We start from the raw sequence: 56,213 nt of genomic DNA, 5'->3' as shown, positions 1-56,213 counted from the left end.
CGAGAGGTCGGCGTGGGTGATCTGATATTGCATTGGTGCACGCTCTACTTGCCGAAATGCCAATGTCTGTTGCGTTGAGGCCATTTTATAGTGGAACTGCCCCCGGGAATCAATGCGCTCGGTCGGGTAACCAATCCCCACGATGGGAAAGTTAAAAAAACAACAGCTGCAACCATCGTCGCCCGTGAGGCGCCAGCCGTATCTCCTATCGCCGCAGCCCTTCAAAGGATGTACACCATGACGTCGGTCACCCCGTGCGCCAGTTCTTCCAGCGAGATGAAAGACTTCCTCCAGGCCCATCCGGAAACCCAGTACGTCGATCTGCTGATCTCCGACATGAATGGCGTGGTACGTGGCAAGCGCATCGAGCGGGCCAGCCTGCACAAGGTGTACGAAAAGGGGATCAACCTGCCGGCATCGTTGTTCGCCCTCGATATCAATGGCTCGACCGTTGAAAGTACAGGGCTTGGGTTGGACATCGGCGATGCCGACCGGATCTGCTACCCGATCCCCGGGACGCTGTGCAACGAGCCCTGGCAAAAGCGCCCGACCGCCCAGTTGCTGATGACCATGCACGAGTTGGAGGGCGAGCCGTTCTTCGCTGACCCACGCGAAGTGTTGCGCCAGGTGGTGAGCAAGTTCGATGACCTGGGCCTGGACATCTGCGCCGCGTTCGAGCTGGAGTTCTACCTGATCGACCAGGACAACCTCAACGGTCGTCCGCAGCCACCGCGCTCACCCACTTCAGGCAAGCGTCCGCAGTCGACCCAGGTCTACCTCATCGACGACCTCGACGAATATGTCGACTGCCTGCAGGACATGCTGGAAGCCGCCAAGGAGCAGGGCCTGCCGGCCGATGCCATCGTCAAGGAAAGCGCGCCCGCGCAGTTCGAAGTCAACCTGCATCACGTTGCCGACCCGCTGAAGGCGTGCGACTACGCGATCCTGCTCAAGCGCCTGGTCAAGAACGTCGCCTACGACCATGAAATGGACACCACGTTCATGGCCAAGCCTTACCCGGGGCAGGCGGGCAACGGCCTGCACGTGCACATTTCGCTGCTCGACAAGAAGACCGGCAAGAACATCTTTGCCCATGAAGACCCGCTGCAGAGCGACGCGCTGCGCCATGCCATTGGTGGCGTGCTGGAGACCATGCCGGCGTCGATGGCGTTCCTGTGCCCGAACGTCAATTCCTACCGCCGGTTCGGCGCACAGTTCTACGTGCCGAACGCGCCGAGCTGGGGCCTGGACAACCGTACCGTGGCTGTCCGCGTACCGACTGACAGCAGCGAAAACGTACGCATCGAACACCGCGTGGCGGGCGCCGATGCCAACCCTTACCTGATGCTCGCCGCGGTCCTCGCCGGTATCCACTACGGCTTGACCAGCAAGGTCGAACCTGGTGCGCCGATCGAGGGCAATTCGTACGAGCAACTGGAGCAAAGCCTGCCGAACAACCTGCGCGATGCGCTGCGCGCGCTGGATGACAGCGAAGTCCTCAACCAATACATAAGCCCGGACTACATCGATATCTTCGTGGCCTGCAAGGAAAGTGAGCTGGCCGAGTTCGAAGTATCGATCTCCGACCTCGAGTACAACTGGTACCTGCACACGGTGTAAGCCCATGAGCGCATTTGCGGTCCCCTTGATCGGTGTCAGCGCCTGCCGTCAGCAGGTAGGAAAAAACTCGTCGCACGCGGTGGGTGACAAGTATGTCGAGGCGGCCGGCTTTGCCGGGCTCCCGCTGATCCTGCCGGCCCGCGACGGCGGCAGCGACACGCAGGCATTGCTGGCCCGGCTCGATGGCATTCTTTTTACCGGCTCGCCTTCAAATGTCGAGCCGCATCATTACAATGGCGCCCCCAGCGCGGAAGGTACCCGGCACGATCTTGCACGTGACCGGCTGACCTTGCCGCTGCTGCAGGCGGCCATCGCCGCCGGCGTGCCGGTGTTCTGTATCTGTCGTGGTTTCCAGGAATTGAACGTGGCCCTCGGCGGCAGCTTGCACCAGCGCGTGCACGAGCTGCCGGGTTACCTGGACCACCGTGAACCTGAGGACGCACCCCTGGAGGTGCAATACGGCCCTCGTCATCCTGTCGGCATTGTGCCTGGCGGGGTGTTCGAGCGCCTGGGCCTGGCTGCGCAGTTCGAGGTCAACTCGCTGCACAGCCAGGGTATCGACCGCTTGGCCCCGGGCCTGCGTGTCGAGGCGCGGGCCCCGGATGGCCTGATCGAAGCGGTGTCGATGCCTGATGCGCCTGGCTTTGTGCTCGGCGTGCAGTGGCACCCGGAGTGGCGTTTTGCCGAAAACCCGGTCTCCAGGCGCCTGTTCCAGGCGTTTCGCGAGGCCTGCATTGCCCATGCTGCACGGTAGGGTCGTTACCCGAAGGTCTTGGATGACTGATACCGATACGCAAGCTTTCAATGAGTGAAAGCGCCTTGTTCGCAGGGCCTGTGACAACAATTCCAATAGTTACGGCAAATACTCATGAGCAATTACACAGAAGCTGGCCGCCCACCCGATGTGGCCGATTCAGGCAGCACTCAGCGCAGCAAAGGCCTGGCAAAAGGGCGTCTTGGCCTGTTGGCCAGCGTGGTGCTGGGCATCTCCACAATCGCCCCGGTCTACACCCTGACTGGGGCCCTTGGCCCCACCGTGCGGGAGGTCGGCCAGCACCTTCCGGCCGTCTTCATCGTTGGCTTCCTGCCTATGCTGCTGGTTGCCCTTGGCTACCGTGAGCTGAACGCGGCGGAGCCGGACAGCGGTACTTCCTTTACCTGGTCGGCCCGTGCCTTCGGCCCGATGATCGGCTGGATCGGTGGCTGGGGGCTGGTCGTTGCCACCACCATTGTGTTGTCCAACCTGGCCGGCGTGGCCGTTGATTTCTTCTATCTATTCCTGGGGCAGATCACCGGTCACCAGGGGTTGGCTGCCTTGGCGGATAACCTGCTGATCAACATCACCACCTGTTGCGTGTTCATCGCCATGGCCGTGTGGATCTGTTGTCGCGGCATGGCCACCACCATGACCGTGCAATATGGGTTGGTGGCCTTGCAGCTGCTGGTGCTGATCGGCTTTGCCTTCGCCGCGTTCGGTGAGACCACCGCGCCTGCGCCGCTGGAGTTCGACCTGGCCTGGTTCAACCCCTTCGGTGTGGAGTCGTTCTCGGCCTTTGCCGCCGGCCTGTCCTTGTCGATCTTCATCTTCTGGGGGTGGGACGTGTGCCTGACCGTCAGTGAAGAATCGATCGGCAGCGATGAGGTACCGGGCAAAGCGGCGACCTGGACCGTGCTGCTGATTCTGGGTCTGTATCTGCTCACCGCCATCGCTACCCTGCAATTCGCCGGGATCAGCGAGCATGGGCTGGGCTTGAACAACCCGCGTATCCAGGAGAACGTCTTTGCCCACCTGGCCGGGCCAGTCATGGGGCCGCTGGCGATCCTGATGTCCATCGCCGTGCTGGCGAGCACCGCCGCTTCGCTGCAATCGACCTTCGTCTCGCCAGCGCGCACGCTGCTCGCCATGGGTTACTACGGTGCGGTGCCTGAGCGCTTTGCCAAGGTTTGCCCGCGTTCGCAGACGCCACGTTACGCAACCATCTGTGCCGGCGTCGCCGCAGGCCTGTTCTACGTGACCATGCGTACCCTGAGCGAAAACGTGCTGGCGGACACCATCACCGCCCTGGGCATGATGATCTGCTTCTACTATTCGCTGACCGCGTTCGCCTGCGTGTGGTATTTCCGCCACAGCCTGTTCGACAGCCTGCGCCACTTCTGCATGCGCGGCCTGTGCCCGTTGTTGGGTGGGGTGATCCTTTCGGTGATCTTCGTGCGCACCGCCATCGACAGCGCGTCGCCGGACTTTGGCAGTGGCTCGCATGTGGCTGGCGTTGGGCTGGTGTTCGTGATTGCGGCGATCATCTCGGCACTGGGGATAGTGCTGATGATGCTGTCGCGGATGCGTGCGCCGGCTTACTTCCTGGGCGCTACCCTGCGACAGCAGGCGACCCTGCAGCTGCAGGACTGATGCTTTGGGGCGCGCTGTGCGCCCCGTTCGCGACATACCTCAGCGCGAAAGGGCCGCAAGGCGGCCCAGCTCTCTTCAGCCGATCAACTGCTTGAGCAATGCCCCGTGCCGCTCCTGCTGCTTGTTCAGCAGCAGACGGTTGGAGCGGAACACCGCCTTCAATTCCTCCAGCGCGGCATCGAAGTCATCGTTGATGATGACGTACTCGTACTCGTCGTAGTGCTGCATCTCGCTGACGGCCTCTTTCATGCGGCCGGCAATGATCTCATCGCTGTCCTGTCCGCGCCCGTCCAGGCGCTGGCGCAGCGCCTCAAGGTTCGGCGGCAGGATGAAGATCGAGCGGGCTTCAGGCATCAGCTCACGCACCTGGCGGGCACCTTGCCAGTCGATTTCCAGAATCAGGTCATCGCCCCGGTCCAGCACTTGCTGCAGCGTGCTACGCGAGGTGCCGTAGAAGTTGCCGAACACTTCGGCGTGTTCAAGGAAATCGTTCTTGTCGATCAGCGCCTTGAATTCGTCATGACTGACGAAGTGGTAGTTGACGCCATGCTCCTCGCCCGGGCGCTTGCCGCGTGTGGTGTGCGAGACGGAAACGCTGATGCGTTCGTCTTCCTTGATCAGGGCGTTGACCAGGCTGGTCTTGCCGGCACCTGACGGGGCCGAGACGATATAGAGGGTGCCGCTGCTGTGGTTCATGGTAGGGGTGGCCTTACTCGATGTTCTGTACTTGTTCACGCATTTGTTCGATCAGTACCTTCAAGTTGACCGCCGCTTGCGTGCTACGCGGGTCGAAGGCCTTGGAGCCCAGGGTATTGGCCTCGCGGTTGAGCTCCTGCATGAGGAAGTCCAGGCGCCGGCCAGCGGCCCCTCCGGACTTGAGCACCCGACGCACTTCATTGACATGGGTGCTGAGGCGGTCCAGCTCCTCTGCGACGTCGCTCTTTTGTGCCAGCAGCACCATCTCCTGCTCGAGCCTTTGCGGGTCGAGCTCGGCCTTGAGGTCGCCGAAGCGGTCGATGATCTTCTGCCGTTGTGCGGCCAGCATCTGCGGTACCAGGGCACGCAGTGTGGTGACCTCGCTAGCCATGCTGTCGAGCCGCTCGTTGATCAGGCGGGCCAGCTCTTGGCCTTCGCGCAGGCGCCCGGCTTTCAATTCGGCCAGGGCCTCGTCGAACAGTGCCACCGCTTCGGCATTGAGCGCCTGCGGGTCGCTGGCGTCGGCCACCAGCACGCCCGGCCAGGACAATACCTCCAGCGGGTTGAGCGGTGCCGGCTGCTTGATCAGGCCGGCCACTTCTTCGGCGGCGGCAACCAGTTGCGCGGCACGCTCGTGGTCGACCTTCAGGGGTTTGCCGTTGCTGTCTTCGTGCAGGCGCAAGGTGCATTCAACCTTGCCGCGCGACAGGCCTTGGCGCAGCCCCTCACGCACCGCCCCTTCCAGGTCGCGCAGGGCGTCGGGCAGGCGCAGATGAGGTTCAAGATAGCGGTGGTTGACCGAGCGCAGTTCCCAGACCAGGGTGCCTTGGCTGCCTGCGCGCTCGACACGAGCAAAAGCGGTCATGCTGTGCACCATGGTGAGTACCTCGCGTAGATGATGTGAACGGGAAAGCCTTTCGGCTGCAAGGCGCAGGATTGTAGCGCAGTGTGCCCTTGGCGCCCAATCCGCCCATGTTACAGAGCCCTCGTCTGCCGGTGGGAAAAGGCGACAGGCTGTGCGCGGCGCGACGATAAGCATGTCCTCACCGGGCTACGGGCTTTATAATGCCCGGCAGATTCAAAGTCCCAGTACAGGTATCCCAGATGAAACGTCCAAGTGGTCGCGCCGCCGATCAGCTCCGCTCGATCCGCATCACCCGCAACTACACCAAGCACGCCGAAGGGTCGGTACTGGTCGAGTTCGGTGACACCAAGGTCATCTGCACGGTCAGCGTTGAAAACGGTGTGCCGCGCTTCCTCAAAGGCCAGGGCCAAGGCTGGCTGACCGCCGAGTACGGCATGCTGCCGCGCTCCACCGGTGAGCGTAACCAGCGCGAAGCCAGCCGTGGCAAGCAGGGTGGTCGCACCCTGGAAATCCAGCGCCTGATCGGCCGCTCGCTGCGCGCCGCGCTGGACATGAGCAAGCTGGGTGACATCACCTTGTACGTCGACTGCGATGTGATCCAGGCCGATGGCGGCACCCGCACGGCCTCGATCACCGGCGCCATGGTCGCCTTGGTCGATGCCCTGGCAGTGATCAAGAAGCGTGGTGGCCTGAAGGCCGGCAACCCGCTCAAGCACATGATCGCCGCCGTATCGGTGGGCATGTATCAGGGTGAAGCGGTACTCGACCTGGACTATCTGGAAGACTCCGCTGCCGAGACCGACCTGAACGTGGTCATGACCAGTGCCGGTGGTTTCATCGAAGTGCAGGGTACTGCAGAGGGTGCGCCGTTCCAGCCCGAAGACTTCAACGCCATGCTGGCGCTGGCGCAAAAGGGCATGAACGAGATCTTCGAACTGCAGCAGGTCGCTCTGGCCGACTGATTGAGCCTGCAGGTACAAAAAAGCCGACATCGATGTCGGCTTTTTTTTGCCTGAGCAGTACTCAGATGGTCAACGTCCAGTCATAGTCGACGATCAGCGGCGCGTGCTGCGAGAAGCGCGGCTGTCGCGGCAGGCGCGCATTGCGCACGAAGCGCCGCAGGCCTGGGGTGAGGATCTGGTAGTCGAACCGGTAGCCCAGGTTGAGCATCTCGGCCTGCTCGTTGTCTGGCCACCAGCTGTACTGGTCACCCTCACGGCTGACTTCGCGCAGGGCATCCACATAGCCCATGTCGCCCGTGATCGCATCCATCCAGGCACGTTCAGGCGGCAGGAAGCCGGGCGACTGCTGGCTGTCACGCCAGTTCTTGATGTCGAGCTTCTGCTGCGCCACGTAGAACGAGCCGCAATAGATGTACTCACGACGCTTGCGCCGCTGCTTGTCCAGGTACTTGGCGAAGTCGTCCATCAACTTGAACTTCTGGTTCAAGTCGTCGTCGCCGTTCATGCCCGAAGGCAATAGCAGGCTGGCAATACTGACTTTGTCGAAATCTGCTTGCAGATAACGCCCGTAGCGATCGGCTGTCTCGAAGCCCAGGCCGGTGATGACTGCCTTGGGCTGCATGCGCGAGTAAAGTGCCACGCCACCTTGGGCGGGTACCTCCGCGTCGCAGGCATAAAGGAAATAGCCATCGAGCTGGAAAGCTGGGTCGTCGAGTTCAAAGGCCGAGGCGCGGGTATCCTGAAGGCAGATGACGTCGGCATTCTGGGCTTGCAGCCAACTGAGCAATCCACGCTCGGCTGCAGCCTGAATGCCATTTACGTTCACACTGATGATCCGCATAAATGGCCCCAAAAATCTCGTGCGTGTATGATACCCGAGCTCAACCCATTTAGCTAAATCCGTGGTGTCCGGGACTTTCCATGCAGCCGTATCAGCGCGACTTCATCCGTTTTGCCATCGATCGCGGCGTTCTGCGCTTCGGTGAATTCACCCTGAAATCGGGGCGTACCAGCCCGTATTTCTTCAATGCCGGCCTGTTCAACACAGGTTCTGCCCTGGCTCAGTTGGGGCGTTGCTATGCGGCGGCCATCGTCGACAGCAAGATCCCGTTCGACGTACTGTTCGGCCCGGCCTACAAGGGTATCCCGCTGGCTGCGGCCACCGCCGTGGCCCTGGCCGAGCAACATCAACTGGACGTACCGTGGTGCTTCAACCGCAAGGAAGCCAAGGATCACGGCGAAGGCGGCAGCCTGGTCGGCGCGCCATTGGCCGGTGATGTACTGATCATCGACGACGTGATCACCGCCGGTACCGCCATCCGCGAGGTCATGCAGATCATCAATGCCCAGCAGGCCAAGGCCGCTGGCGTGCTGATCGCGCTCAACCGCGAAGAGCGCGGCAATGGCGAATTGTCGGCGATCCAGGAAGTGGAGCGTGACTTCGGTATCCCGGTAGTCAGCATCGTTTCGCTGACCCAGGTGCTGGAGTTTCTGGCCGATGATCCGCAGCTCAAGCAGCATCTGCCGGCGGTCGAGGCCTATCGGGCGCAGTACGGGATCTGACTGCGGCTCGGAAATGAAAAAGGCGACCTTCGCGGGTCGCCTTTTTTTATGCGTTGCCTATACGGGCGCTATCGCCGGCAAGCCGGCTCCCACATGGATTGCGCCGGCTTTTGGACGTTGGGCAAGCCAGTTGCCCCACAGGTAAGCGCAGGCCTGAAGAGCTACGCGGTCGTGATGGGAGCCGGCTTGCCGGCGATGGGCTGCGCAGCAGCCCCCATAGCGGAGCCGCAATAGCCCGAGCGCGATCGATCGGGCCAGCGAGCAGCTGGAGCCACTTTCGGCGATCAGTGACGCTTGCGGTTGCTGATCAGGGTGCCCACGCCACTGTCTGTGAAGATCTCCAACAGCACCGCATTCGGTACGCGGCCGTCGATGATGTGCGAGGTCGTCACGCCGCCCTGAACCGCATCCAGCGCGCACTTGATCTTTGGCAGCATGCCGCCGTAGATGGTGCCGTCGGCGATCAGTTCGTTCACCTGCTCGGTGGTCAGGCCGGTCAGGACCTGGCCTTGCTTGTCCATCAGGCCGGCGATGTTGGTCAGCAGCATCAGCTTCTCGGCCTTAAGTGCTTCGGCCACCTTGCCTGCCACCAGGTCGGCGTTGATGTTGTACGACTCACCGTTGGCGCCCACGCCGATAGGCGCGATCACCGGGATGAAGTCGCCTTTGACCAGCATGTTCAGCAGGTCGGTGTTGACGCTGACCACTTCGCCGACGTGGCCGATGTCGATGATTTCCGGCTGGGTCATCTCCGGCGTCTGGCGGCTCACGGTGAGCTTCTTGGCGCGGATCAGCTCCGCGTCCTTGCCGGTCAGGCCGATGGCGCTGCCACCGTGACGGTTGATCAGGTTGACGATGTCCTTGTTGACCTGGCCCCCCAGCACCATTTCAACCACATCCATGGTTGCCGCGTCGGTGACACGCATGCCGTCGATGAAGTGGCTTTCGATCGACAGGCGCTTGAGCAGGTCGCCGATCTGAGGGCCGCCACCGTGCACGACCACCGGGTTGATGCCCACGGCCTTCATCAGCACGATGTCACGGGCGAACCCGGTCTTGAGCTCTTCGCTCTCCATCGCGTTGCCGCCGTACTTGATCACCAGGGTCTTGCCGACAAAACGGCGGATGTAAGGCAGCGCTTCGGACAAAACCTCGGCTACATGGGAAGCGGCATCGCGATCGAGGGTCATGCAGGGCTCCTGTAAGGAACAGATAGTCGGTCAGAACGGCAGTTGCAGCTCAGGGGCAACCCGCAGCAACTGGGCGCGGAAAACATCCTTGATACGTTGCAACTCGGCGTCGGTTTCGGCCTCGAAGCGCAGCACCAGCACCGGTGTGGTGTTGGAGGCGCGAACCAGGCCCCAGCCTTGGGCATAGTCGACCCGCACACCGTCGATGGTGGTCAGGCTGGCTTGGCCCCAGTCGGCGTCGCGTTGCAGTGCATCAATGATGCTGAATTTACCCTCGTCGGTCACATCAATATTGATTTCCGGCGTCGAAATATCGTTCGGGAATGCGGCAAACAGGCTTTCGGCGTCCTGCTCGGCCTTGCTGAGGATCTCCAGCAGGCGTGCAGCGCTGTAGATGCCGTCGTCGAAACCGTACCAGCGCTCCTTGATGAAAATGTGCCCGCTCATCTCGCCGGCCAGCAACGAACCACTCTGCTTCATCTTCTTCTTGATCAAAGAGTGACCAGTCTTCCACATCAAGGCGCGGCCGCCGTGTTGCTCGATCAGCGGTGTCAGGCGGCGGGTGCACTTGACGTCGAAGATGATCTCGGCCCCCGGGTTGCGCGCCAGCACGTCCTGAGCGAACAGCATCAGCAGGCGGTCGGGGTAAACGATGCTGCCGGTGTTGGTCACTACACCGACGCGGTCACCGTCGCCGTCGAAGGCCAGGCCGATATCGGCACCGGTTTGCTTGACCTTGGCGATCAAGTCTTCAAGGTTTTCAGGCTTGCCCGGGTCCGGGTGGTGGTTGGGGAAGTTGCCATCCACCTCGCAGAACAGTGGGATGACTTCGCAGCCCAACGCTTCGATCAGCTGCGGCGCGATAACGCCGGCAGCGCCGTTGCCGCAGTCCACCACCACCTTGAGCTTTTTCGCCAGCTTCACGTCAGCGACGATCTGCTGGAAGTAGCGCTCGAGGATCTCGACCTTCTCCACGCTGCCTTCGCCACGGGTCAGGTCATTGGTTTTCAGGCGGGTCAGCAGGGCCTGGATCTGTTCGTTGGCCAAGGTATCGCCGGCGATGACGATCTTGAAGCCGTTGTAATCCGAAGGGTTGTGGCTGCCGGTCAGCATCACGCCGGACTTGCCGGCCAGGACGTTGGCAGCAAAATACAGTGCCGGGGTCGGCACCAGGCCAACATCGCTGACCTGGCAACCGGCATCGGCCAGGCCTTTGATCAGCTGTTCGACCAGCAGCGGGCCGGACAGGCGGCCATCGCGGCCAACGGAAATCTGTGGCTCGCCTTGAGCGAGCGTCTGCGCGCCAATGGCGCGGCCGATCCAGTAAGCGGTGTCGGCGTGCAGGGTCTTGCCGACCACGCCACGGATGTCATAGGCGCGGAAAATACTGTCGGGCAGTGCAGGGACCAGTTGGGCCATGTCGTTCATCTCTGGAAGCTCCATTAGTCAAAGGCTGTCTGGGCAGGCGCAAACTGAACGCTTGGACGGTGGTTTCATCAGAGAGTTCGCCATCCATGGCCTGAACGGTCGCCGGTCGGCTCAGTGGCTGCCGGAATGGCCGAAACCGCCGGTGCCGCGCTGGCTTTCGTCGAAGGCCTCGACGACTTCAAAGTGCGCTTGTACCACCGGTACCAGCACCAGCTGGGCGATGCGCTCGCCAACGGCGATGGTGAAAGGCGTGTTGCCACGGTTCCAGCACGACACCATCAGCTCACCCTGGTAGTCCGAGTCGATCAGGCCGACCAGGTTACCCAGCACGATGCCATGCTTATGGCCCAGGCCCGAGCGGGGCAGGATCATCGCGGCCAGGCCCGGGTCGCCGATATAGATCGACAGGCCGGTAGGAATCAGCAGGGTCTGGCCCGGCTCCAGGACGGTGTCTTCCTTGAGCAGGGCGCGCAGGTCCAGGCCGGCGGAGCCAGGGGTGGCATATTGCGGCAGCGGAAATTCACTGCCCAGGCGTGGGTCGAGGATCTTGGCTTGAAGAGCGTGCATGTAACTTATTGAACCTGGTTGAGCCGTTCGGCGATGAAGGCGACCAGTTGCCGGGCAATCTTGCCTTTGCTGGTCTGCGCGAAGAGGGTTTGATGCTGCTGGCGGTCGATCACGGTCAGGGCATTTTCCTCGCTGTTGAAGCCGATGCTGGGGTTGGCCACATCATTGGCGACGATCAGGTCGAGGTTCTTGTCCTTGAGCTTGCGCGTGGCGTAATCGAGCAGATGTTCGGTCTCGGCAGCGAAGCCGACGCTGAACGGGCGGTCGTTGCGGCCAGCGATGGTGGCAAGGATATCGGGATTGCGCACCATCTGCAGCAGCATGCCGTCGCCTGTCGTGGGATCTTTCTTGAGCTTTTGTGTGGCAACGACCTCCGGGCGGTAGTCCGCGACCGCTGCCGAGGCGATGAACAGGTCGCACGGCATGGCCGCCTCGCAGGCTGCAAGCATGTCCCGCGCGCTGACCACGTCGATCCGGTTGACCCGGTCCGGGGTCTGCAGATGCACAGGGCCGGTGACGAGGGTCACCCGAGCACCGGCTTCTGCGGCCGCCTCGGCCAGCGCGAAACCCATCTTCCCGGAGCTATGATTGGTGATGTAACGCACCGGGTCGATGTTTTCCTGGGTGGGCCCGGCGGTGATCAGCACGTGTTTGCCGGTGAGCGCCTGGCGCTTGAAGCTCTCGGCGGCGCACCAGGCCAGGTCGGTGGCTTCAAGCATGCGACCCAGGCCTACGTCGCCGCAGGCCTGGCTGCCGGAGGCCGGGCCGAACACCTGGATGCCACGGGTCTTGAGCAGCTCTAGGTTGGCCTGGGTCGCCGGGTCGCGCCACATGGCCTGGTTCATGGCCGGCGCCACGGCCACGGTGGCGTCGGTGGCCAGTACCAGGGTGGTCAGCAAGTCGTCGGCCATGCCTTGTGCCATGCGCGCCATGAGGTCGGCGGTGGCGGGGGCGATCAGTACGAGGTCGGCCCATTTGGCCAGCTCGATATGGCCCATGGCCGCTTCGGCGGCAGGGTCGAGCAGATCCATGTGTACCGGGTGGCCGGACAGCGCCTGCAGGGTCAGCGGGGTGATGAATTCAGCACCACCACGGGTCATGACGACGCGCACTTGCGCGCCGTGCTCCAGGAGTCGGCGAATCAGCTCGGCGCTCTTGTAGGCGGCAATGCCGCCCCCCACGCCGAGAACGATGCGCTTGCGATACAGCCGCTGCATAGGCTTGCCTTTTTCCAGAGAGAGCGGGCAGCGACGAACAGGATTGCCTGCGGCAGAACGTCGCATGTACGAGGCGAAATAGATTAACACAGGGCCTAAACGTGTCGCAGCAGGGCGCAGAGGAGATGCAATGAAGATAAGGGAGTGGCCAGCCGAGGAGCGGCCCAGGGAAAAGCTGATGCAGCGAGGGGTGGGCAGCCTTTCAGATGCCGAATTGCTGGCTGTGTTTCTCGGCTCTGGCGTGAGAGGCCGCAACGTGGTGGAGCTGGCGCGAGGGTTGCTCGCCAGGTTCGGCGGCTTGCGCCAGTTGCTCGAGGCTGACAGGGAAGCATTCGTGGGGGAGCTCGGGCTTGGGCCGGTGCGGTATGGCCAGTTGCAGGCACTGCTGGAGATCGGCCGGCGCAACCTTGCCACAGCGATCGAGCGCGACTGCGCCCTGGAGAGCCCTTCGGCGGTGCGCAGGTACCTGAAAGCCATGCTGCGTCATGAGCCCAGCGAAGTATTTGGCTGCCTGTTCCTGGATAGCAAACACCGGCCGTTGGCGTTCGAAATCCTGTTCAGAGGGACGATCGACCGGGCCAGCATCTATCCGCGGGAGGTGGTGCGCCGTTCGTTGATGCATAACGCTGCGGCATTGATTCTCTGCCACAACCATCCTTCGGGGAACAGCGAGCCGAGCCAGGACGATGTGCACATGACGCTTGCATTGAAGCAGGGGTTGGCGCTGATCGACGTGCGGGTGCTCGATCACATCATCGTGGGTGATGGGGAGCCACTGTCGATGGTGGAGCAGGGGTGGATTATCGCTTAGTTGCTGCCTGTCTGCAGGCTCGACCAGCCGCCGGCAAGCCAGCGGTGGGTCGAGCCTGCAAAGCCAAGGGTCAGCGTTTCACCGAAACCTTGCTCAGGTCCAACCGCCCGAACGGGCTTACCTGATACCCCTCGACCCCGTCGCGCAACAGCGCTGCCGCCGTCGGGTGCGCCAGCGGCACCCAGAGCGCCTGTTGCTGAATCAGCGTCTGCGCCTGCTGGTACAACCGGCTGCGCACGCTCTGGTCGTTGGTGGTGCGCCCTGCACTGATCAACTGGTCCAGCCGGCTGTCACAGAACCGTGCGAAGTTGGTCCCCGACTTGACCGCCGCACAGGAAAACTGCGGGCTGAGGAAGTTGTCCGGGTCGCCATTGTCACCGGCCCAGCCCATGAACAGCAGGTCATGCTCGCCGGCCTTGGCCCGACGGATCAGCTCACCCCATTCGATCACGCGGATTTCAGCCTTGATGCCGATCTTGGCCAGGTCTGCCTGGAGCATCTGCGCGCCCAGGCTTGGGTTGGGGTTGAGCAGGCTGCCCGACGGGCGGGTCCAGATCGTGGTGCTGAACCCCTCTGCGTAACCGGCTTTGCTCAGCAGCGCCTTGGCTCGCTTGAGATCTAGCGGGTAGCCGGGCAGGTCCTTGGCATAGCTCCAGGTGTTCGGCGGGTAGGGGCCGTTGGCGGCGGTGGCGGTGCCTTCGAAAACGGCTTTGAGGTAGGCCTGCTTGTCGAAGGCCAGGTTGATTGCCTGGCGCACTTCAGGTTTGTCCAGCGGCGGGTGCTCGCTGTTGATGGCCACGAAGGCTGTCATGAAGGCCGGCGTCGTGGCGACCTTCAGGTTACCGTCCTTGCTGGCTTCGGCAACGTCCAGGGGCTTGGGCGACAGCGCGACCTGGCATTCCCCACGCTTGAGTTTCTGCAGGCGTACGTTGGCGTCGGTGGTGATGGCGAAGATCAGTGGATCGACCGCAGGCTTGCCATCGAAGTAGTCAGGGTTGGCGCGGTAGCGCACCACGGCGTCCTTCTGGTAACGCTGGAAGACGAACGGGCCGGTGCCGATCGGCTGGCTATTGAGCTTTTCCGGGGTGCCTGCCTTGAGCAGTTTGTCGGCGTACTCGGCGGAGTAGATCGAAGCGAAGCCCATGCTCAAGGTGGCCAGGAACGTGGCGTCGGCGTGGGTCAGGGTGAAGCGTACGCTGTTCGGCTCCGGGGCCTCGATCGATTTGATCAGGCTGCCCAGTTGCAGTGATTGGGCGTGCGGGTAGCCACCCGGTGCGGTCTTGTGCCAAGCGTGAGCGGGGTAGAGCATGCGCTGGAAGCTGAACAGCACATCGTCGGCATCAAGCGCGCGGGTTGGCTTGAAATAAGGCGTGGAATGGAATTTGACCCCGTCACGCAGCTTGAAGTCGTACACCAGGCCGTCAGTCGACACTGTCCAGCTCTGCGCCAGGCTTGGGACGACCTTGCCTTGGCTTGCGTCGAACTCGACCAGGCGGTTCATCAGAACGTCGGCCGAGGCGTTGGTGGTGGTCAGCGAGTTGTACTGGACCACGTCGAAGCCCTCGGGGCTGGCTTCGCTGCAGATACTCAGTGGCGCGGCCTGGGCGATGCCGGCAGCAAGCAGGGTGGTGAGCATTAAGGAAAGGGCGGCGGCACGCATCGTGGCTCCTTGGCTGTCAGTGGCCCATCTGCCAGAGCAGTCTGGAAACGTCCTACCCTAGTGTGCGCATCAGCAAATGACCACCCTCTTTTTATGCGGGTTGGCGACGAGTGGTCGACAGTTCGCCGGGCTAGCCGCTATGCTGCTCGCGCACGATTTGTCTCCGGCAGATGCTCATCAGCAGTTGTTGCAATGCAGTCTTTCTGGTATAAAGCAGCGCTCTTTTCTAGGGGCTCGGCCTGTCGCATCAGCGGATCCGGTCGGTAAGACCTCCAGAATCACGGCGCCTGGCGCCAAAGACTGAGAGATTAAGCGGCCAACCCATGCCGGGTTGGGCATGTGGTTTTAGAGGGCTGAGTCATGTCGAGAGTCTGTCAAGTTACTGGTAAGGGTCCAGTAACCGGGAACAACATTTCCCACGCAAACAACAAAACCCGTCGTCGTTTCCTGCCGAACCTGCAGCACCACCGTTTCTGGGTTGAATCCGAGAACCGTTTCGTGCGTCTGCGCGTATCTGCCAAAGGCATGCGCGTCATTGACAAGCGTGGTATCGACGTAGTGCTGGCCGAGCTGCGTGCTCGCGGCGAAAAGTTCTAAGGAGAACGTCATGCGTGAATTGATCCGTCTGGTTTCGAGTGCTGGCACTGGCCACTTCTACACCACCGACAAGAACAAGCGCACCACCCCGGACAAAATCGAGATCAAGAAATACGATCCCGTTGTTCGCAAGCACGTGGTGTACAAGGAAGCCAAGATCAAGTAATTGATCGGCGACCTGAAAAAAACCCGCATCCGAAAGGACGCGGGTTTTTTTTTACGTGGATGCCAACAGCAGTGGATATCAGCTGATGCGCAGGCCGTCGATGGTGCCGTTGGCATCGACGCTGATCATCACCCGGTCGGAGCGTATGTCCAAGGTGGTGACGTCGCGTGGGCCGGCGGCGCTCAGCAGGCCAGTAAGTTCGAGAATGTAGGGTTTGACGCTTTCTACATACTGCGAGCCAATCACGTGACGAGCACGGTCGAGGATATCGGTAGTCATGGTGTTCTCCTTGAGTTGTCCCGAATTGGACGCATCAAGGATCCCGCCTTTGGCTTGCCGGGCTGTGGTACTTAATCACCACGCTGGCGTCGCAATCATTTCTGCTCGAACATCACATAAATCTTGCGGCACGGCTCCAGCACTTCCCAGGTGCCCTGGAAGCCAGCCGGGATGACGAACCGATCACCGGCACGCAGGGTCTTGGCCCCGCCATCCGGGTCGCGCAATACTGAAACGCCCTGCACGATCTCGCAGTATTCGTGCTCGGTGTAGTTCACCGTCCACTGCCCCACTTCACCTTCCCAGACACCTGCGGCGAACTGCCCGCACGGGCTGGAATAGTGGTTGTAGACAGCCTGGTCTGGCTCGCCCTTGAGGATTTTTTCTGCCGCGGGACGGTAGCGTTCAGCCTCGGTGAGGACCTGGGCGAAGTCGATGATGTTGGCGATGTTCATGGTGCGGCTCCTATTTTTGTTTAATAAAATGCACATCAGTAGGCTTTTGAGCCTCATGTGTCAAATATATTGATAGTTTGCACTGGCTGGTTTAGGGTATCGCTTGCCAGTGTGCGCTTGTCGCCCGGCCAGAATTCTGACAACGCCTGTGAGTCCTCAGTGCGGCGTTGCACCTAAACAAGAGGAGGAGTTTCGTATGACCACCCTGACTCGTGCAGACTGGGAGCAACGTGCCCAGCAATTGAAGATCGAAGGGCGTGCCTTCATCAACGGCGAATACACCGACGCCGCATCCGGTGAAACCTTCGACTGCCTGAGCCCGGTCGACGGACGCTTCCTGGCCAAGGTTGCCAGCTGCGACCTGGCCGATGCCAACCACGCGGTGGAAAACGCACGCGCAACCTTCGATTCCGGCGTGTGGTCGCAGCTGGCTCCGGCCAAGCGCAAAGCCAAGCTGATTCGCTTCGCCGACCTGCTGCGCAAGCACGTCGAAGAGCTGGCGCTGCTGGAAACCCTGGACATGGGCAAGCCGATCGGCGACTCCTCCAGCATCGACGTGCCAGGCGCGGCCAATGCCATCCACTGGACCGCCGAAGCCATCGACAAGGTCTACGACGAAGTTGCCCCCACCCCGCATGACCAGCTAGGCCTGGTCACCCGCGAGCCAGTGGGTGTGGTCGGTGCCATCGTACCGTGGAACTTCCCGCTGCTGATGGCCTGCTGGAAGATCGCTCCAGCCCTGGCCACCGGTAACTCGCTGGTACTCAAGCCATCCGAGAAGTCGCCGCTGACCGCTATCCGCATCGCCCAGCTGGCCATCGAAGCCGGCATCCCCGCCGGTGTGCTGAACGTACTCCCAGGCTACGGCCACACCGTCGGCAAGGCCCTGGCCCTGCACATGGACGTCGATACCCTGGTGTTCACCGGCTCGACCAAGATCGCCAAGCAGCTGATGGTGTACGCCGGCGAGTCGAACATGAAGCGCGTCTGGCTGGAGGCCGGCGGCAAGAGCCCGAACATCGTCTTCGCCGACGCCCCGGACCTGCAGGCCGCTGCCGAAGCTGCCGCCAGTGCCATCGCCTTCAACCAGGGCGAAGTCTGCACTGCCGGTTCCCGCCTGCTGGTCGAGCGTTCGATCAAGGACCAGTTCCTGCCCATGGTGGTTGAAGCGCTCAAGGGCTGGAAACCAGGCAACCCGCTGGACCCGCAGACCACCGTCGGTGCGCTGGTCGACACCCAGCAGATGAATACCGTGCTGTCGTACATCGACGCCGGCCACAAGGACGGCGCCAAGTTGCTGGCCGGTGGCAAGCGCACCCTGGAAGAAACGGGCGGCACTTATGTCGAGCCGACCATCTTCGACGGCGTGACCAACGCCATGAAGATCGCCCAGGAAGAAATCTTCGGCCCGGTGCTGTCGGTCATCGCCTTCGATACCGCCGAAGAAGCCATCGCCATTGCCAACGACACGCCCTATGGTCTGGCCGCTGGTATCTGGACCTCGGATATTTCCAAGGCCCACAAGACTGCCCGTGCCGTGCGCGCGGGCAGTGTCTGGGTCAACCAGTACGATGGCGGCGACATGACCGCGCCGTTCGGCGGCTTCAAGCAGTCGGGCAACGGCCGTGACAAGTCGCTGCATGCGCTGGAGAAGTACACCGAGCTGAAGGCGACCTGGATCAAGCTGTAAATCCATAGGGGCTGCGCTACAGCCCCAACAACAGCCGGGCCGGTTCACGCCGTCCCGGCTGTGTCGTTTCTGCTATTCAAGCATTCTGCCTGGGAGGCTGCTATGCGCTGGGGAACCTACTTTGCTGTGCTGGCATCGGTGCTGAGCGTCGGGCTCGCGCTCGGCGTGAGCATGCCGCTGGTGTCCCTGCGGCTGGAGGCCTGGGGCTACGGCAGCTTCGCCATCGGCGTGATGGCGGCTATGCCGGCGCTGGGTGTGCTGCTCGGGGCGAGCCTGGCCAGCCGCCTGGCCGGGTGGGTCGGCGTGCCTGCGGCCATGCGCTTGTGCCTGTGGGGCGGGGCATTATCGATCGGCCTGCTGGCGGTGTTGCCGAGCTACCCGCTGTGGTTGGCGCTACGCTTGCTGATCGGTATGTCGCTGACCGTGGTGTTCATCCTTGGCGAGAGCTGGATCAACCAGTTGGTGGTGGAGCAGTGGCGCGGGCGCCTGGTGGCGCTGTATGGCAGCAGCTACGCCTTGAGCCAGCTGGCCGGGCCACTGGTACTGGGCTTTCTCGGCTCCGACGATGACTTTGGCTTCTGGGCTGCGACGGGCCTGTTACTGCTATCGCCCTTGCTGCTGTTGGGCCGTGGCGGCGCACCGAGTACCGAGGCCTGCAGCGTTACCTTCCGCGACCTGTTCGCCTTCTGTCGCCGACTGCCGGTGATCGCCTGGGCCATCGCGCTGTTCGCTTCCTTCGAGGCGATGATCCTCACCCTGTTGCCGGTGTATTGCCTGCAGCAGGGTTTCACCACCGAGCTGGCGCTGTTCATGGTCAGTACTGTGGTGGTGGGTGACGCGGTGCTGCAATTGCCGATTGGCGCCTTGGCCGACCACATGTCGCGGCGCGCGCTGTTCACCGCTTGTGCGGTGACCTTGCTGTGTTCCAGCCTGGCGATTCCGTTGCTTTTGCACACGCCGGCGATCTGGCCGTTGTGGGTGCTGTTCGGTGCCAGTGCCGGTGGCCTGTTCACCTTGTCGCTGATACTGATCGGCGAGCGGTACCGGGATGATGCCCTCGTGCGGGCCAATGCCCATGTGGCGCAGCTGTGGGGTATCGGCTGCCTGCTGGGGCCGTTGCTGGCAGGTGCAGGTAGCCAGTGGCTCAGTGGCCATGCCTTGCCGCTGCTGATGGCAATTGGGGCGGCCGGGTTGGTGGTGTTGACCCGGCGGCGCGGTGCCTTCGAGCCCGCCGCCGCCTGAGGCCCTGGGCTAGAGCATTTTCTCCAGCCCGACGGCCTTGCTGATCCACGCATTGAACCGCCGCCAGAGCCCACCGGGCTCTGCCGTCAGGGTGTGCAGTTGGCCGTTGTCCTCGGTCACCCAGGCCAGCTTGTCATGCTCGAGCCTGACCTGATAACTGAGCGCTGGCGCCATACCCTGAACGGCCAGCTCGCGGGTGTATTCGGCCAGCTCCGGGCTGTCCACCAGCACCCCGACCTCGGTATTCCACAGCACCGAACGCGGGTCGAAATTGAACGAGCCGATGAAGGTCTTGCGCCGGTCGAACACGATCGCCTTGCTGTGCAGGCTGGAATCCGAACCGCCTTGGTAACTCAGGCGTCCGGCACTGGGGTCGCCCGGCTGGCGGCGTAACTCGAACAGCTGCACGCCGTGTTCGAGCAGCGCCCGGCGGTAGGGTGCATACCCGCCATGCACCGCCGGTACATCGGTGGCCTCCAGTGAGTTGGTCAACAGCTTGACCGACGTACCGGCGTCCGCACGGCCGGTCAGGTACAGCAGCCCCGGCTCGCCAGGGACGAAATAGGCTGAAACCAGGATCAACTCGTGATGCACGTTAGCCAGGTCAGGGGCCAACTGCTGGCTCATCAGCAGCTGCGGATCCGGCTCGTCGTCTGCCAGCACCTTGCTCGGCGCGTCCCACAAGGCCTGACTGTGGGCCCAGATCAGCTCATTACGCCAAACATCCAGGCGTGGCTCTGACTGGTAGGCCATCAGGCGGTCATACAGCGCCTTGCGTTGTACCCGCGCCTCGGCCAGGGACACTTCCAGGCGGTGGCGGCTGGCGGCAAGGTCGGCGGCATCCGGCAGTTGCCAGAGGAAGTCAGTGACAGGCCTGCTCAGGGCACTGTTCCAGTATTGGTCGAAGCTGTGCCCGAGCTGCTCGGCCACCGGGCCCACGCCGAGCATGTCGATGTCAGTGAAATTCAGGTTGGGCTCGGCATCGAAATATTCATCGCCCAGGTTGCGCCCGCCGACGATGGCCATGCTGTTGTCCACCAGGAACAGCTTGTTGTGCATGCGCCGGTGCTGGCGCGACAGGTTGAACAGGCGCCCGAACGCCCGCGTCACCCCTGTGCTGCGGCCCAGGTGCAGGGGGTTGAATACACGGATCTGGATGTTCGGATGGGCATCCAGGGTGCCCATGATGGTGTCCAAGCCATCGCTGGTGGTGTCGTCGAGCAGAATGCGCACGCGTACGCCCCGATCGGCCGCGCGCAGCAGTTCATGGACCAGGGCGCGGGTGCTCAGGCCGTCGTGGACGATGTAGTACTGCAAGTCGATGCTGGCCTGGGCGTTGCGGATCAGCTCGGCGCGGGCCCGGAAGGCCTCGTTGCTGTTGGGCAGCAGACGGAAACCGGACCGTCCCTCATAGGGTGCGGCCTGGCGCAATACCGAACGGCCGAAAGCTGAATCTTTGGCCGGCAATGCCTGGCTGGTCTCGCGGGGTGTACCGACGCTGGCGCAGCCTGCAAGGCCTAGCAGCGCCAGCAGCAGGGGCAGAGCTCGCTGGAGTCTCAAAGGTGGATCGTCCTGTGCGGCAAGGGCTTGAGAGGTAGGACCGTCAAGGGCGGCGCAAAGTTACCCGTCGGTGTGACTTTCATCCAGTAGACGAAGGGCGGTTTCCCCCACTTTGCGTACCGCGTCCTCGATTTGCGGGGTTGGCCGCGCGGCAAAATTCATCCGCAGGCAGTGGCGGAACTTGCCAGAGGCCGAAAAGATGCTGCCTACGGCAACCTGCACGCCCTGTTCCAGTAAAGCGCGGTTCAGCCGCAGCGTGTCGAAATGTTCTGGCAGCTCCACCCACAGCATGAAGCCGCCCTGAGGCCGGCTGACGCGTGTGCCAGGCGGGAAGTAACGGTTTACCCAGTCGCTCATCAGGTCGCGGCCGCGCTGGTACTGGCTACGCATGCGCCGTACATGGGGGTGGTAGTGGCCGCTGGCGATGAAATCGGCGATCGCCAGCTGCGGCTGGGTGGCCGTGCTGCCGGTGCTGATGTACTTCATGTGCAACACCCGCTCCAGATAGCGCCCTGGCGCCACCCAGCCGATGCGCAGGCCCGGGGCGAGCGTCTTGGAGAACGAACTGCACAGCAGCACACGACCGTCGTCGTCGAACGACTTGAGGGTGCGCGGGCGAGGGTAGGTGTAGGCCAGGTCGCCATACACATCGTCTTCGAGGATGGCGACATCATAGCGCTGGGCCAGGTTCAGCAGGGCCTTCTTGCGCGCTTCGGGCATGATGTAACCAAGCGGATTGTTACAGCTTGGCGTGATCTGGATGAGCTTGATCGGCCACTGTTCAAGTGCCAGTTCCAGCGCTTCCAGGCTGATGCCGGTGATGGGGTCGGTAGGGATCTCCAACGCCTTCATGCCCAAGCCTTTGAGGGTTTGCATGGCGCCGTGGAAGCTCGGCGAATCTACCGCGACAATGTCGCCCGGCTCGCAGACTGCGCGGATACTGCACGACAACGCCTCGTGGCAGCCGGTCGTCACCACCAGGTCCGCCGGGCCAAGGCGGCAGCCCGAGTCCAGCACCAGGCGGGCAACCTGCTCGCGCAAGGCGAGGTTGCCGTGGATGTTGTCGTAGTACAGCCCCGGCATGTCCTGGCGCCGGCTGAGCTGGGCCAGGCTGCGCAGCAGGGGCTTCAGGCTCGGGCTGTCGATGTCGGGCATGCCACGGCCGAGCTGTATGACGTCTTGACGAGGCGTGCTGCGTACCAGCTCCAGGACCTGTTCCCACTGCGAAATGTCCACTGGCCGCTGGGCCGGGCGGCTGACAGCGGGCAGTGCGGCGAGGTGGCGATGGTCGTTGACGAAGTAGCCGGATTTGGGGCGTGGCGAAACCATGCCGTTGTCTTCCAGCAGGCGGTAGGCCTGCTGCACCGTACTCAGGCTGACCCCGTGCTCCACGCTCAGGGCGCGCACCGATGGCAGGCGCTGGCCGGGGCGGTAGAGGCCCTGCTCGATACGGGTGCCGAGCAGCTCGGCGAGGTTCAGGTAGAGCGTCACGGCATACTCCTGTGGGCGATTGCCCGCCCGACCAGTACAGTTGCGTTGAAAATACAGCATTCAGGCAGAAATTGGCCAATTCTGTATGGGAATAATAAGGGTGTATTGAATCTGTATTGCTGGTGCTGGCGACGCGCATGCTTTCTCCACGTAACCACTGAACGGGAGAACGCAGCGATGGGCGGGATGAGCGATGTGCGCTTGCAATTGTTGGCCAGGGAGCTGGAAGCCGGGCAGCAGGCCAAGGTGTTCAACGCCCCGCAAGGGATGGGGCGCTGGGGCTTGATGCTGCATCGCTGGCACACCCGCAGGGCGTTGCTGCAGTTGACTGATGCCGAGCTGCGCGATGTTGGGCTGAGCTGGGAGCAGGCCCTGAGCGAAGGGCGTAAACCCTTCTGGAAAGACTGACCTGCATGACCCTGCGCGGTCCTTGCTGGACCGCTCAGGTTTCAGGCCAATTCTTTGAGCCTGTGCCAGAGCATCCCCAACGCCAGCAGCGGCGAGCGCAGGTATTTGCCGCCAGGGAAGGTGATGTGTGGCACCTTGGCGAACAGGTCGAAGCGCCCGCTTTGCTGGCCGCTGATGGCTTCACCCAGCAGGCGCGCTGCCAGGTGAGTGGCGTTGAGCCCATGGCCAGAGTAGGCCTGGGCGTAATAGACATTCGGCTGGCTGGCCAGGCGGCCGATCTGTGGCAGGCGGTTGGCGCCGATGCCGATCATCCCACCCCACTGGTAATCGATGCGCACATCGGCCAGTTGCGGGAACACCTTGAGCATCTTCGGCTGCATGTAGGCGGCAATGTCCTGCGGATCGCGGCCGGAGTAATGGCAGGCACCGCCGAACAACAGGCGGTGGTCGGCGGACAGGCGGTAGTAGTCCAGTGCCACGCGCTGGTCGCACACTGCCATGTTCTGCGGCAGCAACTGGCGCGCGCGTTCCTCACCCAGCGGTTCGGTGGCGATGATGTAGCTGCCTGCTGGCAGCACCTTGCCGCCCAGCTCGCGGTTCAGGCCGTTGTGGTAGGCATTGCAGCACAGCACCAGGGTTTTGGCGCGCACCCTGCCTTGGGCGGTGTGCACTTTCACTTCAGGGCCGTACTCGATGCGGCTGACGTGCGATTGCTCGAATAGCTGCACACCGAGGCGGCTGGCCACGGCTGCTTCGCCCAGCGCCAGGTTGAGCGGGTGCAGGTGCCCTGAGCCCATGTCGATCAGGCCGCCCACATAACGGTCGGAGCCGACCACGCTGTGGATAGTGTCTTTGTGCACCAGACGCAGTTCGTGACGGTAGCCCAGGCTGCGCAATTCTTCGGCATCTTCGGCGAAGCCTTGCAGCTCGCCGGGCTTGTTCGCCAGGTCGCAGTAACCCCAGGTCAGGTCGCAGGCGATGGCGTGGCGCTCGACCCGCTCACGGACGATGTCCACGGCTTCCAGGCCCATCAGCTTCATGCTGCGTACGCCTTCTTCACCGATCACCGCACGGAACTGATCCAGCCCGTGGCCCACGCCCCGGATAAGCTGGCCGCCATTGCGACCGCTGGCACCCCAGCCGAGCTTGCGCGCTTCGAGCAGGATCACCGACAGGCCACGTTCGGCCAGCTCGATGGCGGTATTGAGGCCCGAGTAGCCACCGCCAACGATGCACACGTCGGCGCTGTGCTCGCCTTGCAGGTACGGATGATCGGGGTGTGGCGCGCTGCTGGCGGCGTAGTAGGAGGCGGCGTGCTGCGCGCTGTGGATCATTGGCGGGTCCTGGGTGTCGAGACAGAGGAGGGAGGATAAGCCGGGTTTTCGGGGTCGGGCAACCGGCCTGATTCTGGGCAAGCCGGCGATGAGGCCTATAATCGAGCCTCAATCTTCAATGTGTTTGTCACCATGTCCTGCAACCGCCACAAGATCCAGTTCCTGCGTGAACTCATCCCTTCCTTCGAATGCGAGCCCGGTTGTCACGACTGCTGTGGCCCGGTAACCACGTCTGCCGAAGAGATGGCCCGCCTGCCGCGCAAGTCACAGGCTGAGCAGGATGCGGCACTGGAGCGCCTGGACTGTGTGCACCTGGGGCCTAATGGCTGCACCGTCTACGAAGAGCGACCGATGATCTGCCGCCTGTTCGGCACCACCCCACGCATGGCCTGCCCACGCGGCCGTGGCCCGGAACAGATGATCGAGCCGCAGGCCGAGGAGCTCGTCCACCGGTTCATCGCCACCACCCGCCAGGTGCTGGTCTAGCGTCAATCCGGGATCGGCAGGCAGAGGCTTTCCTTCACCTCCTCCATCACGATGTAGCTCTTGGATTCACGCACATGCGGTAGCTTGAGCAGGATGTCGCCAAGCAGCTTGCGGTATGAAGCCATCTCCGAAATACGTGCCTTGACCAGGTAATCGAAATCGCCCGACACCAAGTGGCATTCCAGCACGTGGGGCAGCTTGAGTACCGCGCGGCGGAACTCCTCGAACGTGTCGCCCGACTTGTAGTCCAGGCTGATTTCCACGAATACCAGCAGGCTGCCCTTCAGGTGCTGAGGGTTGAGCCGGGCGTTGTAGCCCATGATGATGCCCTCCCGCTCCAGGCGGCGCACGCGCTCGGTGCAAGGGGTGGTGGAAAGCCCGACTTTCTCGCCCAGTTCGGTGAAGGAAATGCGCCCGTCATTCTGCAGGATCCGCAGGATGTTGCGGTCGATCTTGTCCAGTTCACGCTTGCTCTGGTGCTGGGTTCTCATAGGGGATGCCCCTCCGTGAAAGGCGTTTTTGCCGAGAATTCTCGCCAAATATAGGCTTTTATATAGTGAATTGCACTGGCCTGTAATTTTTATACTGCGCGCATCCATGCCATATCAACAAAAATGCGGTGCGCCGCGTGCGAGGGATCAACGATGCGAGTTCTGGTACTTGGTAGCGGTGTAATCGGAACCGCCAGTGCCTATTACCTGGCCCGGCAAGGTTTTGAAGTGACTGTGGTCGATCGCCAACCGGCGGTGGCGATGGAAACCAGCTTCGCCAACGCAGGCCAGATCTCGCCCGGCTACGCCTCGCCGTGGGCCGCCCCAGGCGTGCCGCTCAAAGCCATCAAGTGGCTGCTGGAGCGCCACGCGCCACTGGCCATCAAGCTGACCGGCGACGTCGACCAGTACCTGTGGATGGCGCAGATGCTGCGTAACTGCACCGCCAGCCGGTATGCAGTGAACAAAGAGCGCATGGTGCGCCTGTCTGAGTACAGCCGTGATTGCCTCGACGAACTGCGCGCCGAAACCGGTATCGCTTACGAAAGCCGCACTTTGGGCACCACCCAGCTGTTCCGCACCCAGGCTCAGGTCGATGCTGCTGCCAAGGACATCGCTGTGCTCGAGCAGTCGGGGGTGCCCTATGAGCTGCTGGACCGCGACGGCATTGCCCGTGTCGAGCCCGCCCTGGCAGGGGTCAAGGACATTCTCGCCGGTGCCCTGCGCCTGCCCAACGACCAGACCGGCGACTGCCAGCTGTTCACCACCAGGCTTGCTGACATGGCCCGCAAGTTGGGTGTCGAATTCCGCTTCGGTCAGGACATCCAGCGCCTCGACTTCGCCGGTGACCGAATCAATGGCGTATGGGTCGACGGCAAGCTTGAAACCGCCGACCGCTACGTGCTGGCGCTGGGCAGCTACTCGCCGCAGATGCTCAAACCGCTGGGCATCAAAGCACCGGTCTACCCGCTCAAGGGGTATTCGCTGACCGTGCCGATCACCAACGCCGACATGGCGCCTACTTCGACCATTCTCGATGAGACCTACAAGGTCGCCATCACCCGCTTCGACAACCGTATCCGTGTCGGTGGCATGGCTGAGATCGCCGGTTTTGACCTGTCGCTGAACCCGCGCCGGCGCGAAACACTGGAGATGATCGTCAACGGCCTTTATCCTCGCGGCGGTGACCTGAGCCAGGCCAGTTTCTGGACCGGCCTGCGGCCGGCGACTCCGGACGGCACCCCGATCGTGGGGGCTACCGCGTTCCGAAACCTGTTCCTCAATACCGGCCACGGTACGCTGGGTTGGACCATGGCCTGTGGTTCCGGGCGCCTGCTGGCTGACCTGATTGCGCGCAAAAAGCCGCAAATCAGCGCTGAAGGGCTGGATATTTCACGCTATGGCAACACCCGGGAAGCCGCCAAGCAAGGCCATACGGCGCCAGTGCACCAGTAATCGCCTGGCGTCACCGGCCCATCGCTGGCCTGCCGGCGATGGGTTCAACACTGTTTTCAACCTGAACCACCATAAGGCTGCCGCCATGCGTCCCGCCCGCGCCCTGATCGACCTCCAAGCCCTGCGTCACAACTACCGCCTTGCCCGTGAACTGACCGGCGCCAAAGCCCTCGCCGTGATCAAGGCCGACGCCTATGGCCACGGTGCCGTGCGTTGCGCCCTTGCACTGGAAGCCGAAGCCGATGGCTTTGCCGTGGCGTGCATCGAAGAGGCGCTGGAGTTGCGTGCGGCAGGCATCAAGGCGCCGATGCTGCTGCTCGAAGGCTTTTTCCAAGCCAGCGAGCTTTCCCTGATCGCCGAGCATGACCTGTGGTGCGTGGTGCATTCGCTGTGGCAGCTGGAGGCCATCGAAAATACCCCCGTGCACAAGCCATTGACCGTTTGGCTCAAGCTCGACAGCGGCATGCACCGTGTCGGACTGCACCCCAAGGACTATCACGACGCTTACCAGCGCCTGCTGGCCAGCGGCAAGGTTGCGCGCATCGTGCTGATGAGCCATTTCGCCCGTGCCGATGAACTGGATGCCGACGCCACTGAGCAGCAGATTGCCGTGTTCGAGGCCGCCCGGCAGGGGCTGGCTGCCGAATGCAGCCTGCGCAACTCGCCCGGCGTGCTCGCCTGGCCTCATGCCCCCAGCGACTGGGTGCGCCCTGGCATCATGCTGTATGGCGCAACCCCGTTCGACGTGGCGCAAGCCCAGGCCGAGCGCCTGCAGCCGGTAATGACCCTGCAATCGCAGGTGATCAGCGTGCGGGAACTTCCCGCTGGCGAGCCCGTAGGCTACGGCGCCAAGTTCATCAGCCAACGCCCCAGCCGGGTCGGTGTCGTTGCCATGGGCTATGCCGATGGCTACCCCCGCCAGGCCCCGACCGGTACCCCGGTGATGGTCGCCGGCAAGCGCAGCCAGCTGATTGGCCGGGTTTCCATGGACATGCTGTGCATCGACCTGACCGACGTGCCCGAAGCGACCATCGGCAGCCCGGTCGAGCTGTGGGGCAAGCACGTGTTGGCCAGTGACGTCGCCATGCACGCAGGGACCATCCCCTACCAGATCTTCTGCAACCTCAAACGCGTGCCACTGGACTACGTCGGCGAATGACACGCTGAAGCGGACAGCCTGAGGGGCGGTGTGTTGTAAATACTGAACGGCATTGCCATGATATCGTTCACATTCACCCCGCCATCTCACCGTTTCAGGAGGCTCCAGCTTTGGACGTCGGCGAACGACTGCAAGCCATCCGCAAGCTCAAGGGCCTGTCCCAGCGTGAACTCGCCAAGCGTGCGGGCGTGACCAACAGCACCATCTCGATGATCGAGAAGAACAGTGTGAGCCCCTCGATCAGTTCGCTGCGCAAGGTGCTCAGCGGCATTCCCATGTCCATGGTCGAGTTTTTCTCCGTGGAACTGGAAGCGCAAAGCCAGGCCCAGATTGTCTACAAGGCCCACGAGTTGATCGACATTTCCGACGGCGCGGTGACCATGAAGCTGGTAGGCAAGTCGCATCCCAACCGCGCGATCGCCTTCCTTACCGAGGTCTACCCGCCGGGTGCCGACACCGGAGCGGAGATGCTCACCCACGATGGCGAAGAGACCGGCATCCTCCTGGAGGGCAGGCTGGAACTGGTGGTAGGCACCGAGACCTTCATCCTCGAAGAAGGTGACAGCTACTACTTCGAAAGCACCCGCCCGCACCGTTTTCGCAACCCGTTCGATGAGCCGGCCCGACTGATCAGCGCGGCAACGCCCTCGAACTTTTGATCCAGCGCAGTGCATTGATTCGGCAATACCCTTTTCCTGAGTAGGGTCGTTTCACGGCTTATGGGTTCCCGCTATACTTTTCAACGCTCGCATTACCGTGGCCGCGGGCGTGATTAGCCACCATGAGGGTGTTCGCGTGAACCAAACCAAGAAGATGCTGGCCGTACCAGCAGCCGTATTCGCCCTTTGGGCAATGAGCGCAACCGCTGCGACCAATGATGACATTGCCAAACGCCTCGAGCCGGTGGGTCAGGTGTGCGTCCAGGGCCAGGAATGCAAGGGCATGGAGGTGGCCGCTTCGGCTGGCGGTGGCGGTGCCAAGACACCGGATGAAATCATCGCCAAGCATTGCAACGCCTGCCATGGCAGCGGCCTGCTCGGCGCGCCGAAAATTGGCGATACCGCCGCATGGAAAGAACGTGCCGACCACCAGGGCGGCCTCGATGGGATCCTTGCCAAGGCCATAACCGGCATCAATGCCATGCCCCCCAAGGGCACCTGCGCCGATTGCTCGGATGAAGACCTCAAGGCCGCCATCCAGAAAATGTCCGGGCTTTGAGCCAGCGTTGAATTGCCGATAGCCCGCCTTCCATGGCGGGCTTTGTCTTTGCGCAGGCAACGACCGCTGTCGATTCCTGTCCAACCCCTGAACCTACGGAAGACTCAGGAGGCCAATATGCACCTCTGCTCCATCGACCAGGCAGTCGAGCAGGTCTTGTCACGCTTGCCCGCCCACATTCACATGGGCCTGCCGCTGGGGCTTGGCAAACCCAATGCCTTCGTCAATGCGTTGTACGCCCGGGTGCGTGACCTGCCAGAGCGCCGCTTGACGATCTACACGGCTTTGTCGCTTGGCCGCCCACCCTTGGGCGACGGCCTGCAACGACGTTTCCTCGAGCCCTTCGTCGAGCGTGTGTTCGCCGATTACCAGGAACTCACCTACCTGGCCGACCTGCGCAACGACCAGCTGCCGCCCAACATCCGCGTCGAGCAGTTCTTCATGCAGCCCGGCGGCCTGCTGCACAGTGATTGCGCACAGCAAGACTACGTCAGCAGCAACTACAGCCACGCAGCCCGCGACATCAACGCCAAGGGCCTGAACCTGATCGCGCAATTGGTCGCCGCCACGCCGGAAAGGCCGGTGCACTTGAGCCTGGCCTGCAACCCCGACATCACCCTCGACCTGCTGCCGATGATCGCCAAGCGCCGCGAGGCCGGCGAAACCATCCTCATGCTCGGCCAGGTGCATGCCGAGCTGCCCTACATGCCAGGCGATTCGGAGTTGGGCATGGAGGCGTTCGACCTGCTGATCGATCAGGTGGAACAGCGTCGGCTGTTCTCCACACCGAACATGCCGGTAACCACCCAGGACCATTGCATCGGCCTGCATGCCAGCACCCTGGTGCGCGATGGCGGCACCCTGCAGATCGGCATTGGCGCCATGGGTGATGCCGTGACCGCTGCGTTGCTGGCGCGCCAAGGCGACAACCCTGGGTATCGGGCATTGATGGGTGAGCTGGATGTAGGGCCCTGGCACACCCTGATCGAGCGTGAGGGCGGGCTGGATGCGTTCGCCCAAGGCCTCTATGGGTGCAGTGAGATGTTCGTCAACGGCCTGCTGGCGCTGGCCGAAGCCGGGGTGGTGCGGCGCCCGGCTGACGAGCAAGGCGTGCTGGTACATGGCGGCTTCTTCCTTGGCCCGCAGGCGTTCTATCAACGCTTGCGGGAGATGCCACTGGAGCAGCGCGCGCAGTTTGCCATGACGCGTATCAGCTTCATCAACGAGCTATATGGCCAGGAAGAACTGAAGCGTCGCCAGCGGCGTGATGCCCGGTTCATCAACACCGTGTTCACCATGACCCTGCTCGGCGCGGGGGTAGCCGACCAGCTGGAAAATGGCCGCGTGCTCAGCGGCGTGGGCGGGCAGTACAATTTCGTCGCACAGGGCCACGCGCTGGAGGGCGGGCGATCCATCCTGTTGCTGCGCAGTTGGCGTGAGGCGGGGGGCGAGGTCAGCTCCAACCTGCTCTGGGCCTACGGCCACTGCACCATCCCCCGGCACTTGCGTGACATCGTGGTGACCGAGTACGGCATTGCCGACTTGCGTGGGCAGACCGACAGCGAAGTGATCGCCCGGCTACTGGCAATCACCGACTCCAGATTCCAGGGCGAGCTGATCGAACAGGCCAAGCAGGCAGGCAAGCTCGCAAAAGACTTTCAACTCGATGCGCGGTTTACCGACAACACGCCTGAGCGACTTGAGCAGATCAGGGCGCGGCATGCACGGCTGTTCCCTGAGTACCCGTTGGGGACTGATTTCACCGCTGAGGAGCGGGACTTGCTGCGGGCGTTGGGCTGGCTCAAAAGCAAGTTCAGGTTGAGCGAGGTGCTGGAGCTGGGCAAGGCAGCGCTGGATGCGCCGGGGCCGGAGGGGTATGCGGCGCAGTTGGCGCGCATGCAGCTCGATGAGCCGCGAGGGCTGAAAGAAGAGCTGTATCAGCGGTTGGTTTTGGCAGGGTTGGCAGCGACGCGATAATTACGGGCCTGCTTTGCAGCGGACTGCCGGCACGCCAGCTCCTTTGGGAGCCGGCTTGCCGACGATGAGGCCGGTACAGGCTCAATCGATGAAGCTGACCACGCCACCTTCCAGCGACTTCACCCGGGCCAGGGATTCAACGCGGTAACCTTGGCTATCCAGCTCGGCACGGCCACCCTGGAACGATTTCTCGATGACGATACCCAGGCCGGCAACGGTAGCACCGGCTTGCTTGATGATCGAGATCAGCGCCTGGGAGGCTTTGCCGTTGGCCAGGAAGTCATCGATCACCAGCACGCGGTCGCTGCTGTTGAGGTGGCGCGGGGAGATGGCCACGGTGTTTTCGGTCTGCTTGGTGAAGGAATACACCGAGGCCGTCAGCAGGTTTTCGGTCAGGGTCAGGGACTGATGCTTGCGCGCGAAGATCACCGGAACGCCCAGCTTCAGGCCAGTCATCACCGCCGGCGCAATGCCCGAGGCTTCGATGGTGACGATCTTGGTCACACCGGCATCGGCGTAAAGGCGAGCGAATTCGTCACCGATCAGCTGCATCAGCGCAGGGTCGATCTGGTGGTTGAGAAACGCATCGACTTTGAGAACCTGATCGGAAAGCACGATGCCTTCGTCGCGAATCTTCTGCTGCAGTGCTTCCACTGTGTATCTCCGATGTAGCAAAGGTGGCCGCAAAGAGCGGCAGAGTTAAAGAGTAATGGTTGATCAGCGTTTGAGCATTGCCCGGATATCGGCCAGTGCGTTGTTGCCACGCGCGGCTTTGACTTCCACTGGCGCATCGTCCAGGCCTTCCCAGGCCAGGTCGTCCGGCGGCAGTTCGTCGAGAAACCGGCTGGGCGTGCAGTCGATGATTTCGCCATACTGCTTGCGTTTGGCAGCGAAGGTGAAGGCCAGGGTCTGGCGGGCGCGGGTAATGCCCACGTAGGCCAGGCGGCGTTCCTCTTCGATGGTGTCGGCTTCGATGCTCGAGCGGTGGGGGAGGATTTCCTCCTCCATGCCCATGATGAACACGTAAGGGAATTCCAGGCCTTTGGACGCGTGCAGGGTCATCATCTGCACCCCCTCGGCGTTTTCTTCCTCTTCCTGCTGACGCTCGAGCATGTCGCGCAGCACCAGCTTGCCGATGGCGTCCTCGATGGTCATGTCACCCTCTTCGTCCTTCTCGAGGGTGTTCTTCAGTGCTTCTACCAGGAACCAGACGTTGCTGATGCGGAACTCGGCGGCTTTGTCGCTGGCCGTTTGCTGGCGAATCCAGTTTTCATAGTCGATGTCGCGGATCATCTCGTGCAGCGCGGCGATCGGGTCTTCCAGGGCGACTTTGTGGCGCACGCCGTCGAGCCAATGCTTGAAACGCTGCAGACGCTCGGTATAACGCGCGTCCAGATGCTCGCCCAAGCCCAGTTCTTCGCTGGCGGCATACATCGACACGCCCCGTTCGGTCGCGTAGTTGCCGAGCTTTTCCAGGGTGGTCGAGCCGATCTCGCGGCGCGGTACGTTGATCACCCGCAGGTAGGCGTTGTCGTCATCTGGGTTCACCAGCAAGCGCAGGTAGGCCATCAGGTCCTTGACTTCCTGGCGGCCGAAGAAGCTGTTGCCGCCCGACAGGCGATACGGCACCTGATGGTGCTGCAGTTTCAGCTCGATCAGCTTGGCCTGGTAGTTACCGCGGTAGAGGATGGCGAAGTCACTGTAAGGGCGGTTGGTGCGCAGGTGCAGGGTGAGGATTTCCATGGCCACACGCTCGGCCTCGGCGTCCTCATTCTTGCAGCGGATCACACGGATCTCGTCGCCCACGCCCATCTCGCTCCACAGCTGCTTCTCGAACGCATGCGGGTTGTTGGCGATCAGCACGTTGGCGCAGCGCAGGATGCGGCTGGTGGAGCGATAGTTCTGTTCGAGCATGACGATTTTCAGGGAAGGGTAGTCCTCCTTGAGCAGCATCAGGTTCTCGGGGCGCGCACCACGCCAGGCGTAGATCGACTGGTCATCGTCACCCACCACGGTGAACTGGTTGCGCATGCCGATGAGCATCTTCACCAGCAGATACTGGCTGGCGTTGGTGTCCTGGTATTCGTCCACCAGCAGGTAGCGCACGCGGTTCTGCCAGCGCTCCAGCACTTCGGGGTGCTCCTGGAACAGCTTGACCGGCTGCAGGATCAGGTCGTCGAAGTCCACCGCGTTGAACGCCTTGAGCGTGCGCTGGTAATGGGTGTAGACGATGGCGGCGGTCTGCTCGCGCGGGTTTCGCGCTTTTTCCAGGGCTTCGGCGGGCAGGATCAGGTCGTTCTTCCAGGCACCGATCATGTTCTTGATCTCGTCGATGCCGTCGTCGCCGGAATACTCCTTCTGCATGATGTCCGACAGCAGCGCCTTGATATCGGACTCGTCGAAGATCGAAAAGCCCGGCTTGTAGCCCAGCTTGTCGTGCTCCTTGCGGATGATGTTCAGGCCCAGGTTGTGGAAGGTACACACCGTCAGGCCTCGGCCTTCCCCCGGGCGCAGCAGGGTGGCGACCCGCTCCTTCATCTCGCGCGCAGCTTTGTTGGTGAAGGTCATCGCGACGATGTACTGGGCACGGATGCCGCAGTTCTGGATCAGGTGGGCAATCTTGCGCGTGATCACGCTGGTCTTGCCGGAGCCTGCACCGGCGAGCACCAAAAGAGGGCCGCCGACGTAGTCACGGGCTTCCTGTTGCCTGGGATTGAGTCGGGACATGCTAGAAACCGGGGGTCGCCAGAAAATAGCCGCGCATTCTAACAGGCATGGGGCCATTGTGGCGCGACCGTCTGACGTCTGAGTCAGACTTTGTGTCGCGTATAGCATTAGTCAGGCTCATGCTATTCATGGAAAAAATCGTATTTGCTGGTTTAACCGCTTTCGAGCAGGATGCACGTCAAAATGCGTCGGGACGCACTGTGGGCAAGGATACGTCTAAAAGTGAAAATCATTTTCATTTATCCAGTAGCATACCCGGCCACCCTTTTGCCACCGTCCTCGCTTTAAGGAGCCCGCTTGTCCACGCCTGTCGAACCTTTGCGTTTGCTGTTGTTGGCTGATGAGCCGGAATGGGCCGCCTTGTTGCGCGAATGCCTGCTGCCGCTGAACGGCACAGCGGTACTGCTGACTGCGCCCAACTGGGCTGCAGTGGACAGCCTGTTCAGCCAAGACCGCCAGGCCGTGATCCTGGCCACCCAGGCCCTGCAACCTGCGCCGGGGCGTTGCGAACTGCCGACCATCCTGTTGCTGGACGAGGAGCCGCTGACCCCACCCACAGGCGTCAGCGACTGGCTGGTGCGCAGCCAGTTGAATACCGATGCGCTTCGCCGTTCCTTGCGCCACGTACGCGAACGTGGCGTGCTGGTGGCCACCTTACAGCGCCTGGCTGAGCAGGACCCGCTGACGGGCATCGCCAACCGCCAGGGTTTCCAGGCCCTGCTGACCGCCCGGCTGGCTGAGAACGACGGGCGCGGAGTAGCCCTCGGGCACCTGGACCTGGACAACTTTCGTCATGTCAACGATGCCCTCGGCCACCAGGGTGGCGACCGGCTGATCCTGCAGGTGGTGTCACGCCTGAAGCAGCAACTGGCGGCCGGCGACCAGCTGGCGCGCCTGGGCAGTGATGAATTTGCCCTGCTGATCGACACCCGCCGCGACAACGGCCGCGCCGAGCGCATCGCCGAAAGCATCGTCGAAGCCCTGGCCGAGCCTTACTGGATCGACGGCGAAAGCCTGTTGCTTGGCTGCAGCCTGGGCCTTGCCCACGCCCGCGCGCAAAGTGGCGCCGACCCATTGATGTGGCATGCGCACATCGCCATGCGCCAGGCCAAAAGCAGCCAGGGCTGTACCTTCCATGTGTTCAATGAGCGAATCAACCGCAACGCCCGCAGCCTCGCCGACCTGGAAGGCGAACTGCGCAGGGCCCTGCGTCGTGATGAGCTGGAGCTGCACTACCAGCCACGATTGAACCTGGGCGATGGCAGCATCGTCGGCCTTGAGGCGCTGGTGCGCTGGCGTCATGCCGAGCGCGGCCTGTTGCCGCCGAGCGAGTTCGTGCCGCTGGCCGAGCAGAGCGGGTTGATCGTGCCTTTGGGCTACTGGGTTATCTCCCGTGCCCTGCGTGACATGCAGGCCCTGCGCGAGAGCGGCCTGGCCCCCCTGCACATGGCGGTCAACCTGAGCTTTCGCCAGTTCCAGGACAGCCAGCTGCTGGCGACCCTGAGCCGGCTGATCATCGAACATGGCGTCGACGCCCGCTGGCTGGAGTTCGAACTGACCGAGACGGCGGTGATGCGCCGCAATGAGCTGGTCCGCCAGACCATGGATGCTCTGGGGCGCCTTGGCGTGCGCTTCTCGCTCGACGATTTCGGCACCGGTTTCTCATCCTTCGTGCACCTGAACAGCCTGCCGATCACCTTGCTCAAGGTCGACCGCAGCTTTGTCGCCGAAATGGAGATGCGCGAGGAAAACCGCAAGCTGGTGCACGCGATGATCAACCTGGCGCACAACCTCAACCTCGAGGTAGTGGCCGAGGGCGTTGAAAGCCCTGAGCAGATGGCCTTGCTACGCGAATTCGGCTGTGATCAGGTGCAGGGGTTTCTGGTCAGCAAGCCACTGCCGGTGGATGAGCTGGTGGCGTACCTGCGGCAGGCGTGTGAGCGCAAGCTGACGCAAGTGCTCTAGCGCCGTATCGCTGGCAAGCCAGCTCCCGCGACTGCCTGGTTCTTCAGGTCTGCGCTTTACCGTTGGGAGCCGGCCTGCCGGCGATGTGGCCCCGCAGTCAGGCCGAAACAGCAGCCTGTGCACCCGCTCCCGCCTTGCCCAGCATCCGCTTCATCCGCCACTCAAAGGCCAGGGTCAGCGCCACCGAAGCACACGCCAGCCCCAATGCCAGCCCCCACCACACACCGACTGCACCGCCACCCAGGTTGAAGGTCAGCAACCACGCACTTGGCGCTCCGACCAGCCAGTAGCAGCAAAGGCCGATCAGGAAGGTGGTCTTGGCATCCTTCAACCCGCGGATCGAACCCATGGCGATGGTCTGCACGCCATCGAACAGCTCGAACCACGCCGCCACCATCAGCAAGCTCACTGCCAGCTGGTAGATCGGCGCAAACGCTGGATCATTGCCATCGATGAACAGGCTCACCAGCATCTCCGGGCGCAGCCAGAACAGTGCCGCGAAGGCGAACATGATCAGCGCGCCAAAGCTGATGCCTACCCGCCCGGCACTGCGCGCCGCCGGCAGGTTGCCGGCACCGTAATACAGCCCTACGCGCATGGTCACCGCATACGAAAGCCCGGTCGGCACCATGAATGCGGTAGAAACGATCTGCAGGGCAATCTGGTGGGCCGCAAGCTCGGTGCTGCCAAGTACACCCATGCACAGGGCGGCAAAAGCGAACAGGCCGACCTCCACCATGTAGGTGCCCCCGATCGGCAAGCCCAGGCGCCACAGCTCGCGCAAGGCCGGCAGCGAAGGGCGCGACAGGCCCTTGCGCAGCGGGTAGGCGGCATAGGCCGGGTGCCAGCGGATGTACAAGGCCAGCGCGATGGCCATGCCCATGGACACAACGGCGGTGACCAAGCCGATGCCCATCAGCCCAAGCTTGGGCAGGCCGAACATGCCTTCGATCAGCGCGACGTTGAACAGGTAGTTGAGCACCGTACCGATCAGGCTGATGACCATCACCGGGGTCGAGCGGCCCAAGGCGCTGGTGAAACCGCGCAGGGCCATGAAGGTCAGGTAGCCCGGCAGCGCCAGTGGCAAGAGGGTGAGGAATTCGGTGGCCGAGGCGACGTTTTCAGGCTGTTGGCCGAACAGCAGCAACACCGGCTTGAGGTTCCACAACGCCAGCGCGGCCACCAGCGCCAGCCCCCAGGCCAGCCACAAACCGTTTTGCGCCAGCCGGGTGGCGCCTTCGATGTCATTGGCGCCCTTGCGGATCGCCACCAGCGTGCCGACTGCAGCGATCACCCCCAGGCAGAAGATCGACACGAACGAATAGCTCGCAGCCCCCAGCCCACCGCCGGCCAAGGCCTGGGGGCTGATGCGGGCCATCATCAGGGTGTCGGTCAACACCATCAGCATGTGCGCCAACTGCGAGGCAACCAGCGGCCCGGCCAGGCGCAGCAAAGCCTTGAGTTCTTTAGTGGGCGCGACGTGCATGGGGTGGTCCTTCTGACTCTGTGAGCGAGGGACGATTCTGAGGCTTCGGTCAACTTTGCACAAAAGGATAAAAACGATGATTGGCATGAGTTGAACTCATGCATATATGATTTCATGCATCCCCTTTCTGCCCCCGTAAGCAGGTGCCATATGTCCCGTCAGCTGCCTGCGCTGTATGCGCTGCGCGCATTCGAAGCCGCCGCTCGGCTCAGCTCGTTCACCCGTGCCGGCCAGGAGCTGTCGATCACCCAGAGTGCGGTCAGCCGCCACATCCGTACCTTGGAGGAGCACTTTGCCTGTCGCCTGTTCATCCGCAGCGGGCGCAGCCTGCAATTGACCGAGGCCGCCCGGGTGCTGCTGCCCGGCGTGCGGGAGGGCTTTGCCGCGCTGGAGCGCGCGTGCGACACCTTGCGCGGTGAGGACGACATACTGCGCATGAAGGCGCCGTCGACGCTGACCATGCGCTGGCTGCTGGCGCGCCTGAGCCAGTTTCGGCACTTGCAGCCGGGCAATGAAGTGCAGTTGACCAGCGCCTGGATGGATGTCGACCACGTGGACTTCAACCAGGAACCTTTCGACTGCGCGGTATTGCTCAGTGACGGCGCTTTTCCGCCGGACTGGGAGGTGCGCCGGCTGTTTTCCGAGCTACTGATCCCGGTGGGCGCACCCGACCTGCTCAAGGAAGGCCGTTTGGACGAGCGCAGGCTGGCCGGCATCGAGCTGTTGCACCCGACCCCCGACAAGCGTGACTGGCGAGAATGGCTGGAGCGCATGGGGCTGGCTGATAGCGTTTCACTCAAGGGTGGGCAGGTGTTCGACACCTTGGAGCTGGGGATGATTGCGGCGGCCCGTGGCTACGGGATATCCATGGGTGACCTGCTGATGGTCGCCGAGGATGTTGCGCAGGGTCGTTTGAGCCTGCCATGGCCGACGGCGGTGCCCAGTGGCATGGATTACTACCTGGTCTGGCCGAGAACCCGGCCGGGTGGGGAGCGGTTGCGGCGGTTGAGTGTATTTCTGCAGGAAGAGGCCGCGGCGGTGAGCCTGCCGGCTGTGCAAATACTGCCGGCCATCTGATTCCCTGCGCTGGCTTTATCGCCGGCAGTCCAGCCGGTGGGAGTCAGCTTGCCAGCGATTTGGGCCGGTACAGAAATAGAAAACGTTTGCGAATATCCCGGCCCGACACTCAAGTATTTGCCAGCGACGCCGATCTAGTTGCACCAGCGTCCCGGAAGAGGGCGCGATTCTCCGTTGATAACAGCAGGTGGTCGGGGTGATCAGGATGATCCGGGCCGCCTGCCAGGAGCTCCCCATGTCTCAACCGCGTGCCCGAATCGCCTCGCAGCTTGGTATCGCTCTCGCCATCGTGCTGGCACTGGTGATTACCGGCAGTACCTTGTTCGCCCTGCGTTCCCTGGACGACGCCAACCTGACCACTCGCCAGGAACACCTGGCCAGTGAAGCGCGGCTGTTGGCCGATCAGCTCGACACTTTCCATGGTTCGCTCAAGGACAACACCCAGCGCCTGAGCGGCCTGTTCGAGCGCCGCTTCGCTTCGGGGCTGTCGCTGCATGCCGGCGAAACCGTGCAGGTGGCCGGCCAGCCCACGCCGGCGCTGTACCTGGGTGATCAACTGCTCAACAACGACTTCCACCAGGTCGATGAATTTCAGCAGCTGACCGCGGGTGTAGCGACCCTGTTCGTGCGCAGTGGCGACGACTTCGTACGCATCAGCACCAACCTGAAGAAACAGGATGGCAGCCGGGCCATCGGCACTCAGCTCGACCGCCAGCACCCGGCCTACGCAAAACTGATGGCGGGGCAGACTTATGTCGGCCGTGCCCTGCTGTTCGAGCGCAACTACATGACCCGTTATGTGCCAGTGACCGATGGCAGCGGGCGGGTGATCGCGGTGCTGTTCGTTGGCTTTGACTATACCGACGCGCAAAACGCGCAGTTCGCCAACCTCAAGCGCTTCCGGATTGGCGATACCGGCTCGCTGGCCTTGCGCGACGAGCAAGGCAAGTGGCTGGTACCCCCAGCCAATGCCGACCAGCCTCTGTACAGCGCTTCTGCACCCTTTGCCGAAGGCCCCTGGACGGTAGTCGCCAGCATGCCCCTGGAGGAGATCCGTGCGGTGACCTGGAGCGTTGGCTTGCGCCTGGCCATCGGCAGTTTGCTGGCAATGCTGCTGGCAGTGGCCGCCACGCTGTGGCTGTTGCGCCGCAAGTTGCGCCCGCTGGATGACCTGGTGCGCCAAGCCGAGGCGCTGGGTGCAGGCGACTTGAGCGCCCGCCTGGCCGTGACCAGCCATGACGAGATCGGCCAACTGGCACGCAGCTTCAACAAGATGGGCGAAGCGTTGGCGACCATGGTCGAACACATTCGCGGGGCTTCCGAGCAAGTCAGCAGCCGTGCCCGCTCGCTGTCTGGCCTGTCGGCCGGTGCCTGCGAAGGCATGGACCAGCAGTCCGGCGAAATCACCAGCATGGCCGGTGCGGTAGAGGAGTTCAGCGCTACCTCGATGAACATCGCTGACAACATGGCGGGCACCGAGCGCATGGCCCGTGACAATGCCCAGCAGACCCGCATCGGCCGTAGCGCGATGGATGAAGCGTCGAGTTCGTTGCGCCAGATCGCCGAGGCCCTGGGTGGCACTGCAACGGTGATGGACACACTGGGTGCACGCTCCCAGGAAATCGGTGGCATTGTCGGGGTGATTACCGCCATTGCCGAACAGACCAACCTGTTGGCGCTCAACGCGGCCATCGAAGCGGCGCGGGCGGGCGAGCAGGGCCGTGGATTTGCCGTGGTGGCTGACGAGGTTCGTGGCCTGGCGGCGCGTACGCGTCAAGCGACGGATGAGATCTCCGGGATGATCGCCAGTATCCAGCAGCAGACCGGCCATGCCATCAGCACCCTGGAGCAGGGCAACCAGCTGATGCAGGAAGGCCTGACACGCAACGACAAGGTGGCTGAAGCGCTGGCGCGTATTGACGAGCAAAGCCGCGTCGCGGGTGAGCAGTTCACGGTGATCAGCACTGCCACCCAGGAGCAAAGCAGCACCGCAACGGTGCTAAGCCGTAACCTGCAGAGCATTGCCCAAGCCAACAGCGAACAGCGTGACGTGGCCAATGAGCTGGCCTTTACCGCCAAGGAGCTCGAAGGGCTGGCGGCGCAGTTGCGCCAGGAAGTCGACCGGTTTCGTTGAGTAAACCGGAGCCGCGCCTGCGAATCTTCGTAGGCGCGGCCTTGTGTCGCCAAAGGGCGCACAGCGCCCCCAGCAACCCTGAGGCTTACACCAACTCCAGGTTCAATGCCTGCGCACAAGCCTGCACCGAGCGCTGCTCAGTCTGCGCGTACAACGCCAGCTCATCCAGTACCTGCAGCCCCAATGCCGCTTCGAAGGCCTCGCGGTTGGCGTTGCTGCCATACTCGGCCTGGGCATCGTCACCCAGGTTGGACTGGAAGATCCCCGCCGCGCTCACTGGCAGGAAGTCTTCGTAGACCAGCGCCTCGAAGTGCACATGGCCGGCCTCGATCAAGCCCTGCAGAGTGGTCGGGCGCTCAGCCTGCTCGCGCGCGGCCATGCCCTTCTCGGTCGCGAAATAGCGGAAGTACGCCAGCCCTTGCTCACGCATCTGTGCCAGGTCATCCGGAAACGCGGCAAAGTGCTCTTTCAGCAGTGCCATGTAGCGCTCGGCGTTGGCCTCTGCCGGTGCGCCGCCCAAGGCTGCACGGGTAGCGTCGAGCAGCTTGTCATACAGCTGCCGGCCTTTGGGGGTGAGTGCCGCGCCGCGCTGCTCGATCTCGCCGAAACGTGCGGTGTGGCTGCCTTCGCTACCGTGCTGGTCCCTGAACGCAACCTTCTCCTGCAGAGCCTTGAAGCTGGTCTGGCGCAGCAGGATCGGGTGGCGGCGAGTGGGCGGGCCTTCGACAACGGCTTTGGGCGGGATACCTTTGGCCGGCATGCCCAACTGGATCGCATCGATGTCCAGGGTGCGCGGGGTCAGGTGATTGATGTGCGGGCCCTTGAACGCCACCACGTCAGCGATCAGGCGGTGCTGGTCGTGCAACTGCTGGTACTGCTCGGCGGTAACCGTAGCCTCCTGGTGCCAGCGGAAGGTATGCAGGGCCTCCTGCACGAACGCCTCGGCGTCGGTCGCGTTCAGGCCGCCATCGCGCTCGCACTGGGTGATCAGCTCAAGGGCGCGGGCGGTGAAGATCTTGCGTTTGGCCAGGAGGCTCTGTGCCAACTCACGCAGTGCGGGATCGTCGATCAGTTCCAGGCGCAGCAGCGAGGTGAAGACGCGGAACGGGCTGATGTGTAGTGCCTGTTCGTGCACGGCGCGAAACGCGGTGGAGTGCACGGGCACGCCTGCGCTGCTGAGGTCGTAGTACCCAACCGGCTGCATGCCCATCACCGCGAACAACCGGGCGATGGTGGCCAGCTCTTGTGCTGTGCCGACCCGGATGGCGCCGTGGCGCTCCTGGTCCAGGCGCTCCACCTCGCCGGTCCAGCGCAGCGCCTGGGCCACCTCAGGCTGCTGGGCCATGACCTGCTGGTTGATTTCGCTCACCAGTTCCAGCAGCGTGCCGTACAGCGGCACTTCCTGTTTGTACATGAGCGACATGGCGGCAGAGAACTGCGCGCGGATGCTGTCGGGGCTGACGAAATCGTGGGCGGGCATCGCTAGCTTCCTGGTTGGGTTCGGACGCTTACATGAAAGCTGGGAATGCACTATGGCCACAAGCGAAAAAAAGTGGCTGTGTCATTCCTTTTTTGATCGACCTTCGAGGCCTTTCGCCGCAACGGCGATCTCAAGCCTGCAACTGCTCCAGGACCCATTGCGCCAACGCCCGCACCTTCGGCACCTCTGCCGCATGCTCGGCATAGGCCAGGTAATGCGCCCCGGTACTGTTCATCGCATGGTTCCAAGCAATCACCAGGCTGCCTTCGCTCAATTCCTTGGCCACCAGGTAGCGCGGTACCAGCGCTACCCCGCAGCCCGCCTGGGCCGCACTCAGCGCCATGTAGAAGGTATCGAACCGTGGCCCGTGGTAGGCGCTGACGCTGTGCAGCCCCAGCTCCAGGAACCACTCGTGCCAGGCTTCGGGCCGCGACGTGCTTTGCAGCAGCACCAGCTCCGCCAGCTCGGCCGCATCACCCAGTTCACGCCCGACCAGCAGCTCCGGGGCGCACACCGGCACTACTTGCTCGCGGAACAATTCGATGCAGGTCGCCCCCGGCCAGGTGCCTTGGCCATAGAAAAACACCACATCCGCCGAGCCCTGCAGCAAGGCGAAAGGTTCCATCTCGTTACGGATGTCCAGATGGATGTTGCTGTGGCGCTTGCCGAAGCCTTTGAGGTGCGGGATCAACCAACGCACGCCAAAACTCGGTTGAGTGGCTACCTTCAATATCTCGGTCTGCTCGCCATAGGTCAGCACGTAGCGGCTGGACATGTCCACCTGGGTGAGGATCTTGTTGACCTCGGCCAGGTACAGGCTGCCAGCGGGGGTTAGTTGCAGGCGCCGGCGGATACGCAGGAACAGGTGGTGGCGCAGCATCTCTTCGAGCTGTGCGACCTGCTTGCTGACCGCGCTCTGGGTCAGGTGCAGCTCTTCGGCGGCACGGGTAAAGCTCAAGTGGCGGGCTGCAGCTTCGAAGCACTGCAGGGCGGTCATGGAAGGCACCAGGCGTTTGGACATAGCGGTCTCTGCAGCTCAAATCATTACCTGACGGAATGATATGCGGAATAAAGGTCGTTTGTTGCACTGGTGTGATCGGATTAATACTGATCCACATCATTTTTCCACCCATCACCCGATGTAGGAGAAGCACAATGGTTGCTGGATTGCTCGAGCGCCTTGGCGTTGCCGCCACGGCTTACACCCAGGGCGACTACCCTGTTCACACCCCGATCGACGGTAGCCAGATCGCCTCGGTGAAACTGCTTGGCAAGGCCGAGACCACCGCCCGCATCGACCAGGCGCAGAGTGCCTTCCAAGCCTGGCGCAACGTGCCGGCCCCGCGCCGTGGCGAACTGGTGCGCCTGTTCGGTGAGGTGCTGCGTGAACACAAGGCCGACCTGGGCGAACTGGTGTCGATCGAAGCCGGCAAGATCACTCAGGAAGGCCTGGGTGAAGTCCAGGAAATGATCGACATCTGCGATTTCGCCGTTGGCCTGTCGCGTCAGCTGTACGGCCTGACCATCGCATCGGAGCGCCCTGGCCACCACATGCGTGAGAGCTGGCACCCGCTGGGCGTGGTCGGCGTGATCAGCGCCTTCAACTTCCCGGTGGCCGTGTGGGCCTGGAACACCGCGCTGGCCCTGGTGGCCGGTAACGCGGTGGTGTGGAAGCCTTCGGAGAAGACCCCGCTGACCGCACTGGCCTGCCAGGCACTGTTCGAAAAAGCCCTGAAAGCCTTTGGCGATGCCCCGGCTGGCCTGGCACAACTGGTCATCGGTGGCCGCGAAGCGGGCGAAGCCTTGGTCGATGACCCACGCGTGCCGCTGGTCAGCGCCACCGGCAGCACCCGCATGGGCCGTGAAGTCGGCCCGCGCGTTGCTGCCCGTTTCGGCCGCAGCATCCTGGAACTGGGCGGTAACAACGCCATGATCCTGGCGCCGAGCGCCGATCTGGATCTGGCCGTGCGTGGCATTCTGTTCTCCGCTGTGGGCACCGCCGGCCAGCGGTGCACCACCCTGCGCCGCCTGATCGTGCACCGCTCTATCAAGGACGAAGTGGTTGCCCGTGTGAAAGCCGCCTACGCCAAGGTGCGTATCGGCGACCCGCGCAAGGACAACCTGGTGGGCCCACTGATCGACAAATTGTCGTTCGACGCCATGCAGGGCGCGCTGGCCAAGGCCCGCGACGAGGGTGGCCAGGTATTCGGTGGCGAGCGCCAGCTGGCCGACCAGTTCCCGAACGCCTACTACGTGTCGCCAGCCATCGCCGAGATGCCCGCGCAGAGCGACGTGGTGCGCCACGAAACCTTTGCACCGATCCTCTACGTACTGGCCTACGATGACTTCGAAGAGGCCCTGCGCCTGAACAACGAAGTACCGCAAGGCCTGTCGTCGTGCATCTTCACCACCGACATCCGTGAGGCCGAGCGCTTCCAGAGCGCCTCGGGCAGCGACTGCGGTATCGCCAACGTCAACATCGGCACCAGCGGCGCCGAAATTGGCGGCGCCTTCGGTGGCGAGAAGGAAACCGGCGGTGGTCGTGAGTCGGGTTCCGATGCCTGGAAAGGCTACATGCGTCGCCAGACCAACACCGTGAACTACTCGCGTGAGCTGCCGCTGGCGCAGGGTATCGTGTTCGACTGATGCTGCATGGCCGGGGGCTTTGCCCCCGGTTCGCCGGCAAGCCGGCTCCCACAGCGATCGTGCGGGCGATGCGATCCTTGTGGAAGCCGGCTTGCCAGCGATGGGCCGCACAGCGGCCCCAACAAGAACAATAGTGCTGGAGCCGGCCATGTCCGAACTGCGTCAACAATGCTTGTGGGAACACGTCAGCCAACCTACCGTCGCCGCTCAGGCCCTGGCCGGTGAACACAAGGCCGACGTCTGCGTCATCGGCGGCGGCATCACCGGCCTGTCGGCGGCCATCCACCTGCTCGAACAGGGCAAGTCGGTGATCCTGCTGGAGGCCTGGAAGATCGGCCACGGCGGCTCCGGACGTAACGTAGGCCTGGTCAACGCTGGCACCTGGATCCGCCCTGACGATGTCGAGGCAACGTTGGGCCAGAAGCAGGGCAGCCGCTTGAACAAGGTGCTTGGCGAGGCGCCAGGCGAGGTGTTCGCCATGATCGAACGCCTCGGCATCGATTGCCAGGCGCAGCACAAAGGCACCCTGCACATGGCGCACAACGCCACCGGCATCGCCGACCTCGAAGCGCGCCATGAGCAATGGCGCCGACGCGGCGCCGATGTGCAGCTGCTGACCGGCGTCCAGTGCCAGGAGTACTGCGGCACCGACAAGATTTCCGCCGCGCTGCTCGACCGCCGCGCCGGCACCATCAACCCCATGGGGTATACCCAAGGCCTGGCCGCGGCGGTTGCGCGCCTGGGCGGCAAGTTGTTCCAGCAATCGGCCGTGGAAGGCCTGGAGCGCGAAGGCGATGCCTGGCGGGTCAAGACTGCCCGCGGCTCGGTGCGCGCCGAGAAGGTGGTGATCTCGACCGGGGCCTACACCGAGGGTGATTGGAGCAACCTGCAGAAGCAGTTCTTCCGTGGCTACTACTACCAGGTCGCTTCCAAGCCGCTGCGCGGTGCTGCTGCCGACAAGGTTCTGCCACATGGCCAAGGCTCGTGGGACACCCGCACGGTGCTCAGCAGCATCCGTCGCGACGACCAGGGCCGCCTGCTGCTTGGCAGCCTTGGACGGGTAGATAACAAGCCTGCATGGTTCGTGCGCAGTTGGGCTGACCGCATCCAGAGCCATTACTACCCTGAGCTGGGCAAGGTCGAGTGGGAGATGCACTGGACCGGCTGCATCGACTTCACCCCTGACCACCTGATGCGCCTGTTCGAGCCGGCGCCGGGGTTGGTTGCGGTGACGGGCTACAACGGGCGCGGCAATACCACCGGCACGGTGATTGGCCGGGCGTTCGCCGAGTTTCTGCTCAAGGGCGAGGCGGACAGCCTGCCGATCCCGTTCTCGCCGATGACTGGGGTGAGTGCGCCGTCGTTGCGCACCGCGTTCTACGAGTCCGGGTTCTCGCTGTACCACGCGGGGCAGTGTTTGCGGGTAGTGCTATAGGTGTTTGTACCGGCCCTATCGCCGGCAAGCCGGCTCCCACAGGGTTCTGCGGCGCTGCGGATGGCGCAGGTGGCACAGACTCATTTTGGGCGCCGCTTGCCGGCGATAGGGCCGGTGCAGACTGCAGCATTACCTGTGCAACCAGCTGAGAAAGCCACCTTTCTTGATCGCGGTCGGCTTTTGCAGCAGCAATGACTCCCGGCTCTGGCGCCGGAACCGCTGCAACTTGGTCAACGCCGTCTGCACCTCGCCGCGCTGTACCAGGCAGCTGCGCACCTGCTCCTTCTCGATGCGATACAGCACGCAGCTGGTCAGGGTACGGAATTCGGCAAACGAGTCATCCTCATCGATGAGGCCCTCTATCCCCAGCACTTCCCCCGGCCCCATGCGCCCGGCTTCCACTAACGTCTCGCCATCGCGAATCGCCGCCGAAACCACGCCGCTACCGATCACCAGCAAGTGATCGGAATGCTCGCCCACGCCCAGAATCACTTGGTCTGCCAGGTACTCGACGGCAGTCATGCGCTGGCTCAAGGCATCGCGCTCCTCGTCAGTCAACGAACGGAACACCCGTACCTCGTCCAGCACTTCACGCTGACGGCTGCGCGGCGGCATGGCCAGGTCGACGTTCCACATCACGCCACTGGCCTCCAGGTGCCGATGTGCAAGGTCGAACAGCTGGTTGCGCGCCTCGGTCTTGCCGCCCATGTCAGCGACGAAGCCGCTGGCTTCGTACTCCACCGATTCCAGCGTCGAGGCCTTCACCGTCACTTTCGGCTTGGGTGATGCGAGTATCGCGCGGGTGCCTTGCAAGGCCTTTTCCAGCGCATCGAAGACCCGCTTCGGCCTTACCTTGGCGGGTACCACCACACTGATCGACACCCCATGCACATCGGCCGGGCGGCTGTGGTTGAGCAACTTGGCCTTTGCCGCCACCGAGTTGGGGATCACCGCCAGGCTGCCGGAGCCGGTGAGCAGGCGGGTGGCCCGCCAGTCGATGTCCAGCACCTTGCCTTCAGTGCCGTCGATCGAGATCGCATCGCCGATCTGATAAGGCCGCGTGGTGTTCAGCACGATCCCGCTGAACACGTCGGCCAAGGTGCTTTGCAACGCCAGGCCAATGACGATGGCCATCACCCCGGAGGTGGCCAGCAAGCCCTTTACCGGCAGCTGCATCACATAGCCTGCAGCGGCGACCACCGCCGCCAGGAAGATCAGCGCCCCCAGCACATCCTGCAGCAACCGCCCGCCATGGCTGCCGCGCGCCCCCAGCAGCAGGCCGAACACCACCGTCACCGTGCGTGCGCCGAACAGCCACCAGCCTATCGCCAGCACCGTGGCCATCAGGTTGCGCGACACGTCGTCGACCCAGGGCGGCGGTTGCAGCGGGCTCATCCCGGCAGTCACCAGGACCCAGCTGAACAGCAGGAAAATCGCCAGCCGTGCACCGATACGCCATGCCCTGCGCTGAACAGGGATCAGTTGCCAAAGCACGAGGTCGAGCAGGATCAGGGCACAACCGAGCAACAAAGGGGACGACTGGATGAAAGCCAGCATGGTGGTCTCGGGTGTGAGGGGAGGGCTGTGTGTAGTAATAGAGCAGGTTGAGGTGGCCGGCAATGGGGGCGAGTGAACCTTACAGGCGCATTTCACCCGCGCGCCATCGACGGCTGTGGGAGTGCCGTCCAGCCTCCAGCGTGGCTCGCCTTCGATGATGGCGCCTGGAACCCCGCAATGCGGGCGAAGGTGGTATTTGCGAGCCGGCCCAGGGCCCACAATCATCGTTCACAAAACAGAACGCTAAAGCCAAAAATCACTATCTACCGCTCCAAAGGTGGTGGTTTTAATCTTCTCCCATCAACGCGAAACACCCAACTTACTGAACATCCAAACCCTTAGGAGCACGACCATGACCCACTTCAAATACAACCGCCTGAACAAAGACGACGCCGCCGTTCTGCTGGTCGACCACCAGGCTGGCCTGCTGTCCCTGGTCCGTGACATCGAGCCGGATGCGTTCAAGAACAACGTGCTGGCCCTGGCGGACCTCGCCAAGTTCTTCAACCTGCCGACCATCCTCACCACCAGCTTCGAACAAGGCCCCAACGGCCCGCTGGTACCGGAGCTCAAAGCACTGTTCCCGGACGCCCCGTACATCGCCCGCCCTGGCCAGATCAACGCCTGGGACAACGAAGACTTCGTCAAGGCGGTGAAGGCCACCGGCAAGAAGCAACTGATCATCGCCGGCGTAGTGACCGAGGTGTGTGTAGCCTTCCCGGCGCTGTCGGCACTGGAAGAAGAGTTCGAGGTGTTCGTGGTGACCGACGCTTCCGGCACCTTCAATGCCATGACCCGCGACGCTGCCCACGACCGCATGAGCCAGGCTGGCGCACAACTGATGACCTGGTTCGGCGTGGCATGTGAGCTGCACCGCGACTGGCGCAACGACGTCGAAGGGCTGGCGGCGCTGTGCTCCAACCACATCCCGGATTACCGCAACCTGATGACCAGCTACAACGCCTTCAACGCCGGCAAGTAAGCCGACCCCCTCGGGCACCGGCAGCGGTGCCCGCGCAGGGCAGCACACTCATCCAATCATCCGCCCGTCCGCCGTTGCACAGTGGATGCGGGCAAGCTCATCCCAAGGAACGCCGATGAACACCGCATTCCAAGACAACCGCAACGTGGTGACGCTGGTCATCCAGCACAAGGTCCGCGCCCAGGCACTGGCCAGCTACGAGGCTTGGCTCAAGCGTACGGTCAGCACCGCACGGCGCCAGCCGGGGCACCTCGACGTCAACGTGATCCGCCCGGACGACGGCGGGCTGCACTTCACCACCGTGGTGCGCTTTGCAGATGCCAGCTTGTTGCAGGCCTGGGTCAACTCCAGCGAGCGCCAGACGCTGGTCAACGAAGTGCTACCGCTGCTCGACGGCGGCGACCACACCCAGGTGCATGAAGACCCGGAGTTCTGGTTCACACCGCCCAGCATGACGTCCGCGCAACCGCCGCGCTGGAAGCAGGCCCTGCTGACCTACCTGGTGATCTGCCCGATGACCATGATCATTCCGCAATTGCTGGCGCCGTTGTTCATCCGCTTCCCGCAGTTTGGCGGGATGGTCACAGGCAACCTGATCGTCAACCTGTTCGTGATCCTGCCCGTGGTGTTTTTCATCATGCCTTGGGTAACCCGTCGTTGCGCCAACTGGCTGCGCAGCTGATTCATCTCTCGACCAAGACACTTCAAGGAGATACAGACATGACTACGCTCGTTACCCGCGATGGCACTTCGATCTATTACAAGGACTGGGGCAGCGGCAAGCCCGTGCTGTTCAGCCATGGCTGGCCGCTGGATGCCGACATGTGGGACTCGCAGATGGAGTACCTGGCCAGCCGCGGCTACCGCGCAATCGCCTTCGACCGCCGTGGTTTCGGCCGCTCGGGCCAGCCGTGGAACGGTTATGACTACGACACCTTCGCTGACGACATCGCCCAGCTGATCGAGCACCTCGACCTGCGCGACGTGACCCTGGTGGGCTTCTCCATGGGTGGCGGCGACGTCAGCCGCTACATCGCCCGCCATGGCAGCGCACGGGTTGCCGGGCTGGTGTTGCTGGGCGCGGTGACGCCGGTGTTCGGGAAGCGCGACGATAACCCGGAGGGTGTCGACACCTCGGTATTCGACGGTATCCAGGCTGGCCTGCGGGCGGACCGGGCGCAGTTCATCGCTGATTTCGCCACGCCGTTCTATGGGCTGAACCATGGGCAGCAGGTGTCTCAGGGGGTGCAGACGCAGACCCTGAACATTGCGCTGATGGCTTCGATCAAGGCCACGCTGGATTGCGTCAGTGCGTTCTCTGAAACCGACTTCCGCCCGGACATGGCCAAGATCGATGTACCGACCTTGGTGATCCACGGTGACGACGATCAGATCGTACCGTTCGAGACTACCGGCAAGCGGGCTGCGGAGTTGATTCGGGGGGCTGAGCTGAAGGTATACAGCGGGGCGCCGCACGGGTTCGCAGTGACCCATGCGCAGCAGCTCAATGAAGACCTGCTGGCGTTCCTGAACCGCTGAGCAGGCTAGGGCCGCGTTGCGGCCCATCGCCGGCAAGCCGGCTCCTACCTCGGCCGCATCCGCTTCAAGCCCTGTGCGGTGCCTGTGGAAGCCGGCTTGCCGGCGAAGAGGCCGGCCCTGCCAGCACAAAATGTAAACAGGGCTAACCTTCTTCAACCCACCGCACATCCATGCAATCCCTGGCCAGGCTTGAACCGGCATGCTCCGCAGTTGCCCCAGCCGCCGCACCCAGACGGAGGAGAAGATGTCCCAGGACCCCAACGACAAGACCCGTCGCCAGTTCCTTGCCACCAGTACCGTGCTCGGTGCCGCCGGCGCGCTCTGGTCCGCATTGCCCTTCACCGGCGCCGCCGGCTCCGCCCACGCATCCATCCAAGGAGGTTCCATGACCGCCGACCTGATCCTGTTCAACGGCAAACTGCATACAGTCGACCGTGAAAAGCCCACCGCCACTGCCGTCGCCATCAAAGATGGCCGCTTCATTGCCGTGGGCAACGACGCCGAGGCCATGGCCCACAAGGGTGCTGCTACGCAGATCATCGACCTGAAGCAGCGCACGGTGATCCCGGGCCTGAACGACTCGCACCTGCACCTGATCCGCGGCGGTCTGAACTACAACCTTGAACTGCGTTGGGAAGGTGTGCCGTCGGTAGCCGATGCCCTGCGCATGCTCAAGGACCAGGCGGCGCGCACCCCAACGCCGCAGTGGGTGCGCGTGGTCGGTGGCTGGAACGAATTCCAGTTCGCTGAAAAACGCATGCCCACCCTGGAAGAAATCAACCAGGCTGCGCCCGATACCCCGGTGTTTCTGCTGCACCTGTACGACCGCGCACTGCTCAACCGTGCCGCGCTCAAGGCCGTGGGCTACAGCAAGGACACGCCAAACCCGCCGGGCGGTGAAATTCAGCGCGACAAGTTCGGCAACCCGACTGGCATGCTCATCGCCCGCCCCAACGCGATGATCCTTTACGCAACCTTGGCCAAAGGGCCTAAGCTGCCGCTGGAATACCAGGTCAACTCGACCCGCCAGTTCATGCGTGAGCTCAACCGCCTGGGCCTGACCAGCGCCATCGACGCAGGGGGCGGCTACCAGAACTTCCCCGACGACTACGCGGTGATTCAGGAACTGGCCGACAACGACCAGCTGACGGTGCGCATCGCCTACAACCTGTTCACCCAAAAGCCCAAGGAAGAGCTGGACGACTTCAGGAAGTGGACTTCCAGTGTCAAGCTGCACAGCGGCACCGACTTCCTGCGCCATAACGGCGCCGGTGAGATGCTGGTGTTCTCTGCCGCCGACTTCGAGGACTTCCTCGAACCGCGCCCGGACCTGCCGCAAACCATGGAAGAGGAGCTGGAACCGGTGGTGCGCCACCTGGTCGAGCAGCGCTGGCCGTTCCGCCTGCACGCCACCTACAACGAATCGATCACGCGCATGCTCGACGTGTTCGAGAAGGTCAACCGCGATATCCCGTTCAACGGGTTGCCCTGGTTCTTCGACCACGCCGAGACCATCACGCCTCAGAACATCGAGCGCGTGCGTGCGTTGGGCGGCGGTATTGCCATCCAGGACCGCATGGCGTTCCAGGGTGAGTACTTCGTCGATCGCTACGGTGCGAAGGCCGCCGAGCAGACCCCGCCGATCAAGCGAATGCTCGAAATGGGTGTGCCTGTGGGCGCCGGTACCGACGCCACCCGGGTCTCCAGCTACAACCCTTGGACGTCGCTGTACTGGTTGGTCAGCGGCAAGACGGTTGGCGGCATGGAGCTGTACCCGGAGGGCCTGAGCCGCGATACCGCGCTGCAACTGTTCACCCAGGGCAGCGCGTGGTTCTCCAGCGAGCAGGGCAAGAAAGGCCAGATCAAGGTTGGCCAGCTGGCGGACCTGGCGGCGCTGTCGCTGGATTTCTTCAGCGTTGATGAAGAGGCGATCAAGGGCATCGAGTCGGTACTGACTATCGTCGACGGCAAGGTCGTGTACGGCGCTGGCGAATTCGACAAGCTCGGCCCGCCACAGGTCCCGGTATTGCCGGAGTGGTCGCCAGTGGTCAAGGTGCCGGGGCACTGGCGCGTGGGTACGCCCTCATTGGCTGCAGCGGTGCACCAGTGCAGCGGGCCTTGCGGGGTGCATGCGCACAGCCATGAAAAAGCGCGGCATTCGAGTGTGCCGGTGAATGACTACCAGGGCTTCTGGGGGGCCTTGGGCTGTTCGTGCTTTGCGTTTTGAGCTGATGTGAAGAGTGGCTCCCCAGCGGTTATGCCAGTCAGTTAGTGTTATCAGGGCTGCTACGCAGCCCTTCCCCAACGCGACCGCGCAGTTCTTCAGGCCTGCGCTTTACCTGAGGAAGCGACCGTCTTGCCCAATTGCTAAAGGCCGGCGCGATCCATGTGGGGGCCGGCTTGCCGGCGATGGGCCGCACAGCGGCCCGCAATCGCTTGACTCACCGGTATCAACGCTATCTGGTCTTGGCGATCTCGATATCATTCAAGGCCTTGGTCTTGAAGGCACCTGCAGTCGTGATGCTCAGGTCAGAAGCTGCCTGTGAGTGGGTATTCGATGATCAGGTAGATGCGGTCAATGTCGTCGCCTGCCTGGGCCTCGTTGGCGCGGTGGCTGACGTGGGAGAACGAGAGGCTGAGGTCTTTGGCGGCGCCGGACTGCACCACATACTTGAGGTCGAGGTCGCGTTCCCAGTGGCGGCCACCTTGACCCTGCTGGCCCGTGTAGGCACCGCCTGCCGGAGCATGCGTGCCGTCAATGGCGCTGCCGCTGACATAACGCCCCATCAGGCTGAGGCCGGGCACACCCAGGGTGGCGAAATTGAGGTCGTAGCGCAGTTGCCAAGAGCGCTCGCCTGGGCCGTTGAAGTCGGCGTATTTGATCGAGTTGGCCAGGTAGATGGAGTCGCCCCCGACGAAATCGAACGGGGTGTTGCCCTCGATCTTCTGGTACGCCAGGGTCACGGCGTGGGCACCGAAGCGGTATCTGCCTGAAAGGCTGTAGGCGAGGGTGTCGATGGCGCCGGCACTCGCGCTGCCGGTGTCACGGGTCTGGTACAGGTTGCCGTCCAGGTACCAGTTGCCCTCGGCCAGGTTCAGGTTGAGATAAGCCTGGCGCCAGGTGTCCTGCAGCTGCCCGGCGTACAGCGCGCCGCCGAACGGGCCATCGGGGCCGAAGGTGGCGCCGGCCAGGCTGATGGCGCGGCCTTGGGTGGTGGCGCCATAGCCGCTGAAGTCGTCATGGGCCGAGCTGTTGTCCTGGTTGTTGAACGCGGTGAAGCGCCCCGCCTGCAGGTGCCAGCCGGGCAGGTCGGTGTTCTCCAGCAGCCAGCCGGTGGCGTATTCCGGGTGCAGGCGTTTGTCGCCGGTGTCGAATACCGGGGTTTGCACCGTCAATTCGCCGTAGCGCAGCTGTGTGTTGCCCAGGCGTAACTTCAGCGCCGCGCCGGCGCTGGAGTAGTCGGACTCGGCGCGGCCGTCGCTGTCACGTGGCAGCAACCCGGTGCCAGCATGGCCGCGGCCGCCGTCGAGCTTGAGGCCAAGGAAGCCATGGGCGTCGATGCCCACACCGAGAGTGCCTTCGGTGAAGCCGGAGCGAACCTCGCCGATGAAGCCTTGGGCCCATTCCTGGCGGTAGTTCTGGCCGCTACCTGAGGGCGAGCGGAAGTCGCTGTGCAGGAAATAGTTGCGGCTGAGCAGCGACCAGCCGGGCTCATCTGCCTGGCTGAGCGCGGGGCAAAGGGCGAGGGTGGCGAGCAGGGCGCGGCCTGGCCCGTGAGTGGCGCGGATCATGGGGGCTCCGGGTTGGATGATCCGGGACTGTGCGGCAAGCGTAGAACAGGGTCTTGTAAGCGTGTGCTGGTTCAGGCCATGTCGCTGATCGCGAATTCCTCCGCCAGGTGGTCGATCAGCGACCGCACCGAGGGCAACAACCCACGCCGCGAAGGGAAAATGGCATGCACGATGCCGCAACGTGGGTGCCACTGCGGCAATAGCTCCACCAAACGGCCTTCGGCCAGATCTTCGCGCACAGCCACCCGTGGCAAGTGCGCGATACCCACCCCGGCCACCACGAAATGGCGCAGGGCAAACAGGTCATCGGTGACCATGCGCGGTGTGTGACGGATTACGATACTGCGGCTCATGTCCTCGCCCTGGAACAGTTCCCACTGGTAATCGCGCTGGGCGCTACCCCAGTGCACGCTGGGCAGCGTGCCGAGCAACTGCGGGTCGAAGCCCTTGGGCAACTGCTGCAGATACTGCGGGTGCCCCACCAGGCACTGGGTGCTGTTGCTCAGCACCTTCATCACCATGTCGGTGTTTTCCAGCGGCGGGAAGCGCACGCGCAGCGCGACGTCGAAGCCCTCGTGCAGCAGGTCGACGCGGCGGTTGGTGCTCTCGATGAACAGCTCTACCTGTGGGTACTTGAGCATGTAGCGGGTGAGCATTGGCCCGACCCAGGAGTTGAGCAGTGTGGTCGGGCAACTGATGCGCACCAAGCCGCGCGGCTCGCTGCGGTTGCGCTCGATGATTTCCGCTGCACCTTCGGCCTCTACACGCATGGCCAGGCAACGGTTGTAGTAGGCCTGGCCGATCTCGGTGAGCGAGCAGTGCCGGCTGGTGCGGTGCAGCAGGCGCACGCCCAGGCGGTCCTCAAGGTCGGCGATGCGGCGGCTGAGTTTCGACTTGGGCATGTCCAGTGCCCGCCCGGCCGGGGCGAAGCCGCCGTGCTCGACCACCTGGGTGAAATAGTAGAGGGAGTTCAGGTCTTCCAATGATCGTTCTCCAGGTGGAACGCTAAGGGCAATTTTCGCAGTCTACCGCTCTAAAGGTGATGATTTTAATCTGTGCCCATCAACGCGAAACACCCCAGATTGCTGAAAAATTCATAAACCTCAGGAGCACAGAACATGAGCAAATTCACCTACAACCGCCTCAACAAAGACGACGCCGCCGTGCTGCTGGTCGACCACCAGGCTGGCCTGCTGTCCCTGGTCCGTGACATCGAGCCGGATGCGTTCAAGAACAACGTGCTGGCCCTGGCGGACCTCGCCAAGTTCTTCAACCTGCCGACCATCCTCACCACCAGCTTCGAACAAGGCCCCAACGGCCCGCTGGTACCGGAGCTCAAAGCACTGTTCCCGGACGCCCCGTACATCGCCCGCCCTGGCCAGATCAACGCCTGGGACAACGAAGACTTCGTCAAGGCGGTGAAGGCCACCGGCAAGAAGCAGCTGATCATCGCCGGTGTAGTGACCGAGGTGTGTGTAGCCTTCCCCGCGCTGTCGGCACTGGAAGAAGAGTTCGAGGTGTTCGTGGTGACCGATGCCTCCGGCACCTTCAACGCCATGACCCGCGACGCCGCCCACGACCGCATGAGCCAGGCGGGCGCACAACTGATGACCTGGTTCGGCGTGGCATGTGAGCTGCACCGCGACTGGCGCAACGATGTAGAAGGGCTGGCGGCGCTGTGCTCCAACCACATTCCGGATTATCGGAATTTGATGACCAGCTATAACGCGTTGACTGCTGGGAACTAATACGTAGCAACTTGACGGATGGCTCCTACAAAAGGGGCCATCTTTACTTGATCCATAAGTATTGTCAGCGGCACTAGCTGGTGGAGGAACCCTGTCGATGGCTGGATCATCATCATCGGGTGAGACCTCCACACCCTGGCTTGGGGGTGTATGAATATCAAGCATGATTACAGGGCCACTGGTGACAGTGGCCCTTTTCTTTGTTCGACAGCACACAGTATCGCTTGTAGAGCAGCTTCCCATGTCGATGTTTGTTCAGTGCCTTTGCACCGCACTGCATGATGAAGGCGAGCCTATTGGTGCCATTGGTGTAAGCGACCTCCCGCGCCTCGAACGGCCCGGTTGATGTACCCAGCGCTACTTTCACATATCGCTAAGTAGCGTCTTGTCGTTTCCAGAAAATGTGACGGACACCCAAAAGATGGGCTGAGACTAATGCCAGACAGTTAGCGTTATCAGGGCTGCGCAGCAGCCCCCTAGCAGCGCTGTAATAGCCCGAGCGCTCGACGGGGCCAGCGAGTACTTGGGGCCGCTTTGCGGCCCATCGCCGGCAAGCCCGGCTTGTATGGTTAGACTTGAAGGGGTGGTGGGACTAAATGCCGGATTCTGACTGTTGACGCAGTACAGACTGTGGGAGACATCGCCCCACCC

Annotated in this window: 49 protein-coding genes and 2 pseudogenes (1 of these 51 running past the window's edge); 28 read left to right on the top strand and 23 right to left on the bottom strand. The window is 62.9% G+C overall.

Annotated features, from left to right (window positions below):
- Positions 1-33, bottom strand: partial view of a LysR family transcriptional regulator gene (locus tag ACIPZH_RS23925; RefSeq protein WP_241806746.1) — the 5' portion only. It extends 840 nt beyond the left edge of the window; only the first 33 of its 873 coding nucleotides appear in the window; its start codon is at positions 31-33; its stop codon lies beyond the left edge, outside the window.
- A gap of 243 nt (positions 34-276) precedes the next feature.
- Here ACIPZH_RS23925 and ACIPZH_RS23920 point away from each other — a divergent pair, with 243 nt between their 5' ends.
- The 3 genes from ACIPZH_RS23920 to ACIPZH_RS23910 all read left to right on the top strand — a co-directional run bounded on the left by ACIPZH_RS23920 (position 277) and on the right by ACIPZH_RS23910 (position 4,027).
- Entirely contained in the window at positions 277-1,620 is a 1,344-nt protein-coding gene (locus ACIPZH_RS23920; protein WP_400638091.1) for a glutamine synthetase family protein, read from the top strand.
- Between the two features lie 4 nt (positions 1,621-1,624).
- Positions 1,625-2,374, top strand: a complete 750-nt coding sequence (locus tag ACIPZH_RS23915) for a gamma-glutamyl-gamma-aminobutyrate hydrolase family protein (RefSeq protein ID WP_400638074.1) — start codon at positions 1,625-1,627, stop codon at positions 2,372-2,374.
- Between the two features lie 114 nt (positions 2,375-2,488).
- On the top strand, positions 2,489-4,027 hold the full coding sequence (locus tag ACIPZH_RS23910; protein WP_241806750.1) for an APC family permease: 1,539 nt from the start codon (positions 2,489-2,491) through the stop codon (positions 4,025-4,027).
- A gap of 75 nt (positions 4,028-4,102) precedes the next feature.
- Here ACIPZH_RS23910 and gmk read toward each other — a convergent pair whose 3' ends face one another.
- On the bottom strand, positions 4,103-4,723 hold the full coding sequence (gene gmk / locus ACIPZH_RS23905) for a guanylate kinase (protein WP_241806752.1): 621 nt from the start codon (positions 4,721-4,723) through the stop codon (positions 4,103-4,105).
- Between the two features lie 13 nt (positions 4,724-4,736).
- Positions 4,737-5,600: a YicC/YloC family endoribonuclease gene (locus tag ACIPZH_RS23900; protein WP_267820041.1), complete on the bottom strand. Its 864-nt coding sequence runs from the start codon at positions 5,598-5,600 to the stop codon at positions 4,737-4,739.
- Positions 5,601-5,827: 227 nt separating this feature from the next.
- On the opposite strand from ACIPZH_RS23900, the gene rph reads away from it, so the two are divergent.
- Positions 5,828-6,550, top strand: coding sequence for a ribonuclease PH (gene rph / locus ACIPZH_RS23895; RefSeq protein WP_012312130.1), 723 nt, complete (start codon positions 5,828-5,830; stop codon positions 6,548-6,550).
- A gap of 61 nt (positions 6,551-6,611) precedes the next feature.
- On the opposite strand, the gene ACIPZH_RS23890 is transcribed toward rph, so the two are convergent.
- A complete protein-coding gene (locus tag ACIPZH_RS23890; protein WP_012312131.1) occupies positions 6,612-7,391 on the bottom strand; it encodes an exodeoxyribonuclease III in 780 nt (259 codons plus the stop codon).
- A gap of 80 nt (positions 7,392-7,471) precedes the next feature.
- Here ACIPZH_RS23890 and pyrE point away from each other — a divergent pair, with 80 nt between their 5' ends.
- Positions 7,472-8,113, top strand: coding sequence for an orotate phosphoribosyltransferase (gene pyrE / locus ACIPZH_RS23885; protein ID WP_011536401.1), 642 nt, complete (start codon positions 7,472-7,474; stop codon positions 8,111-8,113).
- Positions 8,114-8,397: 284 nt separating this feature from the next.
- On the opposite strand, the gene argB is transcribed toward pyrE, so the two are convergent.
- The 4 genes and pseudogenes from argB to coaBC form a co-directional block, all read right to left on the bottom strand.
- Positions 8,398-9,303, bottom strand: a complete 906-nt coding sequence (argB, locus tag ACIPZH_RS23880) for an acetylglutamate kinase (protein ID WP_241806754.1) — start codon at positions 9,301-9,303, stop codon at positions 8,398-8,400.
- 30 nt (positions 9,304-9,333) lie between these two features.
- Positions 9,334-10,707, bottom strand: a pseudogene (locus ACIPZH_RS23875) (phosphomannomutase/phosphoglucomutase); the annotation flags it as partial.
- Between the two features lie 135 nt (positions 10,708-10,842).
- Positions 10,843-11,298, bottom strand: a complete 456-nt coding sequence (gene dut, locus ACIPZH_RS23870; RefSeq protein ID WP_012312134.1) for a dUTP diphosphatase — start codon at positions 11,296-11,298, stop codon at positions 10,843-10,845.
- Positions 11,299-11,303: 5 nt separating this feature from the next.
- Entirely contained in the window at positions 11,304-12,515 is a 1,212-nt protein-coding gene (gene coaBC / locus ACIPZH_RS23865) for a bifunctional phosphopantothenoylcysteine decarboxylase/phosphopantothenate--cysteine ligase CoaBC (RefSeq protein ID WP_400638072.1), read from the bottom strand.
- A 130-nt stretch (positions 12,516-12,645) separates the two neighbouring features.
- Between coaBC and radC the strand changes: the two genes are divergently transcribed.
- Complete coding sequence (gene radC / locus ACIPZH_RS23860; protein WP_267820049.1) at positions 12,646-13,326, top strand: DNA repair protein RadC; 681 nt, start codon at positions 12,646-12,648, stop codon at positions 13,324-13,326.
- 70 nt (positions 13,327-13,396) lie between these two features.
- On the opposite strand, the gene ACIPZH_RS23855 is transcribed toward radC, so the two are convergent.
- Positions 13,397-14,986, bottom strand: a complete 1,590-nt coding sequence (locus ACIPZH_RS23855) for an ABC transporter substrate-binding protein (RefSeq protein ID WP_241804937.1) — start codon at positions 14,984-14,986, stop codon at positions 13,397-13,399.
- 360 nt (positions 14,987-15,346) lie between these two features.
- Here ACIPZH_RS23855 and rpmB point away from each other — a divergent pair, with 360 nt between their 5' ends.
- Both rpmB and rpmG read left to right on the top strand, forming a co-directional pair.
- Entirely contained in the window at positions 15,347-15,583 is a 237-nt protein-coding gene (gene rpmB / locus ACIPZH_RS23850; protein WP_012312138.1) for a 50S ribosomal protein L28, read from the top strand.
- A 10-nt stretch (positions 15,584-15,593) separates the two neighbouring features.
- A complete protein-coding gene (gene rpmG, locus ACIPZH_RS23845; RefSeq protein WP_003253507.1) occupies positions 15,594-15,749 on the top strand; it encodes a 50S ribosomal protein L33 in 156 nt (51 codons plus the stop codon).
- 78 nt (positions 15,750-15,827) lie between these two features.
- On the opposite strand, the gene ACIPZH_RS23840 is transcribed toward rpmG, so the two are convergent.
- Both ACIPZH_RS23840 and ACIPZH_RS23835 read right to left on the bottom strand, forming a co-directional pair.
- The gene (locus ACIPZH_RS23840; RefSeq protein ID WP_241804938.1) at positions 15,828-16,028 is read right to left on the bottom strand and encodes a hypothetical protein; all 201 of its coding nucleotides are present in this window, start codon (positions 16,026-16,028) and stop codon (positions 15,828-15,830) included.
- A 95-nt stretch (positions 16,029-16,123) separates the two neighbouring features.
- Positions 16,124-16,483 (bottom strand): cupin domain-containing protein, encoded by a 360-nt coding sequence (locus ACIPZH_RS23835; RefSeq protein ID WP_241804939.1) that lies wholly within the window; start codon positions 16,481-16,483, stop codon positions 16,124-16,126.
- A gap of 196 nt (positions 16,484-16,679) precedes the next feature.
- Here ACIPZH_RS23835 and ACIPZH_RS23830 point away from each other — a divergent pair, with 196 nt between their 5' ends.
- Entirely contained in the window at positions 16,680-18,173 is a 1,494-nt protein-coding gene (locus ACIPZH_RS23830; RefSeq protein WP_400638070.1) for an aldehyde dehydrogenase, read from the top strand.
- A gap of 102 nt (positions 18,174-18,275) precedes the next feature.
- Positions 18,276-19,415, top strand: coding sequence for an MFS transporter (locus ACIPZH_RS23825; RefSeq protein ID WP_241804941.1), 1,140 nt, complete (start codon positions 18,276-18,278; stop codon positions 19,413-19,415).
- A gap of 9 nt (positions 19,416-19,424) precedes the next feature.
- On the opposite strand, the gene ACIPZH_RS23820 is transcribed toward ACIPZH_RS23825, so the two are convergent.
- Both ACIPZH_RS23820 and ACIPZH_RS23815 read right to left on the bottom strand, forming a co-directional pair.
- On the bottom strand, positions 19,425-20,975 hold the full coding sequence (locus ACIPZH_RS23820; protein ID WP_400638068.1) for a phospholipase D family protein: 1,551 nt from the start codon (positions 20,973-20,975) through the stop codon (positions 19,425-19,427).
- A 60-nt stretch (positions 20,976-21,035) separates the two neighbouring features.
- Positions 21,036-22,466 carry a PLP-dependent aminotransferase family protein gene (locus tag ACIPZH_RS23815; RefSeq protein WP_400624266.1) on the bottom strand — a complete coding sequence of 477 codons (1,431 nt, stop codon included), beginning with the start codon at positions 22,464-22,466 and terminating at the stop codon, positions 21,036-21,038.
- A gap of 177 nt (positions 22,467-22,643) precedes the next feature.
- Here ACIPZH_RS23815 and ACIPZH_RS23810 point away from each other — a divergent pair, with 177 nt between their 5' ends.
- Complete coding sequence (locus ACIPZH_RS23810) at positions 22,644-22,874, top strand: DUF1127 domain-containing protein (RefSeq protein ID WP_241804944.1); 231 nt, start codon at positions 22,644-22,646, stop codon at positions 22,872-22,874.
- Between the two features lie 41 nt (positions 22,875-22,915).
- Here the strand turns inward: ACIPZH_RS23810 and ACIPZH_RS23805 are convergent, their stop codons facing one another.
- On the bottom strand, positions 22,916-24,208 hold the full coding sequence (locus ACIPZH_RS23805) for an NAD(P)/FAD-dependent oxidoreductase (RefSeq protein WP_400638066.1): 1,293 nt from the start codon (positions 24,206-24,208) through the stop codon (positions 22,916-22,918).
- 132 nt (positions 24,209-24,340) lie between these two features.
- Between ACIPZH_RS23805 and ACIPZH_RS23800 the strand changes: the two genes are divergently transcribed.
- A complete protein-coding gene (locus ACIPZH_RS23800; RefSeq protein ID WP_400638064.1) occupies positions 24,341-24,694 on the top strand; it encodes a YkgJ family cysteine cluster protein in 354 nt (117 codons plus the stop codon).
- Between the two features lie 2 nt (positions 24,695-24,696).
- On the opposite strand, the gene dadR is transcribed toward ACIPZH_RS23800, so the two are convergent.
- Complete coding sequence (gene dadR / locus ACIPZH_RS23795) at positions 24,697-25,185, bottom strand: transcriptional regulator DadR (RefSeq protein ID WP_003258963.1); 489 nt, start codon at positions 25,183-25,185, stop codon at positions 24,697-24,699.
- A gap of 153 nt (positions 25,186-25,338) precedes the next feature.
- Here dadR and dadA point away from each other — a divergent pair, with 153 nt between their 5' ends.
- The 5 genes from dadA (at position 25,339) to ACIPZH_RS23770 (ending at position 30,994) form a co-directional block, all read left to right on the top strand.
- Positions 25,339-26,640: a D-amino acid dehydrogenase gene (dadA, locus tag ACIPZH_RS23790; RefSeq protein ID WP_400638063.1), complete on the top strand. Its 1,302-nt coding sequence runs from the start codon at positions 25,339-25,341 to the stop codon at positions 26,638-26,640.
- An 85-nt stretch (positions 26,641-26,725) separates the two neighbouring features.
- Positions 26,726-27,799: an alanine racemase gene (alr, locus tag ACIPZH_RS23785; RefSeq protein ID WP_349975599.1), complete on the top strand. Its 1,074-nt coding sequence runs from the start codon at positions 26,726-26,728 to the stop codon at positions 27,797-27,799.
- Between the two features lie 110 nt (positions 27,800-27,909).
- Entirely contained in the window at positions 27,910-28,458 is a 549-nt protein-coding gene (locus ACIPZH_RS23780; RefSeq protein ID WP_241804949.1) for a cupin domain-containing protein, read from the top strand.
- A gap of 154 nt (positions 28,459-28,612) precedes the next feature.
- Positions 28,613-29,017, top strand: a complete 405-nt coding sequence (locus ACIPZH_RS23775) for a cytochrome c5 family protein (protein ID WP_046787067.1) — start codon at positions 28,613-28,615, stop codon at positions 29,015-29,017.
- A gap of 117 nt (positions 29,018-29,134) precedes the next feature.
- Positions 29,135-30,994, top strand: a complete 1,860-nt coding sequence (locus ACIPZH_RS23770; protein ID WP_267820074.1) for an acetyl-CoA hydrolase/transferase C-terminal domain-containing protein — start codon at positions 29,135-29,137, stop codon at positions 30,992-30,994.
- An 81-nt stretch (positions 30,995-31,075) separates the two neighbouring features.
- Here the strand turns inward: ACIPZH_RS23770 and ACIPZH_RS23765 are convergent, their stop codons facing one another.
- Positions 31,076-31,648, bottom strand: a complete 573-nt coding sequence (locus ACIPZH_RS23765; protein WP_241804951.1) for a xanthine phosphoribosyltransferase — start codon at positions 31,646-31,648, stop codon at positions 31,076-31,078.
- A 63-nt stretch (positions 31,649-31,711) separates the two neighbouring features.
- The gene (gene rep / locus ACIPZH_RS23760; RefSeq protein ID WP_241804952.1) at positions 31,712-33,721 is read right to left on the bottom strand and encodes a DNA helicase Rep; all 2,010 of its coding nucleotides are present in this window, start codon (positions 33,719-33,721) and stop codon (positions 31,712-31,714) included.
- Positions 33,722-34,018: 297 nt separating this feature from the next.
- Here rep and ACIPZH_RS23755 point away from each other — a divergent pair, with 297 nt between their 5' ends.
- Positions 34,019-35,686, top strand: a complete 1,668-nt coding sequence (locus tag ACIPZH_RS23755; RefSeq protein WP_400624286.1) for a putative bifunctional diguanylate cyclase/phosphodiesterase — start codon at positions 34,019-34,021, stop codon at positions 35,684-35,686.
- Between the two features lie 97 nt (positions 35,687-35,783).
- On the opposite strand, the gene ACIPZH_RS23750 is transcribed toward ACIPZH_RS23755, so the two are convergent.
- Positions 35,784-37,172, bottom strand: coding sequence for a NorM family multidrug efflux MATE transporter (locus tag ACIPZH_RS23750; RefSeq protein ID WP_241804954.1), 1,389 nt, complete (start codon positions 37,170-37,172; stop codon positions 35,784-35,786).
- A 150-nt stretch (positions 37,173-37,322) separates the two neighbouring features.
- On the opposite strand from ACIPZH_RS23750, the gene ACIPZH_RS23745 reads away from it, so the two are divergent.
- The 3 genes and pseudogenes from ACIPZH_RS23745 to ACIPZH_RS23735 all read left to right on the top strand — a co-directional run bounded on the left by ACIPZH_RS23745 (position 37,323) and on the right by ACIPZH_RS23735 (position 40,383).
- Positions 37,323-38,249, top strand: a complete 927-nt coding sequence (locus ACIPZH_RS23745) for a LysR substrate-binding domain-containing protein (RefSeq protein WP_400638062.1) — start codon at positions 37,323-37,325, stop codon at positions 38,247-38,249.
- Between the two features lie 205 nt (positions 38,250-38,454).
- Positions 38,455-39,525: pseudogene (locus ACIPZH_RS23740) on the top strand (Cache 3/Cache 2 fusion domain-containing protein); the annotation flags it as partial.
- Positions 39,523-40,383, top strand: a complete 861-nt coding sequence (locus tag ACIPZH_RS23735; protein WP_400638090.1) for a methyl-accepting chemotaxis protein — start codon at positions 39,523-39,525, stop codon at positions 40,381-40,383. The pseudogene ACIPZH_RS23740 and the gene ACIPZH_RS23735, both read left to right, overlap by 3 nt.
- A gap of 85 nt (positions 40,384-40,468) precedes the next feature.
- Here the strand turns inward: ACIPZH_RS23735 and ACIPZH_RS23730 are convergent, their stop codons facing one another.
- Together ACIPZH_RS23730 and ACIPZH_RS23725 are read right to left on the bottom strand one after the other, a co-directional pair.
- Positions 40,469-41,863 carry a VOC family protein gene (locus tag ACIPZH_RS23730; protein ID WP_400638060.1) on the bottom strand — a complete coding sequence of 465 codons (1,395 nt, stop codon included), beginning with the start codon at positions 41,861-41,863 and terminating at the stop codon, positions 40,469-40,471.
- Between the two features lie 130 nt (positions 41,864-41,993).
- A complete protein-coding gene (locus ACIPZH_RS23725; protein WP_400638058.1) occupies positions 41,994-42,884 on the bottom strand; it encodes a LysR family transcriptional regulator in 891 nt (296 codons plus the stop codon).
- A 134-nt stretch (positions 42,885-43,018) separates the two neighbouring features.
- Here ACIPZH_RS23725 and ACIPZH_RS23720 point away from each other — a divergent pair, with 134 nt between their 5' ends.
- Together ACIPZH_RS23720 and ACIPZH_RS23715 are read left to right on the top strand one after the other, a co-directional pair.
- Entirely contained in the window at positions 43,019-44,509 is a 1,491-nt protein-coding gene (locus ACIPZH_RS23720; protein ID WP_400638057.1) for an aldehyde dehydrogenase family protein, read from the top strand.
- A 148-nt stretch (positions 44,510-44,657) separates the two neighbouring features.
- Positions 44,658-45,944 (top strand): NAD(P)/FAD-dependent oxidoreductase, encoded by a 1,287-nt coding sequence (locus ACIPZH_RS23715; protein ID WP_400638056.1) that lies wholly within the window; start codon positions 44,658-44,660, stop codon positions 45,942-45,944.
- A gap of 129 nt (positions 45,945-46,073) precedes the next feature.
- Here the strand turns inward: ACIPZH_RS23715 and ACIPZH_RS23710 are convergent, their stop codons facing one another.
- Positions 46,074-47,501 (bottom strand): mechanosensitive ion channel family protein, encoded by a 1,428-nt coding sequence (locus ACIPZH_RS23710; protein ID WP_267820089.1) that lies wholly within the window; start codon positions 47,499-47,501, stop codon positions 46,074-46,076.
- Between the two features lie 352 nt (positions 47,502-47,853).
- Here ACIPZH_RS23710 and ycaC (ACIPZH_RS23705) point away from each other — a divergent pair, with 352 nt between their 5' ends.
- The 4 genes from ycaC (ACIPZH_RS23705) to ACIPZH_RS23690 all read left to right on the top strand — a co-directional run bounded on the left by ycaC (ACIPZH_RS23705) (position 47,854) and on the right by ACIPZH_RS23690 (position 52,249).
- Complete coding sequence (gene ycaC / locus ACIPZH_RS23705; protein WP_241804961.1) at positions 47,854-48,483, top strand: isochorismate family cysteine hydrolase YcaC; 630 nt, start codon at positions 47,854-47,856, stop codon at positions 48,481-48,483.
- A 115-nt stretch (positions 48,484-48,598) separates the two neighbouring features.
- Positions 48,599-49,165, top strand: coding sequence for an antibiotic biosynthesis monooxygenase (locus ACIPZH_RS23700; protein WP_400638054.1), 567 nt, complete (start codon positions 48,599-48,601; stop codon positions 49,163-49,165).
- Positions 49,166-49,203: 38 nt separating this feature from the next.
- The gene (locus ACIPZH_RS23695; RefSeq protein WP_400638053.1) at positions 49,204-50,022 is read left to right on the top strand and encodes an alpha/beta fold hydrolase; all 819 of its coding nucleotides are present in this window, start codon (positions 49,204-49,206) and stop codon (positions 50,020-50,022) included.
- A gap of 385 nt (positions 50,023-50,407) precedes the next feature.
- Complete coding sequence (locus ACIPZH_RS23690) at positions 50,408-52,249, top strand: amidohydrolase (protein ID WP_400624817.1); 1,842 nt, start codon at positions 50,408-50,410, stop codon at positions 52,247-52,249.
- 302 nt (positions 52,250-52,551) lie between these two features.
- Here ACIPZH_RS23690 and ACIPZH_RS23685 read toward each other — a convergent pair whose 3' ends face one another.
- The gene (locus ACIPZH_RS23685; protein WP_400624311.1) at positions 52,552-53,814 is read right to left on the bottom strand and encodes an OprD family porin; all 1,263 of its coding nucleotides are present in this window, start codon (positions 53,812-53,814) and stop codon (positions 52,552-52,554) included.
- Positions 53,815-53,885: 71 nt separating this feature from the next.
- On the bottom strand, positions 53,886-54,797 hold the full coding sequence (locus ACIPZH_RS23680; RefSeq protein ID WP_400624313.1) for a LysR substrate-binding domain-containing protein: 912 nt from the start codon (positions 54,795-54,797) through the stop codon (positions 53,886-53,888).
- A gap of 135 nt (positions 54,798-54,932) precedes the next feature.
- Here ACIPZH_RS23680 and ycaC (ACIPZH_RS23675) point away from each other — a divergent pair, with 135 nt between their 5' ends.
- Positions 54,933-55,562, top strand: coding sequence for an isochorismate family cysteine hydrolase YcaC (ycaC, locus tag ACIPZH_RS23675; RefSeq protein WP_400638052.1), 630 nt, complete (start codon positions 54,933-54,935; stop codon positions 55,560-55,562).
- Positions 55,563-56,213 lie beyond the last annotated feature (651 nt).

Origin of the sequence: Pseudomonas sp. NPDC089758 (genome assembly GCF_044748705.1) — a bacterium.
Classification (GTDB): domain Bacteria; phylum Pseudomonadota; class Gammaproteobacteria; order Pseudomonadales; family Pseudomonadaceae; genus Aquipseudomonas; species Aquipseudomonas putida_X.
Note: the sequence above shows the minus strand (reverse complement) of the source record. Positions and strands in the feature narration are given on the sequence as shown.

Coding starts and splice junctions, on each gene's coding strand:
- ACIPZH_RS23735 (WP_400638090.1), top strand. CDS start 39,523: ATGGGCGAAGCGTTGGCGACCATGGTCGAACACATTCGCGGGGCTTCC.
- ACIPZH_RS23825 (WP_241804941.1), top strand. CDS start 18,276: ATGCGCTGGGGAACCTACTTTGCTGTGCTGGCATCGGTGCTGAGCGTC.
- argB (WP_241806754.1), bottom strand. CDS start 9,303: ATGACCCTCGATCGCGATGCCGCTTCCCATGTAGCCGAGGTTTTGTCC.
- ACIPZH_RS23840 (WP_241804938.1), bottom strand. CDS start 16,028: ATGACTACCGATATCCTCGACCGTGCTCGTCACGTGATTGGCTCGCAG.
- ACIPZH_RS23830 (WP_400638070.1), top strand. CDS start 16,680: ATGACCACCCTGACTCGTGCAGACTGGGAGCAACGTGCCCAGCAATTG.
- alr (WP_349975599.1), top strand. CDS start 26,726: ATGCGTCCCGCCCGCGCCCTGATCGACCTCCAAGCCCTGCGTCACAAC.
- ACIPZH_RS23835 (WP_241804939.1), bottom strand. CDS start 16,483: ATGAACATCGCCAACATCATCGACTTCGCCCAGGTCCTCACCGAGGCT.
- dadR (WP_003258963.1), bottom strand. CDS start 25,185: ATGAGAACCCAGCACCAGAGCAAGCGTGAACTGGACAAGATCGACCGC.
- ACIPZH_RS23710 (WP_267820089.1), bottom strand. CDS start 47,501: ATGCTGGCTTTCATCCAGTCGTCCCCTTTGTTGCTCGGTTGTGCCCTG.
- ACIPZH_RS23855 (WP_241804937.1), bottom strand. CDS start 14,986: ATGCGTGCCGCCGCCCTTTCCTTAATGCTCACCACCCTGCTTGCTGCC.
- ACIPZH_RS23745 (WP_400638062.1), top strand. CDS start 37,323: ATGTCCCGTCAGCTGCCTGCGCTGTATGCGCTGCGCGCATTCGAAGCC.
- pyrE (WP_011536401.1), top strand. CDS start 7,472: ATGCAGCCGTATCAGCGCGACTTCATCCGTTTTGCCATCGATCGCGGC.
- ACIPZH_RS23910 (WP_241806750.1), top strand. CDS start 2,489: ATGAGCAATTACACAGAAGCTGGCCGCCCACCCGATGTGGCCGATTCA.
- ACIPZH_RS23715 (WP_400638056.1), top strand. CDS start 44,658: ATGTCCGAACTGCGTCAACAATGCTTGTGGGAACACGTCAGCCAACCT.
- radC (WP_267820049.1), top strand. CDS start 12,646: ATGAAGATAAGGGAGTGGCCAGCCGAGGAGCGGCCCAGGGAAAAGCTG.
- rpmG (WP_003253507.1), top strand. CDS start 15,594: ATGCGTGAATTGATCCGTCTGGTTTCGAGTGCTGGCACTGGCCACTTC.
- rph (WP_012312130.1), top strand. CDS start 5,828: ATGAAACGTCCAAGTGGTCGCGCCGCCGATCAGCTCCGCTCGATCCGC.
- ACIPZH_RS23890 (WP_012312131.1), bottom strand. CDS start 7,391: ATGCGGATCATCAGTGTGAACGTAAATGGCATTCAGGCTGCAGCCGAG.
- dut (WP_012312134.1), bottom strand. CDS start 11,298: ATGCACGCTCTTCAAGCCAAGATCCTCGACCCACGCCTGGGCAGTGAA.
- ACIPZH_RS23900 (WP_267820041.1), bottom strand. CDS start 5,600: ATGGTGCACAGCATGACCGCTTTTGCTCGTGTCGAGCGCGCAGGCAGC.
- gmk (WP_241806752.1), bottom strand. CDS start 4,723: ATGAACCACAGCAGCGGCACCCTCTATATCGTCTCGGCCCCGTCAGGT.
- dadA (WP_400638063.1), top strand. CDS start 25,339: ATGCGAGTTCTGGTACTTGGTAGCGGTGTAATCGGAACCGCCAGTGCC.
- coaBC (WP_400638072.1), bottom strand. CDS start 12,515: ATGCAGCGGCTGTATCGCAAGCGCATCGTTCTCGGCGTGGGGGGCGGC.
- rpmB (WP_012312138.1), top strand. CDS start 15,347: ATGTCGAGAGTCTGTCAAGTTACTGGTAAGGGTCCAGTAACCGGGAAC.
- ACIPZH_RS23700 (WP_400638054.1), top strand. CDS start 48,599: ATGAACACCGCATTCCAAGACAACCGCAACGTGGTGACGCTGGTCATC.
- ACIPZH_RS23920 (WP_400638091.1), top strand. CDS start 277: ATGAAAGACTTCCTCCAGGCCCATCCGGAAACCCAGTACGTCGATCTG.
- ACIPZH_RS23695 (WP_400638053.1), top strand. CDS start 49,204: ATGACTACGCTCGTTACCCGCGATGGCACTTCGATCTATTACAAGGAC.
- ACIPZH_RS23725 (WP_400638058.1), bottom strand. CDS start 42,884: ATGTCCAAACGCCTGGTGCCTTCCATGACCGCCCTGCAGTGCTTCGAA.
- ACIPZH_RS23690 (WP_400624817.1), top strand. CDS start 50,408: ATGACCGCCGACCTGATCCTGTTCAACGGCAAACTGCATACAGTCGAC.
- ycaC (WP_241804961.1), top strand. CDS start 47,854: ATGACCCACTTCAAATACAACCGCCTGAACAAAGACGACGCCGCCGTT.
- ACIPZH_RS23770 (WP_267820074.1), top strand. CDS start 29,135: ATGCACCTCTGCTCCATCGACCAGGCAGTCGAGCAGGTCTTGTCACGC.
- ACIPZH_RS23685 (WP_400624311.1), bottom strand. CDS start 53,814: ATGATCCGCGCCACTCACGGGCCAGGCCGCGCCCTGCTCGCCACCCTC.
- rep (WP_241804952.1), bottom strand. CDS start 33,721: ATGTCCCGACTCAATCCCAGGCAACAGGAAGCCCGTGACTACGTCGGC.
- ACIPZH_RS23750 (WP_241804954.1), bottom strand. CDS start 37,172: ATGCACGTCGCGCCCACTAAAGAACTCAAGGCTTTGCTGCGCCTGGCC.
- ACIPZH_RS23730 (WP_400638060.1), bottom strand. CDS start 41,863: ATGCCCGCCCACGATTTCGTCAGCCCCGACAGCATCCGCGCGCAGTTC.
- ACIPZH_RS23810 (WP_241804944.1), top strand. CDS start 22,644: ATGGGCGGGATGAGCGATGTGCGCTTGCAATTGTTGGCCAGGGAGCTG.
- ACIPZH_RS23800 (WP_400638064.1), top strand. CDS start 24,341: ATGTCCTGCAACCGCCACAAGATCCAGTTCCTGCGTGAACTCATCCCT.
- ACIPZH_RS23805 (WP_400638066.1), bottom strand. CDS start 24,208: ATGATCCACAGCGCGCAGCACGCCGCCTCCTACTACGCCGCCAGCAGC.
- ycaC (WP_400638052.1), top strand. CDS start 54,933: ATGAGCAAATTCACCTACAACCGCCTCAACAAAGACGACGCCGCCGTG.
- ACIPZH_RS23775 (WP_046787067.1), top strand. CDS start 28,613: ATGCTGGCCGTACCAGCAGCCGTATTCGCCCTTTGGGCAATGAGCGCA.
- ACIPZH_RS23720 (WP_400638057.1), top strand. CDS start 43,019: ATGGTTGCTGGATTGCTCGAGCGCCTTGGCGTTGCCGCCACGGCTTAC.
- ACIPZH_RS23915 (WP_400638074.1), top strand. CDS start 1,625: ATGAGCGCATTTGCGGTCCCCTTGATCGGTGTCAGCGCCTGCCGTCAG.